General features: G+C 74.2%; 44 protein-coding genes (1 of these 44 running past the window's edge). 19 read left to right on the forward strand and 25 right to left on the reverse strand.

What is annotated here, in order from left to right; genetic code table 11:
* Together ACGF3H_RS06155 and ACGF3H_RS06160 are read left to right on the forward strand one after the other, a co-directional pair.
* A protein-coding gene (locus ACGF3H_RS06155; RefSeq protein ID WP_362499783.1) for a SpoIIE family protein phosphatase crosses the window boundary here: on the forward strand, nucleotides 1–2,262 show its 3' portion. The gene continues 489 nt to the left of window position 1, outside the view; the window shows 2,262 of its 2,751 coding nt (coding positions 490–2,751); its start codon lies beyond the left edge, outside the window; it ends in the stop codon at nucleotides 2,260–2,262.
* A 44-nt stretch (nucleotides 2,263–2,306) separates the two neighbouring features.
* Nucleotides 2,307–3,146, forward strand: coding sequence for a chitosanase (locus ACGF3H_RS06160; RefSeq protein WP_362499784.1), 840 nt, complete (start codon nucleotides 2,307–2,309; stop codon nucleotides 3,144–3,146).
* A gap of 87 nt (nucleotides 3,147–3,233) precedes the next feature.
* Here the strand turns inward: ACGF3H_RS06160 and ACGF3H_RS06165 are convergent, their stop codons facing one another.
* The gene (locus ACGF3H_RS06165; protein ID WP_362499785.1) at nucleotides 3,234–3,407 is read right to left on the reverse strand and encodes a CsbD family protein; all 174 of its coding nucleotides are present in this window, start codon (nucleotides 3,405–3,407) and stop codon (nucleotides 3,234–3,236) included.
* A gap of 143 nt (nucleotides 3,408–3,550) precedes the next feature.
* On the opposite strand from ACGF3H_RS06165, the gene ACGF3H_RS06170 reads away from it, so the two are divergent.
* Entirely contained in the window at nucleotides 3,551–3,697 is a 147-nt protein-coding gene (locus tag ACGF3H_RS06170) for a hypothetical protein (protein ID WP_362499786.1), read from the forward strand.
* A 33-nt stretch (nucleotides 3,698–3,730) separates the two neighbouring features.
* Here ACGF3H_RS06170 and ACGF3H_RS06175 read toward each other — a convergent pair whose 3' ends face one another.
* A complete protein-coding gene (locus ACGF3H_RS06175; RefSeq protein WP_362499787.1) occupies nucleotides 3,731–5,197 on the reverse strand; it encodes an MFS transporter in 1,467 nt (488 codons plus the stop codon).
* Nucleotides 5,198–5,415: 218 nt separating this feature from the next.
* Between ACGF3H_RS06175 and ACGF3H_RS06180 the strand changes: the two genes are divergently transcribed.
* Nucleotides 5,416–6,780 carry an FAD-dependent oxidoreductase gene (locus tag ACGF3H_RS06180; RefSeq protein WP_362499788.1) on the forward strand — a complete coding sequence of 455 codons (1,365 nt, stop codon included), beginning with the start codon at nucleotides 5,416–5,418 and terminating at the stop codon, nucleotides 6,778–6,780.
* A 246-nt stretch (nucleotides 6,781–7,026) separates the two neighbouring features.
* On the opposite strand, the gene ACGF3H_RS06185 is transcribed toward ACGF3H_RS06180, so the two are convergent.
* Genes ACGF3H_RS06185 through ACGF3H_RS06200 form a run of 4 tightly spaced genes read right to left on the reverse strand, consistent with a single transcriptional unit; the run spans nucleotide 7,027 to nucleotide 9,206 of the window.
* Entirely contained in the window at nucleotides 7,027–7,401 is a 375-nt protein-coding gene (locus ACGF3H_RS06185; protein WP_362500632.1) for a hypothetical protein, read from the reverse strand.
* Between the two features lie 46 nt (nucleotides 7,402–7,447).
* The gene (locus tag ACGF3H_RS06190) at nucleotides 7,448–7,984 is read right to left on the reverse strand and encodes a roadblock/LC7 domain-containing protein (protein ID WP_362500634.1); all 537 of its coding nucleotides are present in this window, start codon (nucleotides 7,982–7,984) and stop codon (nucleotides 7,448–7,450) included.
* A 41-nt stretch (nucleotides 7,985–8,025) separates the two neighbouring features.
* Nucleotides 8,026–8,811, reverse strand: coding sequence for a hypothetical protein (locus tag ACGF3H_RS06195; protein WP_362500636.1), 786 nt, complete (start codon nucleotides 8,809–8,811; stop codon nucleotides 8,026–8,028).
* Nucleotides 8,808–9,206 carry a hypothetical protein gene (locus ACGF3H_RS06200; protein WP_362500638.1) on the reverse strand — a complete coding sequence of 133 codons (399 nt, stop codon included), beginning with the start codon at nucleotides 9,204–9,206 and terminating at the stop codon, nucleotides 8,808–8,810. The genes ACGF3H_RS06195 and ACGF3H_RS06200 overlap by 4 nt, the downstream gene beginning before the upstream one ends.
* A gap of 351 nt (nucleotides 9,207–9,557) precedes the next feature.
* Between ACGF3H_RS06200 and ACGF3H_RS06205 the strand changes: the two genes are divergently transcribed.
* Entirely contained in the window at nucleotides 9,558–10,625 is a 1,068-nt protein-coding gene (locus ACGF3H_RS06205; protein WP_362500640.1) for a YihY/virulence factor BrkB family protein, read from the forward strand.
* Between the two features lie 264 nt (nucleotides 10,626–10,889).
* Here ACGF3H_RS06205 and ACGF3H_RS06210 read toward each other — a convergent pair whose 3' ends face one another.
* Nucleotides 10,890–11,684, reverse strand: a complete 795-nt coding sequence (locus ACGF3H_RS06210) for an SDR family oxidoreductase (protein ID WP_362500642.1) — start codon at nucleotides 11,682–11,684, stop codon at nucleotides 10,890–10,892.
* Nucleotides 11,685–11,879: 195 nt separating this feature from the next.
* Between ACGF3H_RS06210 and ACGF3H_RS06215 the strand changes: the two genes are divergently transcribed.
* On the forward strand, nucleotides 11,880–13,031 hold the full coding sequence (locus tag ACGF3H_RS06215) for a hypothetical protein (RefSeq protein ID WP_393588625.1): 1,152 nt from the start codon (nucleotides 11,880–11,882) through the stop codon (nucleotides 13,029–13,031).
* Nucleotides 13,032–13,154: 123 nt separating this feature from the next.
* Here ACGF3H_RS06215 and ACGF3H_RS06220 read toward each other — a convergent pair whose 3' ends face one another.
* Entirely contained in the window at nucleotides 13,155–13,847 is a 693-nt protein-coding gene (locus ACGF3H_RS06220; protein WP_362500393.1) for a maleylpyruvate isomerase N-terminal domain-containing protein, read from the reverse strand.
* 126 nt (nucleotides 13,848–13,973) lie between these two features.
* Here ACGF3H_RS06220 and ACGF3H_RS06225 point away from each other — a divergent pair, with 126 nt between their 5' ends.
* The 3 genes from ACGF3H_RS06225 to ACGF3H_RS06235 are packed head-to-tail and all read left to right on the forward strand — an operon-like array spanning nucleotide 13,974 to nucleotide 17,684.
* Entirely contained in the window at nucleotides 13,974–14,540 is a 567-nt protein-coding gene (locus ACGF3H_RS06225; protein ID WP_362500394.1) for a 2Fe-2S iron-sulfur cluster-binding protein, read from the forward strand.
* Nucleotides 14,537–15,529, forward strand: a complete 993-nt coding sequence (locus tag ACGF3H_RS06230; RefSeq protein WP_362500395.1) for a xanthine dehydrogenase family protein subunit M — start codon at nucleotides 14,537–14,539, stop codon at nucleotides 15,527–15,529. Before ACGF3H_RS06225 ends, ACGF3H_RS06230 begins: the two co-directional genes overlap by 4 nt.
* A gap of 25 nt (nucleotides 15,530–15,554) precedes the next feature.
* Nucleotides 15,555–17,684: a xanthine dehydrogenase family protein molybdopterin-binding subunit gene (locus ACGF3H_RS06235; RefSeq protein ID WP_362500396.1), complete on the forward strand. Its 2,130-nt coding sequence runs from the start codon at nucleotides 15,555–15,557 to the stop codon at nucleotides 17,682–17,684.
* A 60-nt stretch (nucleotides 17,685–17,744) separates the two neighbouring features.
* Here the strand turns inward: ACGF3H_RS06235 and ACGF3H_RS06240 are convergent, their stop codons facing one another.
* Nucleotides 17,745–19,256: a hypothetical protein gene (locus tag ACGF3H_RS06240; RefSeq protein WP_362500397.1), complete on the reverse strand. Its 1,512-nt coding sequence runs from the start codon at nucleotides 19,254–19,256 to the stop codon at nucleotides 17,745–17,747.
* A 203-nt stretch (nucleotides 19,257–19,459) separates the two neighbouring features.
* On the opposite strand from ACGF3H_RS06240, the gene ACGF3H_RS06245 reads away from it, so the two are divergent.
* The 3 genes from ACGF3H_RS06245 (at nucleotide 19,460) to tgmB (ending at nucleotide 21,076) form a co-directional block, all read left to right on the forward strand.
* Nucleotides 19,460–19,765, forward strand: coding sequence for a YkvA family protein (locus tag ACGF3H_RS06245; protein WP_362500398.1), 306 nt, complete (start codon nucleotides 19,460–19,462; stop codon nucleotides 19,763–19,765).
* 119 nt (nucleotides 19,766–19,884) lie between these two features.
* Nucleotides 19,885–20,076: a putative ATP-grasp-modified RiPP gene (gene tgmA, locus ACGF3H_RS06250; protein ID WP_003978169.1), complete on the forward strand. Its 192-nt coding sequence runs from the start codon at nucleotides 19,885–19,887 to the stop codon at nucleotides 20,074–20,076.
* A 16-nt stretch (nucleotides 20,077–20,092) separates the two neighbouring features.
* Complete coding sequence (tgmB, locus tag ACGF3H_RS06255; protein WP_362500399.1) at nucleotides 20,093–21,076, forward strand: ATP-grasp ribosomal peptide maturase; 984 nt, start codon at nucleotides 20,093–20,095, stop codon at nucleotides 21,074–21,076.
* A 7-nt stretch (nucleotides 21,077–21,083) separates the two neighbouring features.
* On the opposite strand, the gene ACGF3H_RS06260 is transcribed toward tgmB, so the two are convergent.
* The 5 genes from ACGF3H_RS06260 to ACGF3H_RS06280 form a co-directional block, all read right to left on the reverse strand.
* Nucleotides 21,084–21,299, reverse strand: coding sequence for a hypothetical protein (locus ACGF3H_RS06260; RefSeq protein ID WP_189232698.1), 216 nt, complete (start codon nucleotides 21,297–21,299; stop codon nucleotides 21,084–21,086).
* A gap of 201 nt (nucleotides 21,300–21,500) precedes the next feature.
* Nucleotides 21,501–21,764 (reverse strand): DUF5133 domain-containing protein, encoded by a 264-nt coding sequence (locus ACGF3H_RS06265; RefSeq protein WP_362500400.1) that lies wholly within the window; start codon nucleotides 21,762–21,764, stop codon nucleotides 21,501–21,503.
* A gap of 167 nt (nucleotides 21,765–21,931) precedes the next feature.
* Nucleotides 21,932–23,701, reverse strand: coding sequence for an ABC transporter ATP-binding protein (locus ACGF3H_RS06270; RefSeq protein WP_362500401.1), 1,770 nt, complete (start codon nucleotides 23,699–23,701; stop codon nucleotides 21,932–21,934).
* 240 nt (nucleotides 23,702–23,941) lie between these two features.
* Nucleotides 23,942–24,487, reverse strand: a complete 546-nt coding sequence (locus tag ACGF3H_RS06275) for a hypothetical protein (protein WP_362500402.1) — start codon at nucleotides 24,485–24,487, stop codon at nucleotides 23,942–23,944.
* A 28-nt stretch (nucleotides 24,488–24,515) separates the two neighbouring features.
* The gene (locus ACGF3H_RS06280) at nucleotides 24,516–24,914 is read right to left on the reverse strand and encodes an ATP-binding protein (protein ID WP_393588618.1); all 399 of its coding nucleotides are present in this window, start codon (nucleotides 24,912–24,914) and stop codon (nucleotides 24,516–24,518) included.
* 360 nt (nucleotides 24,915–25,274) lie between these two features.
* On the opposite strand from ACGF3H_RS06280, the gene ACGF3H_RS06285 reads away from it, so the two are divergent.
* Both ACGF3H_RS06285 and ACGF3H_RS06290 read left to right on the forward strand, forming a co-directional pair.
* On the forward strand, nucleotides 25,275–25,502 hold the full coding sequence (locus tag ACGF3H_RS06285; RefSeq protein ID WP_362500404.1) for a DUF397 domain-containing protein: 228 nt from the start codon (nucleotides 25,275–25,277) through the stop codon (nucleotides 25,500–25,502).
* Between the two features lie 140 nt (nucleotides 25,503–25,642).
* The gene (locus ACGF3H_RS06290; RefSeq protein ID WP_362500420.1) at nucleotides 25,643–26,563 is read left to right on the forward strand and encodes a helix-turn-helix transcriptional regulator; all 921 of its coding nucleotides are present in this window, start codon (nucleotides 25,643–25,645) and stop codon (nucleotides 26,561–26,563) included.
* A gap of 103 nt (nucleotides 26,564–26,666) precedes the next feature.
* On the opposite strand, the gene ACGF3H_RS06295 is transcribed toward ACGF3H_RS06290, so the two are convergent.
* The 9 genes from ACGF3H_RS06295 to ACGF3H_RS06335 all read right to left on the reverse strand — a co-directional run bounded on the left by ACGF3H_RS06295 (nucleotide 26,667) and on the right by ACGF3H_RS06335 (nucleotide 38,283).
* Nucleotides 26,667–27,485: an SAM-dependent methyltransferase gene (locus tag ACGF3H_RS06295; RefSeq protein WP_362500405.1), complete on the reverse strand. Its 819-nt coding sequence runs from the start codon at nucleotides 27,483–27,485 to the stop codon at nucleotides 26,667–26,669.
* A 146-nt stretch (nucleotides 27,486–27,631) separates the two neighbouring features.
* Nucleotides 27,632–28,912, reverse strand: coding sequence for an ABC transporter substrate-binding protein (locus ACGF3H_RS06300; RefSeq protein ID WP_362500406.1), 1,281 nt, complete (start codon nucleotides 28,910–28,912; stop codon nucleotides 27,632–27,634).
* Nucleotides 28,909–30,054, reverse strand: coding sequence for a branched-chain amino acid ABC transporter permease (locus ACGF3H_RS06305; RefSeq protein ID WP_362500407.1), 1,146 nt, complete (start codon nucleotides 30,052–30,054; stop codon nucleotides 28,909–28,911). Before ACGF3H_RS06305 ends, ACGF3H_RS06300 begins: the two co-directional genes overlap by 4 nt.
* Nucleotides 30,047–30,943, reverse strand: a complete 897-nt coding sequence (locus tag ACGF3H_RS06310) for a branched-chain amino acid ABC transporter permease (RefSeq protein WP_362500408.1) — start codon at nucleotides 30,941–30,943, stop codon at nucleotides 30,047–30,049. The genes ACGF3H_RS06305 and ACGF3H_RS06310 overlap by 8 nt, the downstream gene beginning before the upstream one ends.
* Nucleotides 30,940–31,740 (reverse strand): ABC transporter ATP-binding protein, encoded by an 801-nt coding sequence (locus ACGF3H_RS06315; protein WP_362500409.1) that lies wholly within the window; start codon nucleotides 31,738–31,740, stop codon nucleotides 30,940–30,942. Before ACGF3H_RS06315 ends, ACGF3H_RS06310 begins: the two co-directional genes overlap by 4 nt.
* Nucleotides 31,737–32,519, reverse strand: a complete 783-nt coding sequence (locus ACGF3H_RS06320; protein ID WP_362500410.1) for an ABC transporter ATP-binding protein — start codon at nucleotides 32,517–32,519, stop codon at nucleotides 31,737–31,739. The genes ACGF3H_RS06315 and ACGF3H_RS06320 overlap by 4 nt, the downstream gene beginning before the upstream one ends.
* A 462-nt stretch (nucleotides 32,520–32,981) precedes the next feature.
* On the reverse strand, nucleotides 32,982–34,250 hold the full coding sequence (locus tag ACGF3H_RS06325) for a helix-turn-helix domain-containing protein (protein ID WP_362500411.1): 1,269 nt from the start codon (nucleotides 34,248–34,250) through the stop codon (nucleotides 32,982–32,984).
* A gap of 116 nt (nucleotides 34,251–34,366) precedes the next feature.
* Complete coding sequence (locus ACGF3H_RS06330) at nucleotides 34,367–37,105, reverse strand: helix-turn-helix transcriptional regulator (RefSeq protein WP_362500412.1); 2,739 nt, start codon at nucleotides 37,103–37,105, stop codon at nucleotides 34,367–34,369.
* A gap of 266 nt (nucleotides 37,106–37,371) precedes the next feature.
* Nucleotides 37,372–38,283 carry a dienelactone hydrolase family protein gene (locus ACGF3H_RS06335; RefSeq protein WP_362500413.1) on the reverse strand — a complete coding sequence of 304 codons (912 nt, stop codon included), beginning with the start codon at nucleotides 38,281–38,283 and terminating at the stop codon, nucleotides 37,372–37,374.
* A 375-nt stretch (nucleotides 38,284–38,658) separates the two neighbouring features.
* On the opposite strand from ACGF3H_RS06335, the gene ACGF3H_RS06340 reads away from it, so the two are divergent.
* Nucleotides 38,659–39,543, forward strand: a complete 885-nt coding sequence (locus ACGF3H_RS06340) for a Gfo/Idh/MocA family oxidoreductase (RefSeq protein WP_362500414.1) — start codon at nucleotides 38,659–38,661, stop codon at nucleotides 39,541–39,543.
* A gap of 497 nt (nucleotides 39,544–40,040) precedes the next feature.
* The gene (locus ACGF3H_RS06345; protein ID WP_362500415.1) at nucleotides 40,041–40,475 is read left to right on the forward strand and encodes a hypothetical protein; all 435 of its coding nucleotides are present in this window, start codon (nucleotides 40,041–40,043) and stop codon (nucleotides 40,473–40,475) included.
* 106 nt (nucleotides 40,476–40,581) lie between these two features.
* Here ACGF3H_RS06345 and ACGF3H_RS06350 read toward each other — a convergent pair whose 3' ends face one another.
* Nucleotides 40,582–40,983, reverse strand: coding sequence for a cupin domain-containing protein (locus ACGF3H_RS06350; protein WP_362500416.1), 402 nt, complete (start codon nucleotides 40,981–40,983; stop codon nucleotides 40,582–40,584).
* Between the two features lie 77 nt (nucleotides 40,984–41,060).
* Here ACGF3H_RS06350 and ACGF3H_RS06355 point away from each other — a divergent pair, with 77 nt between their 5' ends.
* Both ACGF3H_RS06355 and ACGF3H_RS06360 read left to right on the forward strand, forming a co-directional pair.
* On the forward strand, nucleotides 41,061–42,815 hold the full coding sequence (locus ACGF3H_RS06355) for a thiamine pyrophosphate-binding protein (RefSeq protein WP_362500417.1): 1,755 nt from the start codon (nucleotides 41,061–41,063) through the stop codon (nucleotides 42,813–42,815).
* 100 nt (nucleotides 42,816–42,915) lie between these two features.
* Nucleotides 42,916–44,025: a PP2C family protein-serine/threonine phosphatase gene (locus tag ACGF3H_RS06360; RefSeq protein ID WP_362500418.1), complete on the forward strand. Its 1,110-nt coding sequence runs from the start codon at nucleotides 42,916–42,918 to the stop codon at nucleotides 44,023–44,025.
* Here the strand turns inward: ACGF3H_RS06360 and ACGF3H_RS06365 are convergent.
* A complete protein-coding gene (locus tag ACGF3H_RS06365; RefSeq protein ID WP_362500419.1) occupies nucleotides 43,997–46,270 on the reverse strand; it encodes an MMPL family transporter in 2,274 nt (757 codons plus the stop codon). The two genes, ACGF3H_RS06360 and ACGF3H_RS06365, sit on opposite strands and share 29 nt — an antisense overlap.
* Before the next feature lie 197 nt (nucleotides 46,271–46,467).
* Here ACGF3H_RS06365 and ACGF3H_RS06370 point away from each other — a divergent pair, with 197 nt between their 5' ends.
* Nucleotides 46,468–46,689, forward strand: a complete 222-nt coding sequence (locus ACGF3H_RS06370) for a hypothetical protein (RefSeq protein WP_393588595.1) — start codon at nucleotides 46,468–46,470, stop codon at nucleotides 46,687–46,689.
* Nucleotides 46,690–46,806: the final 117 nt, after the last annotated feature.

The following is a 46,806-nucleotide window of genomic DNA, read 5'->3' on the forward strand; positions in this document are numbered from 1 at the left end:
CTGGAGGGGCAGACCGTCACCGAGGAGATCGACGGCACCATAGGCCGGCTGGTCCAGGCCGTGGTGCCGGTCGAGGCGCCGGACGGGAAGGTCGTCGGCCTGGTCTCGGCCGGCATCACGACGGAGAACGTGGGCGGCGCCGCCGACCGGCAGCTGCCGCTGGTACTGATCACCGCGGGCGTCGGCCTGGCCCTCGCCACCGCGGGCACGGCGCTGGTCAGCCGGCGGCTGCTGCGGCAGACGCACGGCCTGGGCCCGCACGAGATGACCCGGATGTACGAACACCACGACGCGGTTCTGCACTCCGTCCGGGAGGGCGTGCTCATCGTCGGCGGGGAGGGCAGGCTGCTGCTCGCGAACGACGAGGCGCACCGCCTCCTCGACCTGCCCGCCGACGCCGAGGGCCGGCACGTCCTGGACCTCGGGCTGCCGGCCGACACGGCGCGGCTGCTGGACTCCGGGCGGGTGGCCACGGACGAGGTGCACCTGGTCAAGGACCGGCTGCTGGCCATCAACCTGCGGCCCACGGACGAGCGGGGCGGCCCGCCCGGCAGCGTCGCCACCCTGCGCGACTCCACGGAGCTGCGGGCCCTGTCCGGCCGTGCCGAGACCGCCCGTGAGCGGCTGGACATGCTGTACGACGCCGGGGTGGGCATCGGCACCAGCCTGGACGTCACCCGGACCGCCGAGGAACTGGCGGAGCTCGCCGCGCCCCGGTTCGCGGACTACGTCACCGTGGACCTGTTCGACGCGGTGCTCAGCGGCGGCCAGCCGGAGGCGGTGACCCCACTGCGCCGCGCCGCGCTCAACGGCGTCGACGAGGAGGCGCCGCTGTACCCGGTGGGCCGGCAGATCCGCTTCGTGCCCTCCTCCCCGCAGGCCGAGACCCTGGCCACCGGCCGCCCGGTCCTGGAGCCGGACCTCGGCCGGGCCCCGGGCTGGCAGGCACAGGACCTCGAGCGCTCGGCGCAGATCGTGGAGTACGGCATCCACTCGCTGATCACCGTGCCGCTGCGCGCGGGCGCCCTGGTGCTGGGGGTGGTCGGCTTCTGGCGTTCCCGGCGGCCCGAACCGTTCGACGAGGACGACCTGGCGCTCGCCGAGGAACTGGTCGCGCGCGCCGCGGTCTCCATCGACAACGCGCGCCGCTACACGCGCGAGCACGGCATGGCGGTGACGCTCCAGCGGAGCCTGCTGCCCCGCAGGATGCCCGAGCAGAACGCCCTGGAGGTCGCCCACCGGTATCTGCCCGCGCAGGCCGGGGTGGGCGGCGACTGGTTCGACGTGCTGCCGCTCTCCGGTGCCCGGGTGGCGCTCGTGGTGGGCGATGTCGTCGGCCACGGTCTGCACGCCGCGGCCACCATGGGACGGCTGCGGACGGCGGTGCACAACTTCTCCACACTGGACCTGCCGCCCGACGAACTGCTCACCCTGCTGGACGAGCTGGTCGCCCGGATCGACCAGGACGAGGCCGCCGAGGACGGCAGCGCCCCGGTGACCGGTGCCACCTGCCTCTACGCGATCTACGACCCGGTCGCCGGCACCTGTGTGGTCGCCCGGGCCGGCCATCCGCCGCCCGCGCTGGTCCGCCCCGACGGCGGCGTGGAGTTCCCCGAGGTGCCCGCCGGACCCCCGCTGGGCCTGGGCGGTCTGCCGTTCGAGACGACCGAGCTGCGCCTGGCGGAGGGCAGCCGGCTCGTGCTCTACACCGACGGGCTCGTGGAGGACCGGGAGCACGACATCGACGTCGGTCTCGAACAGCTGCGCGGGGCGCTGGAGAGCGCGGGCGAGTCGCCCGAGGACACCTGCCGGGCCGTCCTCGACGCCCGGCTCCCGGACCGGCCGGGCGACGACATCGCCCTGCTCGTCGCCCGGACCCGCGTCCTGGGCCCGGACCGGGTCGCCGAGTGGCCGGTGCCGAACGACCCGGCCGCCGTCGGCGAGGTGCGTGCGCAGGTCACCCGGCGGCTGGCGGAGTGGGGGCTGGACGAGCTGGCGTTCACGACGGAGCTGATCCTGAGCGAGCTCGTCACCAACGCGATCCGCTACGGCGGTGAGACCGTCCACGTGCGGGTGCTGCGCGACCGCAGCCTGATATGCGAGGTGTTCGACAGCAGCAGCACCTCGCCGCACCTGCGCTACGCGGCCATGACCGACGAGGGCGGGCGCGGACTGTTCCTCGTGGCCCAGCTCGCCGAACGGTGGGGCACCCGCTACACGCCGGACGGCAAGGTCATCTGGGCGGAGCAGCCGGTGCCCTGACCGGGCCGAGCACCCGTCCGCCGGTACGAACACCAGGAGAATCCGTGAACCAACCGTCCCCCGGTCCGGCGCGCCCCCGGGGTGTCCTGCGCCGCGCCCTGCTCGCCCTGACCTCCGCGTCACCGGCGGCGGCGCTCCCGCTCCTGCGGACGTCCCGTGCGGCGCCGGGGCGCCGGCCGGGGCTCGACGACCCGGTGAAGAAGGAGATCGCGATGCGCCTGGTGTCGAGCGCCGAGAACTCCTCGCTCGACTGGAAGGCGCAGTACGCCTACATCGAGGACATCGGGGACGGCCGCGGTTACACGGGAGGCATCATCGGGTTCTGCTCCGGCACCGGGGACATGCTCGACCTGGTGGAGCTCCACACCGGTCGCAGTCCGGGCAACGTGCTCGCGCGTCATCTGCCCGCGCTGCGCGAGGTGAACGGTTCCGACTCGCACCGCGGCCTCGACCCGGACTTCCCCGGGGACTGGCGCCGGGCCGCCCGCGAGGCGGAGTTCCGCCGGGCGCAGGACGACGAGCGCGACCGCGTGTACTTCGGCCCGGCCGTCCGGCAGGCCACCGAGGACGGGCTGCGGGCGCTCGGCCAGTTCGCGTACTACGACGCGATCGTGATGCACGGCGGCGGCGACGACCGCGCCGGCTTCCCCGCGATCCGCGAGCGGGCCCTTCGCCAGGCCCGGCCCCCGGCCCGCGGCGGTGACGAGGCGACCTACCTGCACGCCTTCCTCGACGCCCGGGTGTGGGCGATGCGGCAGGAGGCGGCGCACAGCGACACGAGCCGGGTCGACACGGCACAGCGCGTCTTCCTGCGTGCGGGCAACCTCGACCTCGACCCGCCGCTGCACTGGCGGGTGTACGGCGACAGCTACCGCATCGACTGATCGCGCCGGACACGGCGGCGGGCCGCGGAAGGGGCCGTGAGCCCGCTCCCGCGGCCCGCCGCGGTTACCGCTTCGCCGCCGCCGGCGTCAGTGCCGGAAGGCGTCCTTGCCCTTCTCCTTGGCCTGGCGTGCGTCGCCCTTCGACTGCTCGGCGCGGCCCTCGGCCGTCATCCTCTCGTTGCCGACGGCACGCCCCGCCGTCTCCTTCGCCTTCCCCTTGGCCTGTTCCATCTTGGCCTTGGACTTCTGGTTGCCGGCCACGTGCGCTCACCTCACGGCGTAGGTTGCGATGTCCTGCCCTGCGGGTCGCCCGTCCCGGCGGCGCCAAACCCGCGGGCTGATCCGGGGACCGCCGGGTACAAGGACGGCGTACGTGGAGGACAGACCCCGACCCGGAGGACGTCATGGCCGGAATGCTGAACCGGATCAAGGAGTTCGCGCGCAGCCCGCAGGGCCGCCGGGCGGCGGAGCAGGTGCGCCGCGCCGCCGCGGACCCCCGCCGCCGTGCGCAGGCGCAGGAGATGTTCCGCAAGTTCGGCAAGCGTCGCTGAGCGGACCGGGAGGGTGCCCGGCGGGCCGGCCCCTCAGCCCTGCCCGGCATGGGTGTGGCTGTGGGCCGCCTCCGGCGGGCAGCCGTCCTCGTCGTGGCGGTCGCGGCGCCAGTCGAGGACGGCGACGGTCAGGGCGCACAGCATGGCGGCGACACCGGAGCCGACCGACAGCGCCATGGCCTCGTGGTAGTCGTCGTGGGTGGCCTTCAGCGTCAGGTAGAACAGTCCCGGCAACGCGGCGGTGCCCACGGCGCCGCCGAGGCGCTGTCCCGTCTGGAGGGCCCCGCCGGCCGCGCCGGCCATCCGCACCGGAACGTCGCGCAGCGTCATGGTGATGTTCGGGGAGATCACGCAGCCGCTGCCGAGCCCGCCCACCAGCAGTGCCGGGGCGGCGAACCAGGCGGCGCGGTCGGACGGCGCGAGCCACAGCACCAGCGCGGTCGTCCCGAGCCCCGCCATGACGGCGACGAGTCCCCAGACGGTCAGCAGCCGGCCCAGCCGCTCCACGAGCCGGCCCGCCACGGCCGCAGCGGTGGCGGAGCCCACGGCGAACGGGGTCACCGCCAGTCCGGACATGAGCGGTGAGAATCCCAACCCGTTCTGGAAGAAGAGCGCGAAGACGAGCCAGACTCCGCTGAAGCCGACGAAGTACAGGGCGCCCAGACCCGCGCCGGTGGCATAGCCGCGGGTCTCGGTGAGCAGTCCGGGGTCCAGCAGCGGCTGCCCGCCACGGTGGGCGACGCGGCGCTCCCAAGCCGCGAATCCGAGCAGCACCAGCAACCCTGCCGGGAAGAGCCACCACGAGCGGCGCACCCCGCCCGCCTCGGCGAGCACCAGCGGCAGCATCACGGCGAGGATCCCGGCCCCCAGGAGCGCGACGCCCAGCGGGTCCAGGCGTCCCCGGCCGCCGGGCGCGACCCGCGGCAGCAGGCGGAGGCCGAGCAGGAGCGCGAGCACGCCGACGGGCACGTTGACGTAGAAGATCCACCGCCAGCCCTCGGGCCCGGCCAGTGCGAGGATCACTCCGCCGACGACCGGCCCCACGGCGCTGGAGACACCCACGGTGGCACCGAAGAGGCCGAAGGCGCGCCCGCGCTCGGCGCCGCGGAAGAGCTGCTGGATCAGGGCCGAGTTCTGCGGCGCGAGGCTGCCCGCGGCGACTCCCTGGGCGAGCCGGGCGGCCACCAGCAGCCCGATGCCGGGCGCGGCCCCCGCCGCGGCGCTGAACACCACGAAGGCGGCGAGGGCGACGAGGAACACGCGGCGCCTGCCGAACGCGTCGCCGATCCGGCCGGCCGTCACCAGGGTCAGGGCGAACGCGAGGGCGTAGCCCGACACGACCCACTGCACGGACGCCGCGGAGGCGTGCAGTTCCCGCTGCATGGACGGCAGGGCGACGGCGACGATCGTCACGTCAAGCAGGGTCATGAAACCGGCGACCAGCGTCACCCACAGGGCCCGCCACCGGTTCGGTTCCGGGCGGTCGTCCGGACGCTGCACGGGGGCTCCCCTCAGGAGGTGGACGGGGGCGCGGCGGCTGCGCCCCACGCCTGCGTCACCCGTGACCGGAGGTTCAAACCCGGGTCACAAAGCCGAGCCATGAGATCCCATAAGCCGTCCTTATGGCCTCATAGACGGGACCCGCGTACCGACTTAGGCTTGCCTCAGCTTAGGCTTCCCCGAGAGTCGATCTGTTACCGCTCGAAGGGAACCTGAACATGCCCCGCCCTCTGCGGGTAGCCATCGTCGGATCCGGCCCGGCCGGGATCTACGCCGCCGACGCCCTGCTCAAGTCCGAGGTGGCCGCCGACCCCGGCGTGTCCATCGACATCTTCGAGCGCATGCCCGCCCCGTTCGGGCTCATCCGCTACGGCGTCGCCCCCGACCATCCGCGGATCAAGGGCATCATCACCGCCCTGCACCAGGTGCTCGACAAGCCGCAGATCCGTCTCTTCGGCAACGTGGACTACCCCACCGACATCAGCCTGGACGACCTGCGCACGTTCTACGACGGTGTGATCTTCGCCACGGGCGCCACCGCCGACCGGGCGCTGTCCATACCCGGTATCGATCTCGACGGCTCCTACGGCGCCGCCGACTTCGTGTCCTGGTACGACGGCCACCCGGACGTGCCGCGCACCTGGCCGCTGGAGGCGGAGAAGGTCGCCGTCCTCGGCGTCGGCAACGTCGCCCTCGACGTGGCCCGCGTCCTCGCCAAGACGGCCGACGAGCTGCTGCCGACCGAGATCCCGCCGAACGTCTACGAGGGCCTCAAGGCCAACAAGGCCCTGGAGATCCACGTCTTCGGCCGCCGTGGCCCGGCGCAGGCGAAGTTCAGCCCCATGGAGCTGCGGGAGCTGGACCACTCCCCCAACATCGAGGTCATCGTCGACCCCGAGGACATCGACTACGACGACGGCTCCATCGCGACCCGGCGCGGCAACAAGCAGGCCGACATGGTCGCCAAGACGCTGGAGAACTGGGCGATCCGGGACGTCGGCGACCGGCCGCACAAGCTGTACCTGCACTTCTTCGAGTCGCCCGCCGAGATCCTCGGCGAGGACGGCAAGGTCGTCGGTCTGCGCACCGAGCGCACCGCGCTGGACGGCACCGGCAACGTCAAGGGCACCGGAGAGTTCAAGGACTGGGACGTCCAGGCGGTCTACCGGGCCGTCGGCTACCTGTCCGACCAGCTCCCCAAGCTGCCCTGGGACCTCGACTCCGGCACGGTGCCGGACGAGGGCGGGCGCGTCGTCCAGGAGTCCGGCGAGCACCTGCAGTCGACGTACGTCACCGGCTGGATCCGGCGCGGCCCGGTGGGCCTGATCGGCCACACCAAGGGCGACGCCAACGAGACGGTGTCGAACCTGTTGGAGGACTACGCGGGCGGCCGCCTGCACACGCCCGCCTCCCCCGGCCCGGAGGCCGTGGACGCCTTCCTCGCCGAGCGGAACGTCCGCTTCACCACCTGGGACGGCTGGTACCGCCTGGACGCCGCGGAGAAGGCGCTGGGCGAGCCGCAGGGGCGCGAGCGCGTGAAGCTCGTCGAGCGCGAGGACATGCTCAGGGAGAGCGGCGCCTGAGCCGTGGACGACCGGGCGCGGGGGGGGGGGGGGGGGCGCCCGCCCCGGCCCCCCGGGCGGGGCCGGGGGGGGGGCGGGGGGGGGGGGGCGGGGGGGGGCCCCGGCGGGGGGGGGGGGGGGTGGCGCGGGGGGGGGGGGGCGCCGGCCCGGGGGGGCGGGGGGGGCGGCGGGGGCCCGCGGGGGGGGGGCGGGGGGGGGGCCCCCCCGGCCCCGCGCCCGCGTTTCGCGCCGTCGGGCCGAGGGGTGTCAGACCTCCAGCTCGTTCTCGATACGGCGCAGCTGGTGCCGGGCCATCGCCAGGTTGGCGCGGCTGCCGTCGAGCACGAGGTAGAGGAACAGCCCGTTGCCGCCGCGGCCCTTGAGCAGGCGGATCAGGTGGTACTGGCTGTTCAGGGTGATCAGGATGTCCTCGATCTCCTCCTTCAGACCGAGCAGTTCCATCGTGCGCAGCTTGGCCCGCACGACGTCGGTGTTGCCCGCGGCGGCGACCTCCAGGTTGAAGTCCTTGGTCCCGCCCAGCGTTCCGAGGGCCATGCCGCTGGTGTAGTCGACCAGTGCCGCGGCGCTCGCTCCGTCGATCGAGCTCAGGCATTCCTTGAGCGAGGTCTCCAGGTTGGCCATGCGTGGGTTTCCTTCCGTACGTGATAGGTGGACACCTGACCGGAGGTCAGGTGGGCCGGCGGTGGCCGCCGGCCTGGGGGCGTGGTTCGTGTGCGGGGCGTTGCGGGGTGCGCACCGGCAGGGTGCCGATCGGCCGCGCCGGGTCGGCCGGCGTGGTCGTGGCGTGCTCGCCCGCCACCGTCCGGTCGCCGGTGCGGGCGCGGTCGTGACCGATGTGGGCGGCGACCAGTTCGCCGATGCGGGCGCCGCTGCGCCGGCCCTCCAGGTGCAGTCGTCCCACGTTGACGCGGCCGTCGGCGAGCAGGGTGAGCACGGCGGCCGGTCCCGCCGCGTAGGTGGCGACGTAGCCGTCGGCCCCGCGCAGCAGCAGTTCGCGGAAGCCGCCGCGTGCGGTGGCCTCGGCCATGCGGTGGGCGACGCCGAGCGCGGCGGCGGTGAGCGCGGCGAGGCCCTCGGGTTCGGTGCCCGGCGCGTCGTGGGCCAGCACCAGCCCGTCGACGGTGGCCGCGAGCGATCCGGTCAGCTGGGGCACGCGGTTGCGCAAGCGGTGCAGTTCGTCCAGGACGTCGCTCTCGACGGCCATGATGAGCAGTCTCCTTTCGGCACGCTGGCGACGCGCGCGGATCACAGGGCCTCCAGGGCGTCTCGAAGCCGTCGCAGCAGGGCCGTGTCCGGGTCGTCCCAGGCGGCCGGGTACGCCTCCTGGCCCGCCGCGGCCGGCGCGGGTGTGCTCGGTGCGGCGGTGACGAGTCCGTCGGCGGCCAGGCGGCGCAGTTCGACGAGGGTGTGGTAGGTGCGGCAGGCGAGGGAGGCGGCGATGTCCGCGGCGGTGCGCACGCCGTCGACCTGGGTCAGGGTCCGCCCGCGCCGGGCCGGCAGGTCACCGGTGTCTGCTCCGGGCACCCGGGTGAGCGGCACGACGTCGATGTCGGGGTCCGGCCAGATGCGCTCCAGCAGGGCGCGGCGGCGGCGCGACTCCCGCACGACGGTGTCCACGGGCACGGACCGCACCTTGCCGAGCCAGTGCAGGGCGCCGGGCCGGAAGCGGTGCGCGCGCGTGTCGTGGGCGAGGACGAAGTACGCGGCGTCGAAGAGGGCGCCCAGGTGGCACACCTCCAGGGCGCCGGCGGCGAGCCGGCCGCTGTGCACCAGGCGGTCGCCGACCCGGTGCTGGACGCCGCCCCGGTCGACCGCCTCCCACCAGCCGTCCGGCGGGACGGCGCCGCTGCGGGTGAGCAGCGCGCCCAGGTCCGGGGTGAGGGCCGACTCCACGTGCACGACGCGGCCCGCGGAGAGGTAGACGATGCCGCGTTCGCCCGACAGGGCGCCGGTCGCACCTTCGGCCGCCAGGGTGCCGAGCGCTTCGGTCGTCGTCCCGTGCTCGGTCCAGGCCGTCGTCGACGCCGTCATCCGAGCACCAGACGATCGGCCATCTCGGCCAGCCGGATGCGTGCCAGGGCGAGGTTTCCGTCGTTGCGGTCCAGCCAGAGGTGGAGGAAGACGGTGCTGTCGAAGGGGGTGCTGACGAATCTGAGCAGGTGGTAGGAGTCCGCCGTCGTGACGATCATGTCCTCGACCGGTGGTTCCTTCTCGGGCACGGCGGCCTCGCCGGCGGGTGCGAGGGAACCGCTCTCCGCGACGTGCCGGGCGAGTTCGGCGGTCTCCGCCGCCGTCGCCTCCGCGTCGCCGCCCGGCGCGTCACCGACCGCGCCGAGGGCGAGTCCGCTGATCCAGTCGACCAGCGAAGCGCCCCGGGCACCGGGCAGTCGCATGGCTTCCAGCAGACTCTCGTCGATTCCGGGCACGCCGGATCCCCTCCCCCTGCACGGCTGTACCGCGAACGTGACGCCGAGACTACGGAAAGTGCACGCGTCCGGTGAGGGCTTTGGCATTTTCCAGAGGAACGTGCCCGCGGTGCGGCATACTGCGACGTTTCGGCACGGTGGAGGAGGGGGCGCGGGCAGGCCCGCGCCCCGGTGCGGATGGTGGGCGGGACCTGTCCGCGCGGACCATTGTGCGGACGGACCGGAACGCTCCGCCACGAGTGCACGACGCCGCCTCGGGTGCGCGCCGCACACCCGGTGCGAACACCGGCGCACCGGCGCGAACGCGGGCGCGCAGGCGTGGACGCCCCGCTACGGGCAACCCGCCGGGACATGGCAGAACAGCGCCCTCCCCACGACGGGAAGCACACACCGGACCAGGACCGCGCGGCGGACGGCGAGGCACCCGAGGACTACGGTCCCGGCGCCTCCACCGAACGTGCCGCTCCCGACTCCCCCACACAGCTGCCGAAGCGCTCGTGGTCGGCGCTGCTGCGGCGCGTTCTGTCCGAGTTCAAGGACGACGAGCTCACCGATCGCGCCGCCGCCCTGACCTACTACGGCGTCCTGTCGCTGTTCCCGGCCCTGCTGGTGCTGGTCTCGCTGCTGGGGATCGCCGGGCAGTCCGCCACCCAGGAGGTGCTGGACAACATCCAGAAGCTCGCCCCTGGATCCGCGCGGGACGTCATCACCGACGCGGTGAAGCAGTTGCAGGCCAGGGCGGGGCTCGGCTCCGTTCTCGCGGTGGTCGGTCTGCTGGGTGCCGTCTGGTCGGCGTCCGGCTACGTGGCGGCGTTCATCCGCGCGGCCAACGCGGTCTACGACGTGCCGGAGGGCCGGCCGGTGTGGAAGGTGCTGCCGCTGCGGGTGGCGCTGACCGTCGTGCTGCTCCTGCTGGCCGTGGTCAGCGCGCTCATCGTGGTGTTCACCGGCACGCTGGCCCGGCAGGCGGGCACCGCGCTCGGCGTCGGCGACACCGCGCTGACCGTGTGGTCCATCGCCAAGTGGCCCGTCCTGGTGCTGCTGGTCACGTGCATGATCGCGCTGCTGTACTGGGCCACCCCGAACGCCCGGGCGCGGGGCTTCAAGTGGATCACGCCGGGCAGCGTCATCGCCCTGCTGGTCTGGCTGGTGGCCTCCGCGGGGTTCGCCTTCTACGTGGCGAACTTCGGCTCGTACAACAAGACGTACGGCACGCTGGCGGGCGTCATCGTCTTCCTGGTCTGGCTGTGGGTGACGAATCTGGCGATCCTCCTCGGCCTGGAGTTCGACGCCGAGCTGGCCCGGCAGCGCGTCATCGACGGCGGCCACCCGCCCGAGGACGAGCCGTACGTCGAGCCCCGCGACACGCGGGCCTGGGACGCGGCGGACCGGCGGCGCGCGGCGTCACCGGACGAGTGACGCCGCACGGCCCCGGGTACGCCCCCGTGCGCGCCACCCGGCACGTCAGCCGTGAGCAGGCCCGCGCCGACGGTGTGCCCGGCGCCGGGCGGCCGCGGCGCCACGGGAGGCGGTCGGCCCGGCGGCCGGAGCGCGCCCCGGCCCGGTGACGGCACGGCCGTCGAGTCGGGTGCCCCGTACCCCGCCGGCGGACGCACGCCCCGGGCGCACGCCTCGGAGGCACGAGAGGCGGCAGCCGGCCGACGGGCCGGGCCAGTGCCCGGTCTAAGGGAGGATCGAGTCGACGTAGCCCCCGTCGACCCGCACCGCCGCGCCGGTCGTGGCGGACGCCTGCTCCGAGCTGAGGTAGACCACCAGGTTGGCGATCTCCTCCGGCTCGATCAGCCGCTGGAGCAGCGACTGCGGGCGGTGTTCGCGCATGAAGACGCGCTGCGCCTCCTCCCAGGGCAGGTCGCGGTCGACCAGCTGGTACACGAAGTCCTCGACGCCCTCGGTGCGGGTCGGTCCGGCGATGACGGAGTTGACCGTGACACCGCTGCCGGCCGCCTCCTTGGCGAAACCGCGGCTCACCGCCAGCAGGGCCGTCTTGGAGACCCCGTAGTGGATCATCTCGGCCGGGACGACCACGGCCGAGTCGCTCGCGATGTACAGCACCCGGCCCCAGCCCCGTTCCCTCATCCGGGGGAGATGGGCGCGCGTCAGCCTGACGCCCGCGAGGACGTTGATCTCGAAGTAGCGGCGCCACTCGTCGTCGCTGATCTCCAGCGCGGGCACCGCGCCGAAGATGCCGAGGTTGTTGACCAGGATGTCCACCTCGGGCAGCGCCCGCAGGGCCCGCTCGGCGCCCTCCTCGGTGCCGAGGTCGGCGGCGACGGGGACGAACTCGCCCTCGGGCACCGCGGCCCGCAGCTCGCCGACGCTCTCCGCCAGCCGGGCGGCGTCGCGTCCGTTGACGCCCACCGTGGCACCGGCCCGGGCCAGCTGGGCGGCGATCGCCGCCCCGATGCCCTGCGAAGAGCCGGTGACCAGCGCGGTCCGTCCGCCGAGGTCGAGGTTCATCGGATCACTCCCTGTCGTGCCGTGCGGTCCTCCGCCGTCCTCGCGCCCAGCCTCGCCCACGAACGTCCTCCGGCACCGGCGGGCCGCGCCGGACGGGGTACGCGCACGCCCGGTCGGCGGACCCCGGGTGATCTCCGGCGGCCCGCGGCGACGATACTGGCCTTCCACCCCTGCTCCCGCCTCACAGATGGACTCATGCCGACCTCTCCCAGCGCCCGCCCCACGACTCCACCCACGGTGTGGCCGGCTCGCGGCCGCCACGTCGGATCCGCCGCGGAGGACACCGTCCGGCGCACCCTGCGACGGCTCAAGGACAGCGGCGTCCTCGACGACTTCCAGGAACTGCCCGAGGGCCCGGCCGAGGGCGACGCCCCCGGCGTACGGGTGTTCGAGGCACGCTGGAAGGCCGGCGGGACCGTCACCGTGCGCGCCCGGCTGACGCTGTCGCCCGGCTCGGCGGGCGGACAGGAGTGGACCCTGCTCGCGGAGGCCGAGGAGGTCTGGGACCCCGCCTGGCCGTCGCCCGCCACCATGTTCTGGCCCGAGGACCCCGACGTCACCTGGGACCGCGACGTCGCCACCGGCCTGCGGCTGCGGGGGATCAACACCCTGCCGGACGACGACAAGGCCGTACGGCGGCTGATCAAGGAGGCGGGCCGCGGGGCGTGGAACATCCACGTCGTCGTGCACGAGGCGATGACCCCCGACCACCGCGGCCGGGTGCCGCTGGCGGAGCGGCTGCCCGCGAGTCTGCGCCACCGCGTGGTCGAGCACCGCGCGGCACCGCAGCAGCTGCGGGTCGTCAACTGGGCGCTGGAGGACTTCGGCGTCCAGGTGCCGCGCGGCGGCGCGGTGATCCTGCCGGGCACCCCGGCCCCTGCCGACTACGACGCCCAGGACTTCTCCGTCCGCAGCGTCTTCCTGGACGGCACCGAGCCCGTCGACCTCATCGCGGCGGTGACGGCCTTCGCGGCGCTGCCCCGGCCGCTCGTGGACGGCGCCGAGGAGGCGCTCAGGGCCCTGCGCGAGGACTGGCGGCTGCTGACCCTGGAGGAGGAACTGGCCCGCGAGCGCAAGCTGGTGGCGATGTACGCCGAGGCGCTTGAGGCCATGACCCAGTCCCGCGACCTGTACCGGGAGGCGGCCGAGCGCGCGGCCGAGGCGCTGGCCGCGTTCCGGGAGTCCGCCGGTCCGGCCCCGGCCGGGCCGCGGCCGTCCGAGACACCGGCGCCGTCCCCGCTGCGGGGGCTGACCCGGACCCTGGAACGGTTCAGGAACGCCGGCCGGGTGGCGCGCCCCGAGGCCGGCGGCCGGGAGACCCCGCCGTCGGCCGGGAGCGGCGCCTGACGACCTCGGGCGGCCCGGGCGGGCCGGGCGGGCCGGGCGGGCCGGGCGGGCCGGGCGGGCCGGGCGGGCCGGGCGGGCCGGGCGGGCCGGGCGGGCCGGGCGGGCCGGGCGGGCCGGCGCATGTCAGCCGAACAGCGGGAAGCGGTTCGCGTCGGTTCCCAGGGCCCGCCGTTCGTCCCCGGTGAGACCGGCACGTCCGGTGGCGGCGCGGGCGTAGTGCTCGTCGCTCCAGTCCAGCGGGACCGGGCGGCCCAGCAGACCGTCGAGGGTGGCGCGGACGGCGCCCAGCCCCGCCGGTGACGGGCCGGGCGCGGCGGCCAGGGCGACGGTCAGGTCGAGGTGGTGGACGGTCGCCTCGACGCCGAGGGTCGTCAGCAGGTCCCCGGCGGTCAGCACGTGCCCCTGGGTGCGCACGGGGCGGCGGGGATCGGCCGTCGCCGCGGCCGTCACGGTGGCCGCGGCCGTCTCCAGGTACGACTCCTTCAGCTGTCCGAAGTCCGGGAACATGCTCGCCGCGACCCGGTTCCAGCGCCGTCCGCGGGCCGCGCCGACGGGGTCGGGTGCCCAGTCCCGCCAGTAGGTGACGGCGTCCCGGTCGGGCTGCTGACCGGCCGGGGTGTGCAGCGCCACCAGTGCCCGCTGCGCGTCCGCGAGCAGGTGGAACACCAGATCGCGCACCGCCCATCCGGTGCAGTCGGTCGGCAGCCAGGACTCCTCGTCCCCGAGGGGGCCGACGACCTCGGCCAACGCCCCGTACGCGTCGCGCACGACGCGGACCGGGCCCGGTTCCCTGCGGTCCTCGTGTTCCGTGGTCATGGCGCCACCCTAGGCCGTACCGGGCGGCGCACGGCCCCGGCGAGGACACCCTCAGGTGTCAGTCGGCGCGACGTGGATACGCGGTCTGCACAGCAGCACGGCCCGTCCCGGAAGGTCAGCGACGCCATGGACAGCCAGCATCGGAGCGCCTCCCCAGCTCCCCGCACGTCCGAGCCGTCCCGCTCGGACACCACCCTGCGGGTCAACGGCAAACCCCACACCCTCACCGTCGACCACCGTCGCGTCCTGCTGGACCTCCTGCGGGAGGACCTCGGGCTCGCGGGCGCCAAGAAGGGCTGCGACCACGGACAGTGCGGCGCCTGCACGGTCCTGGTGGACGGCCGGCGCGTCAACAGCTGCCTGCAGCTGGCCGTCGCCCTCGACGGCTGCGAGGTCACCACCGTCGAGGGCCTCGCCGGGGACGGCGAGGAGCTGCATCCGCTGCAGCGCGCGTTCCTGGAGCGCGACGCCTTCCAGTGCGGCTACTGCACCCCCGGCCAGATCTGCTCCGCGGTCGGCGCGCTCGCCGAGGCACGGGCCGGTCACCCTTCCCACGTCACGGACCCGGCCGCACCCTCCGGCCGGCCCGTGCCGCTGGACCGGGACGAGATCCGGGAGCGGCTCAGCGGCAACCTGTGCCGCTGCGGGGCCTATCCGCGCATCGTCGACGCGGTCGAGGACGTGATCCCGTGAAGCCCTTCGCCTACGTACGGGCGGGCAGCGTCGAGGAGGCCACCGACGCGTTCGCCGCCCACCCCGGTGCCCGCTACCTCGGCGGTGGCACCAACCTGGTCGACCTGATGAAGCTCGGCGTCGAGACGCCCGCCGCGCTCGTCGACGTCACCCGGCTGCCGCTGGACGCGGTGGAGGAGCTGCCCGACGGTTCGCTGCGCGTAGGCGCGATGGTGCGCAACAGCGACCTCGCCGCCCATCCGGTCGTGCGCGACCGCTACCCTGTCCTGTCCCAGGCCCTGCTGGCCGGCGCCTCGGGGCAGTTGCGCAACGCCGCGACGACCGGCGGCAACCTCCTGCAGCGCACCCGCTGCCCCTACTTCCAGGACCTGTCCAAGCCGTGCAACAAGCGTGCGCCCGGCACCGGCTGCGGCGCGCTGGAGGGCGTGCACCGCGACCACGCGGTGCTCGGGCAGTCGGAGCTGTGCATCGCCACCCATCCCTCGGACATGGCCGTGGCGCTGGCCGCCCTCGGCGCCCGCGTGGAGCTGTACGGCGCGGAGGGCGCCCGCAGCGTGCCCGCCGCCAAGTTCCACCGGCTGCCCGGCGAGCACCCCGAGCGGGACACCGAGATCCGCCCCGGCGAGCTGATCACCGGCGTCGTCCTGCCGGCCGCCACCGCCGGGCTGCCGTCGGCCTACCGAAAGGCCCGGGACCGGGCGTCGTACGCCTTCGCGCTGGCCTCCGTCGCCGTCGTGCTGCACCTGGCGGACGGCGTGGTGGACCGGGCCGGCATCGCGTTCGGCGCGCTCGCGCACCGGCCCTGGCGGGCCCGGCTGGCCGAGGACGCGCTGCTCGGGGCGGCGCCCACGACGGCCGCGTTCGAGCATGCCGTCGACCTGGAACTGCGGGCGGCCCAGCCGCTGCGGGACAACGCCTACAAGGTGCCGCTGGCCCGCCGGCTCGCCCTGGACGTACTGGGCCGGCTGGCGCCGCCCGCCACCACCTGACACCGGCGTCCACGAGGAGGACTCCATGACCGGCACCGAGACCGTCCTGGGCGCTCCCGCCGAGCGCCGGGAGGGGCGGGAGAAGGTCACCGGCACCGCCCGGTACGCCGCCGAGTACGACTTCCCCGGCCGCGCCCAGGCCTGGCCCGTGCCGGCTGCGGTCGCGCGCGGCCGGGTGACCGGCGTTGACGTCGCCGCCGCGCTGGCGCTGCCCGGCGTGCTCGCGGTGCTCACGCACGAGAACGCGCCCCGGCTGGGCGAGCCCGACGACCCCACGCTCGCCCTGCTGCAGAGCCCGCACGTACCGCACCGGGGCTGGTTCGTGGGCCTGGTGGTGGGCGAGACGCTGGAGGCGGCCCGGGCGGGCGCCGCCGCCGTCCGCGTCACCTACGCGGCGGAGAGCCACGACGTCACCCTCACCGCCGGCCATCCCGGTGCCTACGTCCCCGAGACGGCCAACGGAGGCTTCCCGGCCGCCACCGAGCAGGGCGACGCCGACGGCGCCTTCGCGTCGTCACCGGTCCGGGTCGACGTCGAGTACGAGGTGCCGCCGCTGCACAACCATCCCATGGAGCCGCACAGCAGCACCGCGGTGTGGGACGGCGAGCGGCTGACCGTGCACTCCTCCAGCCAGGGCAGCACCGCCGTGCGGAAGGAACTCGCCCGGCTGTCCGGGCTGACCGAGGACCGGATCACGGTCCTCGCCGAGCACGTGGGCGGCGGTTTCGGGTCCAAGGGCACCCCCCGGCCCGACGTGGTCCTGGCCATGATGGCGGCGCTGCACACCGGGAGGCCGGTCACCGTCGCGCTGCCGCGCCGTCTTCTGCCCGCCGTCGTCGGCCACCGCGCGCCGACGCTGCACCGGCTGCGCCTCGGCGCCGACGCCGACGGCCGGTTCACCTCGGTCGCGCACGAGGTCACGACGCACACCTCACGGGTGAAGGAGTTCGTGGAGCAGGCGGCGGTGCCCGCGCGCGTCATGTACGCCGCTCCCGCCCTGCGCACCCTGCACCGGGTGGTGCCCCTGGACGTGCCCACGCCGTCCTGGATGCGCGCCCCGGGCGAGTGCCCCGGCATGTACGCACTGGAATCCGCGGTGGACGAACTCGCCGTCGAACTGGGCGTCGACCCGGTGGAGCTGCGGATCCGCAACGAGCCGGAGACCGAGCCCGACAGCGGCAAGCCCTTCAGCAGCAGGCATCTCGTGGAGTGTCTGCGCGAGGGAGCGCGCCGGTTCGGGTGGGCGGAGCGCGATCCGCGCCCGCGCTCCCGCGCCGAGGGTCACCTGCTGGTGGGCAGCGGGGTGGCCGCCGCCACGTATCCGGTGCTGGCCGCGCCCTGCCGCGCGTCGGCGCGGGCCCTGCCGGACGGTGGCTTCCTGGTGCGGGTCAACGCCACGGACATCGGCACCGGTGCCCGGACGGTCTGCGCGCAGATAGCGGCCGACGCGCTCGGCGTGCCCCTGGACCGGGTCCGCATCGAGGTGGGGAACAGCGACTTCGGCTCCGCGCCGGTGGCGGGCGGCTCGTCCGGCACCGCCTCCTGGGGCTGGGCCGTGCACGAGGCGTGCGCGCGGCTGGCCGAACGCCTGGCCGGTCCCGTGGGCCCGCTGCCCGACGAGGGCGTCGTGGCCGAGGCCGACACCACCGGTTCCGCCGACGCCGAGACCGGGTACGCGCGGCACGCGTTCGGGGCGCACTACGCCGAGGTCACCGTCGACACGGTCACCGGGGAGGTCCGGGTGCGGCGGATGCTGGGCGTCTTCGCCGCCGGGCACATCCTCAACGCCCGTACGGCCCGCTCGCAGTTCGTCGGCGGGATGACGATGGGCCTGGGCATGGCGCTGACCGAGGACAGCACGGTCGACCCGGCGTTCGGTGACTTCGCCGAGTCCGACCTCGCGTCGTACCACGTGCCCGCGCACGCCGACGTCCCGTCCGTGGAGGCGTACTGGGTGGACGAGGAGGACGCCCACCTCAACCCGATGGGCAGCAAGGGCATCGGCGAAATCGGCATCGTCGGTTCGGCGGCGGCCGTCGGCAACGCGGTCCACCACGCCACCGGCATCCGGTTCCGCGCGCTCCCGCTCACCCCCGACCGGGTGCTCTCCGGGCTGCTCGAGCACGAGCACCCCGCGGGCATGCTGGGGGTATGACGGCGGCCCCCCGTGGTCCCGCCCCACGTCCGGCGGGACCACTGGGGCCCGGGTGGGCGGTCAGTCGGCGACGCGGCGTGCCCGGGCGACCGGGCGGGCCTGCCGGCTCCGGACGGGAGCCTGCGACGCGACCCGTGCGCACAGTGCCGTCAGTGCGACCAGTGACGCGAGTACGGCGACTCCCACGGCCACCCAGACCGGCGCGAGGGTGAGGTCGACGGTGCGGGACATCTCCACCGACGGGGCGGTGGTGCCGTAGAGCTTCGCCGCGGCCAGTGCCGCGGGCAGCACGACCGCGACGGCGAGCACCGGCACGGCGGCACGCACGGTCAGGAGCAGGGCGACCACGAGGCAGAGCGCCGACAGGCCGAGCGCGAACGCGTAGCCGCGGACGGACGCGTCGTTCTGGTGCAGCGGGAAGTAGGCCACGCCGCAGCCGGCGAGTGCGGCGACGGTGAGCCACGTCGGCCAGAGCGCCCGCCCGGCGGTCCGCCGCCCCGCGGGGCCGCGCTCACGGTCGCGGTCGCGCGGGGCGCGGTCCCGGGCCCGGTCCCGGTTTCTCCGGACCGGGCGCAGGCCGCGGCGTCGTTCGCGGCCACGGGAAGCGGCTCCGGAGCGCACCTGTTCTTCGACGGGCGCCGGCTCCCGGGTCGCGTACGGGTCCTCCGGGAGCGGCTGCGTGAGCCGGGGGCCCGGCCGGTCGGCGTGCACCCGCTTCTCCTCGGCGAGCCGGCCGATCAGTTCGACCAGGTCCTCCACGGGCCGGCCGGTGGCGGCGGCCCGTACGGCCTCCTGGCCGCAGTGCGGCTCCAGCGGAGTGCGGTGCAGCAGGGCCATCAGCCGGGTCACGTCCTCCACCGAGCGGTGTGCCGCCGCGGCGCGGATCGCCTCGTCCGCGCTGTCCGGGCGGCGGGGCGGCCGGGTCAGCAGGGCCGCGAGCCGGGTGACGTCCTCCACGGACCGGTTGACACCCACCGCGCGGAGCGCGTCGCCCGTGGCCTGCGCGTACTGGGGGGACTGCTCCAGCATGGCGATGAGGTCGACGACCTCTTCCAGCGGCCGGTCGGCCACGGCGGCGCGCACCAGGTCGCCGACGGGGTCGCCGTAGGACCGCGACGCGTCGCCGGGGGCGACGGACTCCCGGGCGACGGACCCGTCCGCGAACGGCTCGCGGTCGGCGGGGTCGTGGACGGGGCGTTCCCGGTCGACGGGTTCGTGGGCGGCGTGGTCGTGGACGGAGCGTTCCCCGCCGACGGGACCCCGGCCGAAGGCCTCACGGCCGAAGTTCTCGTCGTCGAAGAGGTCCCCGTCCGTGAACCAGTCCCCGTCGTCCGGCCCGGCGGGCGGCTCGTGGGGGGCGGGCCGGGCGTCGGCGGTCCGGAACGTCCGCTCCCGCGGCGTGGGCTCCCTCGGGACGGGTTCCCGTGGGACGGGCGAGCGGGCGGTGCCGGCCTCCGCGATTCCTGGCCCGACCGTGTGCGTGCCCGTGCCCGTGGTCGTCTCCGCGGCCGGCAGGTCCACGGCGGATATGGCGTATTCGGTCGTACGGGATGATGAGGAGCCGGTGGTCATGTTCTCTCCGTGGGATGGGGGTGCGGCCGCCCTGCGTCCCCGACGTGCGACACGCGATGTGGTGCCCATTACTAGGGCCGTCCACCGCACGGTGCCACTCGGGCGGGCCACGGGGATGAGAGACCCGGTACGGGGACTTATCGCCCCGCCGAACGGGAATCCGACAGTCAAGGCATGTGCCGCGCACCAGGAGGAGGGGCGGGGTGGATACGACCACAGTGGTGATCGCCGCGGCGGTGTCGCTGGCGGCGGTCGCCCTCTGCGTGGCCGTCGGCGTCCTCGTACGGCTGGTCCGTACCCGGCGGGACCTCAGAAGGGCGGGGCTGACCGGCGGGCCCCGGTGGGTGTTCTGGGGCGCCGTCCTCTACTTCTTGCTGCCGGCGGACCTCGTGCCCGACCCGGTGTACCTGGACGACATCGGTGTACTGCTCCTCGCCCTGCGCTCGGTGCGCGGCTCCCTCGGCGAGCGGGAACGGGGCACGCGTCCGCCCCGTGACTACGCTGCGTAAGGAAACCAATCACCCGTTCGATTCGTATAAGTCTCTGGAAGCCGAGGGAAGTCGGCGGACCAGGCGACGGCGCACAGGAACCATCGCTTGATCGGCGCAGCACCGACTAGGGAGAGACGATGCAACCGTTCGCGCTCAACTACGCACGGCCCGCGGTGGAGTTGGAAGCCACGACTCCGTACGTCTACGACTCCGGGCTGCAGTTGAACGTGCTCCTCGACGGGCGTGTGGCCGCCTGCGACCACGCACTGCTGAGAGAACTGGGGACCACGACCTCCACGGCGGGGTCGAAGACTCACTTCGACGACTGAACGCGGGCCGCCGAGAATGACCGTGCTGATCCTTACCTGTGAAGAGGACGTCACCGCGGACATGGTGGTCGTGCACCTGAACGCGGCGGGCGTTCCGGTGGTCCGACTGGACCCCGCCGATCTGACCCATACCGTCGCACTCTCCGGCGAGTTCGCGCACGGGTCCTTCCGCGGCCATCTGTCCTCGGGAGGCCGCCTGGTGAGCATCGGGGGCCTGCGGTCCGTCTGGGTGCGCAGGCCGGGAGGCGCGGCGACGCGGGCCACCGAGCCCTCGCCGTGGCTGACCGAGGAGTCCGCGCAGGCGCTCTACGGCATGCTCCGCGGCTGCGGGGCGCGGTGGATGAACCAGCCCGACGCGGCCCACCGTGCCCGGTACAAGCCCTGGCAGCTGCGTCTCGCCCAGGAGTGCGGGCTGTTCGTGCCGGCCACGCTGATCACGACGTTCCCGCGGGCGGCACGGGAGTTCGCCGAGCGCTACCCGGACCTCGTGGTCAAGCCCGTCTCCGGCGCGCACCCGCAGGACCCGCCCCTGGCGGTGCCGACCAGCCGGGTCCCGCCGGAGGCGGACTTCTCCGCCGTCGCCCACGGCCCGACACTGCTGCAACGCCGGGTCGCCAAGCGCGCCGACGTCCGTCTCACCGTCGTCGGCGACCGGCTGCTCGCCGCCCGCAGGACGACCCTCGCCGGCCGGGACCCGGAAGTGGACGTCCGCTTCTCCTCGTCAGGCGAGCCGTGGCGGCCCGCCGAGGTGCCGCCGCGGGTCGCCGGGGCCGTCCTGGCGTACATGCGGGGGGCGCACCTGGCGTACGGGGCTTTCGACTTCGCCGAGGACGCGGACGGCACCTGGTGGTTCCTGGAGTGCAACCAGTCCGGGCAGTTCGGCTTCGTCGAGGTGGACACGGGCCAGCCGATCGCCCGCACCATCGCCGAGTGGCTGGCCCGCCCCGGCGGCGCGGAGCCGGCGGCGGCGGACGGCGCGGACCCGGCGGTCGTCGGGTGAGGCCGTGTCAGTGCGGGCGCGGGCCGGGCAGCAGCGCGGTGCGCTGCCAGCCGGCGCCGGGGGACGGGGTGCGCTCGGCGCCGGGCAGGTGGCCGGGCGAGTGCAGGGGGCGCATGACGACCTCCAGTTCCCTGCTCACTCGCTCCGCCTCCCGGCGCACCTGCGTGGGGACGTCACCGCATTCGGCGACGAGTCGGTCGTAGATGGGGGAATCCTGGAACACCCGTCAACGTGCCTTTCGTGTCGTCCGCCCCCGTACGGAGGCGCGACTGAGCAGTCTAGGCGTCCGGCCGTCCGGTGGTGCGCTTTCCCCCGAGCAGGTGACGGGGTGCTCAGGGCCGGCCGGTCGTGCGCGGGGCCCGTCCCGCGGTCCGGCCGGACGGTCCCGGCCGGATCCGCGGGACGGGCCCCGGGGACGGCGGTGTCACACGGCCAGCGACAGGCCGCTCTCCCCGTCCGGGTCCGCGGTCCGGACGGCGTCCGGCGTCCGCCCCTTGGCCAGCAGCAGCGCGTCCGCCTTGGCCACCGCCTCGTGGATGCCGGTCGTCGCCATCATCACGCACAGCGTGTAGCTGACGTCCGCCAGCTCCCGCGCCGCCGCCGGCCGCTCCCTCTCCGCCTGAGCGATCCGCAGCGACGCGTACCGCGTCAGCAACTCCCTGACGACCTTCGGGTCCGGTTCGAGCACGAAGCGCCCCTCTCTCGATTTTCGCTGCGTATGCCCGAACCCTGACGGAACATTCACCTCATGAGCGCACCTGCTCGCAATTGACGCAATTCCTTCGTTTCGTGTCCGAGCAGCGACTCGACAGGTCGACAACCAGTAAGAAAAGGGACGGAACGCCGCGGGGGTGCTCAGGCGACCTGACCGCTGTGCAGGGCCGTGTACGCCCCCTGCCTGCGCAGGAGTTCCTCGTGCGTACCGGTCTCCAGGACCCGGCCCTCCCCCATCACCACGATGCGGTCGGCGCCGCGCACGGTGGACAGCCGGTGCGCCACGACGAAGGTGGTGCGTCCGCTCAGCAGCCGGGCGAGGGCCTGCTGGACGAGCGCCTCGGACCGGGTGTCCAGGGCGGAGGTGGCCTCGTCCAGGATCAGCACCTTGGGGTCGCGGATCAGGGCCCGGGCGATGGCCAGGCGCTGGCGCTGCCCGCCGGACAGCCGGGCACCGTGCTCGCCGACCAGGGTGTCCAGGCCCTGCGGCAGCCGTTCGACGAACTCCAGCGCGTTGGCGTCGCGCAGCGCCGCGCGCACCGCCTCCTCGTCGGCATCGTCCATGCCGTAGGCGACGTTCTCCCGGATCGTGCCGTCGAAGAGGATCGACTCCTGCGGCACCACCGAGACGAAGCGCCGGTACGTGCGCAGGTCGAGGGTGGTCATGTCGATGCCGTCGAGCAGCAGCCGGCCGCTGGTGGGACGCAGGAAGCCGATCACCAGGTTGAGCACGGTGGACTTGCCCGCGCCGGAGGCGCCGACCAGGGCGACGGTCTCGCCGGGGTCGACCGCGAGGGTGAAGTCGCGTACGGCGGGCCGCCCGTCACCCTCGTAGACGTGGCCGACGTTCTCGAAGGTGACGGCCCCGCGCAGGGAGCCGAGTTCCGCCTTGCCCTCGTTGTCCTCCAGTTCGGGCGCCTGCAGGACCTCGCCGACCGAACGGACGGACTCCAGACCCTTGGTGATGACCGGGGCCAGGCCCGCCAGCGTCGTGGTGGAGCCGGTCAGCGTGGTCAGGAAGGCGCTGAGCATGACGACGTCGCCGGCGCTCACGCCCCACACGTCGTAGTAGGAGATCAGCGCCGCGCCCGCGAGGACCAGGACGCCGACGACGTTGAGCACGACCCAGGACAGTGAGCCGAAGCGGCCGTTGACCAGGTCGAGGCGCATCCCTGACGTGAGCAGCCGGTCCAGGGTGCCGTCCATGCGGCGCAGCGCCTTGCGCTCCAGTCCGTGGGCGCGCGTGACCGGGATGAGCCGGGTCATCTCGGTGACGCGGGAGGAGAGGGTCTCCACCTCGTGCCGGAAGCGCTCGTTGTGGGCGCGCAGCCGGGCGCGCAGCCGGGCGACGAGGAGGGAGGCGGCGGGCACGACGACGAGGAAGACGGGCAGGAACTCCGGTGTGCGGACGGCGATGATGACGAGGCCGCCGGTGAGGACGGTGAGCGCGCCGAGGCCGGTCTCGGCGGTCTGCTGCACCATCTGCTCCACCGTCTCCACGTCCCGCACGACCTTGGCCTGGAGGACGCCGGCACTGACGCGCGAGTGATAGCCGATGGAAAGCTGCTGCATGCGCGTGCAGAGGGCGGATCGCAGGGCGGTGCCCATGCGGCGGACGCTGCCGTACAGGAGGCGGACGTACAGCAGGTGCAGCGGGTAGTTGACCACCAGGATGAACATGATGATCCCGGTGCTGGTCCAGAGCGTGCCGATCGGCCGGTGCTGGACGACGGTGTCGATGATGGACGCGGTGATCAGGGGCAGCAGCCAGACGGGGCTGTGCTTGACGGTGAACACCGCGACCGCTCCGGCCAGTCGGCGGCGGTCGGCGCGGAGCAGGTAGACGAGCGTGCGTATCGGGTGCTCGCCCCGGTAGCGGTGGTCGAGCGGCTTTTCCAACGACGACGCCATCGGCGTGGTCCTCCTGGTGACCGAGGGGTGGGGCAAGCGCTTTCTCGCCTCGCGCGCCTTCTTACCTCTTCGGTCGGGACCGCGCCACACCGTCCCGCGGGCCGGGAATGCGCAGGCCGGCCCTGCACGTGGGCCGGGAGCCGCGTGGGCCGGGAGCCGCGGGCCCGGGGAACCGCGGGCCTGGGGAACCTCGGGCGCCGGGAGAGACCCGCGCCTTCTCCCCCGTGGAGGGCGCGGGTCTCAGTCTCCGAGCGTGCGGGCCAGTTCGGTGGTGGCCCGCGTGATCTCACTGTCGTCCTCGGCCAGCAGCCGCTCCAGCTCGCCCCGCCGGGCGCGGACGGCCTGACGGGCGGCGCGCTCCCACACCACCGGGTTCTCCCGGTGGTTGAGGAGCTTGGGGTAGGCGGTGGCGGTGGTCTCCCACTGCCGGGCGTCGGCGATGTTCTTGAGCAACTGGATGATCTGAGCCCGGCAGTTGACCTGGGGCCGCTGGGCCAGCTCCCAGAGGAAGGGCACGGTCGCGGCGGTGGCCTGCTCCACGACGAAGCCGTACTGGCAGATGCGTTTCCGCAGATCGCCGAGGGCGGCCCGGGCGGTCTCGGCATCGCCCCGGGCGACCTTGTCGAGCAGCCGGGGGATCGCCGCGGCGGAGCCGCTGGAGTCCTGGATCTCGTCCCAGGGCACCCGGTCGAGCCCGTCGAGGGGCGTGGTGCGGAGCGAACCGGCCGGCGACGTGTGACGGTCGGTGCGCCGGGTGCTCGGCGGTGGGGTCGGAGCGCTGCGCATGGTGTGGGGCCCTTCCGCGGCAGTCGGGTCAGATGAGGGGGCCGGTCGACAACGTGGCCCAGACGGTCTTGCCCGCCGGAGGTCTCGGGGTCCAGCCCCACTCCTCCGCCAGGGCGTCGACGATGGACAGACCGCGCCCGTGCTCGCGCAGGTCGCAGCCGTCGGACGGGGTGGGCACGGGGACGCCGTCCCCGGGGTCGGAGACGCTCAGCATCAGGCGGCCGGGGTGCAGGCTGAGGGCCAGCCGGATCTCGGGCCGGCCCGTCGCGGCCGACGGCACCCCGTGCGCCACGGCGTTGGCGGCGAGTTCGGTGATCACCAGGACGGCGTCGTCACCGTGGTGGTCGAGGGACCACCGGCGCAGCGTGTCCCGGGTGAACGCCCGGGCCCGGGCGAAGCCTTCCCCGCTGCAGGCGAGGCGCAGCACCGCGGGCGCGGCAGGGGCGGGTGGTGCGCACGATGTCGCGTGGGTGCCGGGGAGCGGCCACTCGGCGGGGCGGGTGGCCGGTCGAGCCGCACGCGGAAGCCCTTCGAACCGGCTCGCCGCCTCCGCCTCCGGCACAGGCTCGGCGGGCGAGCGGAGCGTTGGATGCGCAGGTGACGGCACGGCATCTCCCTGATGCGACGTCAGTAAGGGGCGTCGACCGAGGGGTTGACGCCACGGCTATTATCCACGCAGACAGCGCTCGCGTGCAATTGCACGAGAAATTGCGCAGAAAAAATCGGGCGGGAGCGCAGGAGGGCCGACGTGACGCGGTCCGCTCCCCCGGACGGCAAGGAGACTGCGGTGCCACCAGTGCGGAACGGAGTGCAGGCCAGTTCGCTGGACGCCTGCTGGAAGAAGAGCCGGCACAGCAACGCCGAGGGCAACTGCGTCGAGGTCGCCCTCGTCGACGGCGGCATCGCGATGCGCAACTCCCGTGATCCGGACGGCCCCGCGCTCGTCTACACCTCCGCCGAGGTCGCCGCCTTCCTGGCCGGCGCGAAGGACGGTGAGTTCGACCACTTGCTGTGACGGGGGCGGGGAGCGGCCGCCGCAGCGCACGCCGACGGCGAAGCGGAGGCCAACTACCCGATTTCCACGGGCATGTGCGGGAAAGACCGGCAGGGTGAGATAGTGTGTTCATCAAGTCTGCCGGTCTGCTGGGAGCCAGGATGTCCGCCGCGTCGCCCCGCATCTCCCGTCTCGAACCCTATCTGGACCGGACCGAGCCGGCTCCGACCCTGCTGAAGATGCTCGTCGGCGTACAGCTGGCGGGTTTCCGGGAGGACGCCGGCCTGTCCCAGGACCAGGCGGCGCGGGAGCTGGGGTTCAGCCCGGCGAAGCTGTCCCGCATCGAATCCGGCAAGAGCCGCAGGCCCCCCACGGAGACCGACGTACGCGCCCTGCTGGAGCGCTACGGCACCGACGCCTACGAGGCCTCCGTCCTGCTGAAGCTGCTGCAGCGTGCGAGTGAGCCGGGCTGGTGGCAGCGGTACGACAAGCGCCTGATGCCCGAGTGGTTCGACCGCCTGGTCGGCCTCCAGGAGGCGGCGGCGACCATCCGCACCTTCGAGATCCAGTACGTTCCCGGACTGCTCCAGACGGCGGCCTACACCCGCGCCGTGGTCGAGCGCGGCCTGCCGAACGCGCCGGCCTCGGAGGTCGAGCGGCGGGTCGAACTGCGCATGCGCCGCGCGGAGTTGCTGCACCGCCCGGACGCGCCGCAGCTGTGGGCGATCATCGACGAGTCGGTGCTGCTCCGCGTGCTCGGCAGCCGCGACGTCATGCGGGAACAGCTCGAGCACCTCGTCGAGATGACCGAGCGGCCCCACGTGACCCTGCAGATCGTGCCGCTGGACGTGACCAACGCGTCGGCGCCCGCCATCCCGGTGACCTACCTGCGCTTCGGCGGCAGCGACCTGCCCGACGTGGTCTACCTGGAGCACATCAAGAGCGCCAACTTCCTCGAGGACCGCGACGAGACCGAGGAGTACCGGGTCGCCCTCGACCGGCTGGCCGACGAGGCGCTGACGCCGCGCGCGTCACTGGCGATGCTGCGCGAGAGGGCATCGGGGCGCTACGCCGCGAGCTGAGCCGGCGAGAGCGAGCGGGACCGTTCCGACACGGCGGGCCCGGCAGCGAGCGGGCCGCGCACCGCGTCCTCGACGCGGCGCACGGCCCGTGGTTCTGTGCCGGCTAGCGGATGCGGCCCAGACCGCCGAACTCGATCCACTCGTCGGTGAGCTGCCGGGGAGCCACCTCGCTGTCCGGCCGCCAGGTGGAGACCTCCACCAGACCCGGCTCCAGGATGTCCATGCCCTCGAAGAACGACTCGACGTCCTTGGGCTCGCGGACCCGGCCCCAGTGTCCCTGCGTCGCCTCGTTCATGAAGTCCGTGACGAACTTGCGCACTTCGGCGTCCTCGCTGACCAGCTGGCAGATCACGGCGTAGCTGCCGGGCGCGAGGCGCTCGGTCACGCGACGGACGACGGCCTTCGGCCCGTCGGTCTCGCTGTCCGGGATGCAGTGGAAGACCGAGTTGAACAGAACCGCCACCGGCTGCGAGAAGTCGATCAGGCGCCGCGTCTCCGGGTGCGAGAAGATCTCCTCGGTCGAGCGCATGTCGGCGTGTATGACGGCGGTCCGGTCGTTCTGGTCGAGCAGCGCCCGGCCGTGGACCAGCACCATCGGGTCGTTGTCGACATAGACCACGCGGGACTCGGGGTCGACGCGCTGGGCGACGGTGTGCACGTTGTCCTGCGTGGGCAGGCCGGAGCCGTGGTCCAGGAACTGACGTATGCCGTAGTCCTCGGCGAGGGTCCTGACGACGCGCTGCAGGAAGCGCCGGTTGTTCAGGGCCAGCCGGCGGGTGCTGGGCACGACCTTGTCGAGCTGGTCGACCGCAGCCCGGTCGGCCGCGTAGTTGTCCTTGCCGCCGAGGTAGTAATCGTACATACGTGCGGCCGTTGGCACGTTGGAGTCGATCTCCGTGGACAGCTGCTTGTCGGCTTGCATCTTTCCCCCAGCTCCGTACCGCGCCAACCGCACCGGCATGACAGAGAGTACATCCTAGAGACCCGGTGGTCCGGCGAACCAGGGGTCGGACCGAAGGGCCGTCAACGCTATGTCTTGGTAGGGCAGTTGACGGCCCCTAATGTCCGTCAGCGGCGTGCGGCCAGGTACGCGTCCACCCCGGGTGCCTGGTGGGCATCCTCGACGCCGACCAGACCGCCGGCGGCCTCGGCGTCGGGCTTCAGCACATAGGTGGAGCGGCTCGCGGGCGCGGAGACGTCGGTGAAGTTCTGCGGCGTGCCCAGCCCGGTGTCGGCGTCGTGCTGGGAACGGTGCGCCTTGACCACGTCCTCACGGGTGAGGCTGCCGCCCTCGCAGGCCTTCTTCAGGTCGGCGCCGATCAGCTGGGCGGCGTTGTACCCGGAGAGCACGCCCGAGTCGACCGGGGAGCCGGGGTACTTCTTGCCGTAGGAGGCGACCATCTTCCGGACGCCCGGCAGATCGGAGCTGACGGCCGGTGCCGCGCTGACGACGTGGACCATGGCCTCCAGCGCCTTCGCGGCCGGCGTCTTCATCAGCTGCGGGGCGTACCCCGGCGCGCTGCTGACGATCGGCACCGTCAGCCCCTTGGAGGCGGCCACGCCGGCCAGGGACGCGGTCTGGGCGGGACCGGCACTGATCAGGACGGCCTTCACCCCGGCCTTGCTCAGCGCCGACACCTGCGCGGAGAGATCGGTGTCGGTGGCCTTGATCTTCTGGCCGGCCACCTTCATCCCGGCCTTCTCCGCGGCCCACGTCGAGCCCTCCAGCGCGTTCGCGCCGTAGTCGCCCTCGAAATAGACGTGGCCGATGGTGTCGCCCTTGGCGACTTTCCCGGTACGGGTCAGGAAGTCGACCGCGGCGATCATGTCGAGGTCGTAGGTGGTGCCGAGGACCTGGACGGCGTCCTTGCCGAGCAGGGAGGCCGCCCAGGCCTGCGGGAAGGTCAGCATGTGGTCGCGTTCGATGTCGTCGAGCAGGGCGGCGACCACCGGCGAGCCGATGACCTGGGGCAGGGCGACGACGTCCGGGGAGATGTCGGCGTAGGCGGTGACCGCCTTCTGCACGTCGTAGCCGTGGTCCTTGACGACGATCTCGACCTTGCGTCCGCAGATGCCGCCCGCGGCGTTGGTCTCGTCGGCCCACATCTGCTGGGCCTGCACGATGCTCTTGCCGAGGGTGGCGTAGGGGCCGGTGAGGTCGGTCAGCGCTCCGAGCCTGATGGCCTTGTCGCTGACTCCGGGGCCGGCCTTGACACCGTCGGCACCGTCGTCGGTGCTCCCGCCGTCCGCCTTGGAGCTGCAGGCGGTGCCCGCGAGCAGCACGGCGGCCAGCGCCGCGGCCAGGGCGGCGGTCCGGGTGGTGCGGGGCCTGGGGTGCGTGACGTTCACGGGGTGTGCTCCTTGGCTCGTGCGGTGGTGGCAGGGGTGGTCCGGGGCGTGGGCCCGGTGTCGGGAGGTCCGGTGACCGGGGGCCGGCGGCGCAGGCGGGCACGGATGCGGCGGGCCAGGCCGTGGAGGCCGTCGGGGGCGTAGAGGAGGATCACGACGATCGCCGCGCCGTAGAGGTAGCGGGCGGCCTCGGTGGGGCCGATCGAACCGTCGCCGGAGCCGGGCGTCGCGACCAGGGGCAACTGGTCGGCGTAGCGCGTCATCAGCAGGGGCAGTGCGGTCACGAAGACGGCCCCGGCGGTGGCCCCGGCCACGGATCCCAGACCGCCGATGACGATCATGGCGAGGTAGTCGACGGAGAGGGCCAGGGAGAAGTAGTCGGGCACGACGCGGCGGAAGGAGAGCGCCAGCAGCACGCCGGCGAGACCCGCGTACATCGAGGAGACGACGAACGCCGCCGAGCGGTACTTCGCCACGTGGACGCCCATCACGGACGCCGCCGTCTCGCTGTCGCGCAGCGCCACCAGGGCGCGCCCGGGACGTCCGCGCAGCAGTCCGCGCGCGGTGAACCAGGTGACGGCGAACAGGGCGAGGCCCAGGTACCAGAGCCGTTCCTCGGCGCCGAACGGCACGCCCAGCACCGTCAGTCCGGGGTCGGACTCGGCGAAGGTGAATCCGCCGAGCTCCAGCGGCGGGACCGAGCGGCCGTTGAAGCCGCCGGTGACGGAGTCCGCGGTGAGCAGGACGTGGTGGCCGAGGAAGACGAGGGCGAGGGTGGCCACGCCCAGGTAGATGCCCTTGACCCGGGCGGCGACGGGGCTGAACAGTCCGCCCGCGGCGCCGGCGAGCAGGACCGCGAGGACCGCGGCGAGCGCCGGGTGCAGCCCCGGCCCGGGCTCGCCCGCCAGCCAGACGTAGCCGTAGGCGCCGACGGCGAGGAAGAAGGCGTGACCGAGGGAGAGCTGTCCCGCGGTGCCGCTGAGGAGGCCGAGTCCCACGGCGCCGATGGCCGCGGCCATCGAGAACAGGCCGATGCGCAGCCAGAAGGCGTCCAGGTAGAAGGGCAGGGCGCACAGGAGGAGGGCGGACAGGAGCAGCGGACCACGCTGGAGGAGGCCGTTCGCCTTGCGGAGGTCAGACACGGACCGCTCCCTTCGCCGCGAACAGTCCGGCGGGGCGGACCAGGAGGACCAGCACCATCACGGCGTACGGGGCGACGTCGCCGAAGCCCTCGCCGAGGACGTGCAGATCGGACTGGTAGCCGGCGACGTACGCCTCGGTGAGGCCGATCAGCATGCTGCCGACCAGGGCGCCGACCGGGGAGGCCATGCCGCCGAGGATCGCCGCGGGGAACGCCTTGAGGGCGATCTGCCCGGTGGTGCGCTCCAGGCCCGGCGCGGGGAAGGCGACGAGGAAGACCGCGGCGAGCGCGGCGAGACCGCCGGCCAGGCACCAGGCGACGGTGCGGATCCGGGTCAGCCGTACGCCCATCAGCGCGGCGGCCTCGGCGTCCTCGGCCGCCGCGCGCAGGGACAGGCCCCACGGGGTGAACCGGAAGAGGGCGAAGGCGCCGCCGATGGCCACGGCGGACACCAGGATCGCGGCGACGCGGCTGTCGGCGACGGTCACCGGCCCCAGGTCGGTCACCGCGTCGCCCCAGGGATCGCCGAGGGGCAGCAGGTCCCCGCCGATGCGCCGGGCCAGGTCGGTGACCAGGACGATGTCGATGCCGATGGTCACGATGGTCTGCACATGGGCGCCGTGGGCGTCCTGCTCCCCGCGCTGGAGGAGCAGCCGGTCGAGCGCGCCGGCCACGGCGGCCGTGACGACGACGGCGAGGGCCAGCGCGCCGGCGAAGCCGAGGTCGTCGTGGAGGACCGCGACGAGGTAGCCGCCGAGCAGCAGCAGGGAGCCGTGGGCGAAGTTGAGGACGCCGGAGGCCTTGAAGATGGTGACGAAGCCGAGGGCGATCAGGGCGTAGACCGAGCCGAGGGCGAGGCCGTTCAGGAGGTTGTCGAGGAAGCCGCTCACGCCGCGCCCTCCCCGGTGGTGCCGGTGCCGAGGTAGGCGCGCAGCACCTCGGGGTCGCGCCGCACCTCGTCCGGGGTGCCGTGGGCGATGGCCTTGCCGAAGTCGAGGACGGTGACGTCGTCCGCGAGGCGCATGACCAGGCCCATGTCGTGCTCCACCAGAACGACGGACAGGCCGAGTTCGGCGCGGACCTCCCGGACGACCTCGGTCATGCGGACACGTTCGGCGGCGTTCATGCCGGCCACGGGTTCGTCGAGCAGCAGCACACGGGGCTCCAGGCAGAGGGCGCGGGCGAGTTCGACCCGCTTGCGGTCGCCGTAGGAGAGCAGGGCGACGGGTGAGTCGAAGTGGGCTCCGAGCCCGGTGAGTTCGGCGATCTCCCGGGCCTTGGCGAGGTGTTCGCGCTGTTCGCGCACGGCGCGCGGCAGACGCAGGGCGCCGGCGGCGAAGCCGGCGCGGGTCAGGGCGTGGCGGCCCAGCATCAGGTTGTCGGCGACGGTGCCCTGGGTGGTGACGATGTTCTGGAAGGTGCGGGCCACGCCGAGGGCGGCGATCCGGTGCGGGGCCAGCCGCGTCAGCTCGGCCTCGCCCAGCCGCACGGTGCCCGCGGCGGGCCGGTACAGGCCGGACAGGACGTTGAAGCAGGTGGACTTGCCGGCGCCGTTGGGTCCGATGACGGCGTGCACGGTGTCCGGGGCGACCGTGAAGGAGACGTCGTCGAGGGCGGTGAGGCCGGCGAAGCGCACGGTGACGCCGCGGACCTCGAGCGCGGGCGGCGCGGCGGTACGGGTGGTCACGCGGCCCCCTGGTCGTCGGCGGTCTCACCCAGGTAGAGGCGGCGTACGGCGTCGGTCCGCGCGAGTTCGTCCGCGGGGCCGGACAGGCGGATCTCGCCGACCTCCAGGACGTGGGCGTCGTCGGCCAGGGCGAGCGCCATGCCGGCGTTCTGCTCGACCAGGAGCACCGCGGTGCCCTGGGTGTTGATCTCGCGGATCACCCCGGCGATCCGGTCCACCATGAGCGGGGCGAGCCCGAGGGAGGGTTCGTCGAGGAGGAGCAGCCGGGGCGCCGCCATCAGGGCGCGTCCGATGGCCAGCATCTGCTGCTCGCCGCCGGACAGCAGGCCCGCGGCCTGGCGGGTGCGTTCGGCGAGCCGGGGGAAGAGGGCGAAGACGCGGTCCCGGGCCTCGCGGACCTGGGCCGGGGCGCGCCGGGAGAGGCCGAGGCCGCCGGCCCGCAGGTTCTCGTCGACGGTGAGCCCGGCGAACACCCGCCTGCCCTCGGGCACCTGCACGACTCCGGCGCGTACGGCGGCGACCGGGTCGCGGCCGTCGAGGGCCGTGTCGCCGTAGCGGACCCGGCCGGCCGTGATCGCGCCGCGGTGCAGGCGCAGGGTGCCCGACACCGCGCGCAGCAGGGTCGTCTTGCCGGCGCCGTTGGCACCGAGCAGCGCGACGACGCCGGCGTGCGGGACGGTCAGGGACACGGAACGGAGAGCGGACAGTACGCGCCCGTACGTCACGTCGAGGCTCTCGACGTGCAGGGCGGGCTCACCGTCCGGTGGTGCTGCGGGCATCGCGGCTCCTGAGGACCGTGCCGTGGGCACGGTGACGGGGGAAGGGGCGCTCACCACAGCACGGGGGGCGGGACGCGTACAGGGGCCGCGGGGTGGGTCGCTGCGGCGTCCCAGTCGGGGGGCGGGGAGTCTGTGCGGATGCCCACCCAGTGGGGGGCGGGCGGGGCGGGGGTGCGTTTTGCGGGGTGGGGGGTGACGGGCGTGAGTGGCGGGCGGGGGTGGGTCGCGTGGTCCGGTCCGGGCGGGGTGACCGGCGTGGGTGGGGCGGGCGGGGGTGGGTGGCGTGGCCCGGCGCTGCCGGGGTGCCTCCCCCCACTCTCGGCTTCGCTCGAGCGGGGGACCCCCACCGCCCACCCGTGCCGCCCCGGGGATACCTCCCAGGCCGTTCAGGCACTGGGGGAGGCACGACTGCCCGCAGCCAGGCCACTGAGGTCCTGTCAGCTGGGGTGGCTCGGTGCCGGGTCAGGTGGGGAGGACTCGGTGGGCTGTCAGGGACAGGGTGATCTCCACGAGGTCGGCCGGGCGGGCCAGGGAGCGGCCGGTGAGCTGTTCGCAGCGGCGCAGCCGGTTGAGGACGGTGTTGCGGTGGCAGTAGAGGCGTTCGCCGGCCCGCTGCGCCGAACCGTCGCAGTCGAGCCACGTCGTCAGGGTGTCCAGCAGCACGTCCCGGTCGGCCGGTTCCAGCCGCAGCAGCGGGCCGAGCACCCTGTCGGCGAGGGCCCGGCCGAGCTCGGGACCGGCCACGACCAGCGCGGCGGGGAGGTGGTCGGCCAGCCGGACGGTACCGCCGTCCTCGGGGCAGACGCCGAGCGCTGTGTCGGCGAGCCCGCGCGCCTCGCCGACGGCGGCCAGTCCCTCGACGGGGCTGCCGACGCCGATCCGCAGGCCGGGGACGGTGCCGCCCGGCACCGGCAGTTCGTCGTCCCCGGCACCGAGCAGCACGATGCCGTAGTCCACCTCTCCCCCGGTGTGCCAGTGGACGCGCGTCCCGTCCGGCACCACGGCCGCACGGGCGGCGGCGGAGCGCGCGGGGTGGCCGCCGGCGACGGCGACGACGACGTACCGGCCCTGCTCCGGCAGGTCCAGCGCCTGCGCGGCCTCGGGCAGGTCCGCGATGCGGCTGGTGCCGTCGAGGAGCCCGGCCGCCAGCAGCCGGGCCCGGTTCTCCCGGCGCCGGCTCAGCTGCCACTCGGTCTGCCGGTAGGCGTCCGCGACGAGGGTGCAGTGCTCGTCGACGAAGTTCCACACGTCGGCGGCCACGTGCACCAGCAGCCGGACGTCCTCGGGCGCGGTGCGGGAGGTCTCCTCGACCAGCCGCTGCCACACCAGGGAGCCGCCGAGGCGGAAGGCGTGCAGCAGGGCGTCCAGCGGCAGTCCCTGTTCGGCGCGGGTGGTGCCGATCCGCCAGGAGCAGCGGCGGGCGGCGTCCCGGGCGCCCCGCGGGTCCAGCAGAGAGGTGACGCTGTGCCGCAGCGAGCGGTGCGCCTCCTGCCAGGTCGCGGTGGGGTCCTTCGCCAGGGCGGCGCGGTACGCCGGCTCCAGCTCCCGCAGCAGTGCCACCAGCCGGTCGGTCAGTCCCGGCAGGTCGTCGAGCAGCCCACGCGCCGCCCGGTGCAGGACCCGCAGGGCGTCGGCGTCCATGAGCGAGGTGACGCCCGGTGTCCGCGGGCGCGGAACGGGCGTCAGTCCGGCGGTGCGGATCGCTGCTCGTGACCGTACGGCGTGTTGCATCGCGGTCCTCCCCAGGCAGGGCTCACGGAGGAGACCCGTCACGGGCCGTCCGCCCGCGCCCGGCCTGCCCCCTGACTCGTCCTGCCCCGAAGGATGGCATACCGTCTGGTCGGTCCCTAGAGCTGTGCACCGGTCTTTTCGGCCCGTTCCCCCTGTTCCGCCTGTTCGACCACGCGCGCCAGCTCCAGCCGGGACCGTACGCCGAGGACCGCGAAGACCTTGCGGAGGTGGTAGTCGACGGTGCGGATGCTCACCGCGAGGGTCAGCGCCACCTCCCGGTTGGTGGCGCCCTCGGCGACGTGCCGGGCGATGCGCAGTTGCTGCGGGGTCAGTCCGGTGAGCGTGCCGGCCGGGGCGGGGCCGCGCGAGGCGGCTCCGAGGGCCCGCAGTTCGCCGCGCGCCTGCTCGGCCCAGACACCGGCGCCGCACCGTTCGAACCCGGCCAGCGCGCTGCCGAGGCGGTCGCGGGCCTCGCGCGGCCGGCGCCGCCGGCGCAGCCACTTGCCGTACAGCAGGGCGGTGCGGGCCCGTTCGAAGTCGCCGCCCGCCTCGTCGTGCCGGGCGAGCGCACGAAGGTACAGCGCGTCGGCGTCGTCCGGCGGTGCCAGCAGGGCGTGGCAGCGGGACAGTTGGGCGGCGGCCTGCGGGTCGGCGCCGAAGGCCGCCCAGCCGGCGAAGTCCGTCAACAGCGTCCGGGCGTCCTCGTGCCGGCCGGCGAGGACGGCGGCCTCCACGAAGCAGGGCACCGCGAGCCGCCACACCGCGAAGTGCCCGCGCCGGGGCCCGGGCAGGACCAGGAGACCGAGCCGGTCGGCGGCGTTGAAGGGCCGGCCGCGCCCGAGGTCGGCGCGGGCCGCCGCCCACTCCGCCAGGGTGGCCGCCTGGGCCAGTCCGTGCCGGCGGGCGGTGGCCAGCGCGGCCGCCACGTGCCGGGCGACGACGTCCGGCTCGTCCTCGATCGACGCGGCCAGGGCCAGTACCGCGCGGTGGTGGGCGGCGGTGTTGCGCTGCCCGGCCCGCAGCGCGGTGCGCAGGCCCTCCTCCGCGTGGGCGCGGGCCTGCGGGTGCCGGCCGGCGCGCAGTTCGGCGTAGGCGAGGTACTCCAGTGCCTGCGGGACCAGCGTGTCCGACCCGAGGTGCCGGGCGGCGGCGAGGGCCCGCGCCCCGGCCCGGCGGGCGGCGTCCACCTCGCCCAGCAGCAGCGCCGCCGCCGCCGCGCGCAGCAGGCCCTCGGGACGCTCCTCGGTACCGGCGCGTTCCACGACGTGCCCGAGCGGTCCGGCCGCGCGGTCCAGCCGTCCTTCGAGCAGTGCCCGCATGCCGACGCGGTGGTCGCGCACCGGGTCGGGGGGCGGGACCGGCCGGCCGGCGCGCGAGGCGCCGGGGCGCCGGCCGGGCAGGGGTGGTTCCGGACCGAGGGCCGCCAGGCAGGTCGTCAGGTCGCCGGCCGTCCACGCCGCGTCGGCGGCGGCCAGGGCGGCGGCCGCGGCCTGGCCGGGGGCCTCGGCGGCGAGCAGGGACGCGGCCAGCAGCAGGGACTGGTGCGCGTCGTCGACGGGACCGTCGCGCAGTTCCGTCAGGCCCCGCACCAGCTCGGCGCGCCCCCGCACCACGGCGGGGGCGGCACAGCCCCGGGCCGTGGCGAGCAGCGGGCGCGCGCGGTCCGGCCGGCCGGCGAGCAGCTCCTGCTCGGCCGCGGCCGTGTACCGCTCCGCCCGGTCCGGGCCGTCGGCCGACAGCTCGGCGGCGCGGGCGTACGCCGTCGCGCGCAGCCGGTACGGCGCGGTCGTCGCGTCGGCCGCCCGGGCCGCGAGCCGGTCCGCGAGTGCCGGTGCGGGACCGGCACCGGCCAGGGACCAGGCGTGGTGGAGCAGCGCCGGAAGCCGCTGCCCGGCGGCCTCCAGGACGGCGGCCAGCGCGCGGTGGGCCGCTCGACGCCGGTCCGGTGCGGCGGTGGCGAGGACGGTGCGGCCGACCAGTGGGCTGCGGAAACGGAACCGGCCCTCGGCGAGCGCGAGGAGTGCGGGCGGCCGCTCCCTGACCCGCGCGGGCGCGGTGGCCGGCCGCAGCCGCCGTGCGGCGTCCAGGACGAGGGCCGCGTCGACGTCCGGGCCGTCCGACGCCCGGGCGGCCGCCGCCACCGTCAGCAGCAGGTCCCGTACCTCCGGCGACAGCCCGGACAGGGCCCCGCCCGCCACGGACCCGAGGGTGCCGGCGTCGGCCAGCGGGCTGGGCAGCGGCCGGTGTCCGCGCAGTTCGGCGGGTGACAGCCGGCGGGCCAGGGCGAGCAGCAGGGCCGGGTTGCCCTCCGCCTCGGCCAGCAGGTGCGCGCGCACGGCCGGGTCGGCGGTGCCGTCGGTCGCGTCGTCCAGCAGGGCGTCGGCCTGCGGCGGCGTCAGCGGGTCCAGGCGTACGGCGGGCAGGTGGGCGTACTCCGGGTCGACGGCCCGGTGTCCGGCCACGGACAGCAGCAGGCCGGTCCGGGCCGCCGGGTGCAGGCACTCCGCCGCTCGGCCCAGGGCGGCCCGGGCGGGCGGGTCCCACAGATGCGCGTCGTCCACGCACACGAGCAGCGGGCCGTCGCCGGCCGCCGCCCGCCAAGCCGCGAGCAGTTCCTCTGCCGGCACCGCCGGGTGCCGGTCCGGCCGGGCGTCGTCGAGCCACAGCACGGGACCGGCCGTGAAGGACCCGGCGGCCCACTGGAGGAGGGTGGAGCGGCCGAGCCCTGGTTCACCGGTCACCACCAGGGGGCCGCCGCGGGTCCGCAGGCCGTCCAACAGCGCTCCCACCGCGCGCCGTTGCGCGCCGCGGCCGTGGATCCGCACGGCCGTGGGTACGGTCGTCTCTCCGGTCATTCCCGGGAGGTTACGCGCGCGTAACCAGAGGCGGAAGCCACCGGTCCACGCCCGTCGCGCACCGGATCGGCCAGGTACCGACGGCCCCACCAGCGCTTTCCTCCCGGTCCGCGCGGGACAGGGCTGTGCGGCTGCCCAGGGCGCGCGGCCCCGGGGCGTGCGGCGGCACAGCGCGCGGGTGGCGGCACAGCGCGCGGGTGGCGGCACAGCGCGCGGGTGGCGGCCGCGCCGTACGCGCGACCGCCACCGGACCGTGCCGTGGAGGGTCAGGAGCCGTGCGGGCAGTTGCCCCGGTACTCCTCGATGGTCAGGCTGGGCCTCGGCAGCGGGCACAGGAACTGCTCGTAACGTGTGTCGTTGTCGATGAACCGCTTGAGCCAGGAAATGCTGTACTTCGCGATCGTCGTGTTGGACGTGTTCGGCGAGAAGTGGGTCGCGCCGTTCAGCTCCAGGTACGCGCGGTCCGTGGTGGAGGGCAGGCTGGAGTAGAAGGGCTCGGAGTGGGAGGCGACCGGGGCGACGGTGTCGCCGTCGGCTCCGACGATCAGGGTCGGGGTGGTGACCTCGGGCCAGCTCTTGTCGAGGTTCCAGGGGGTGAGGGGGATGGCGGCCTGCAGGGAGGGCCGGGACTTGGCGGCCTCGAGCGTGCCGCCGCCGCCCATCGAGTGGCCCATGACGCCGAGCCGGCTGCTGTCGATCCGGCTCCGCACGGAGCTGCGCTCGGTGAGGTAGTCCAGGGCGGCGAGCAACTGCCGTCCCCGGGAGTCGGGCTGGTCCAGCGTGGTGAGGGTGTCGATGGTGAAGACGACGAAGCCCTGCGATGCCAGGCGCGGCCCGAGCCAGGCGATGGAGGACTCGTACGCGGTGAAGCCGGGCGCGATCACGACGGCGCCGAACGTGCCGTCGCTGGTGCTGGTCGGGTAATGGATCGTGCCGCCGCCGAAGCCGGTGACGGCGAGTGAGGAAACGCTCGTGTCCGACACGGCGTAGGGGCCGCGCAGGGCCTCGATGCTGGAGGTGGTGGGCGCCGGGCCGCGCTCGTACGGGTTGTCGGCGGCGTGGGCGCCCGGGCCGGTGAGGGTGCTGAGCGCGACGACGGCGGACAGGGCCGCCGTGAGACCGGCCAGCCGCCGGCGCGTGGCGCGCGGAGCGGCGTGGGTGTGGGGGTTCGACTGCACGACGAGTCGTCCTCTCTGTCGTGGCGAGCCGCCCGGCCGGTGGTCGCGCGGACCGGGGCACGTGGGGTCGCGTCCCGGGCCGTCCGCCGGACGGGCCTCGCCGTTGAGCTGGCGGTGCCACTGTCGACGGGCGTGGCGGTGGCGGGGATCGGCAGAATCACCGGTCTCGTGGAACGCGGGCGGGTGCCTGGGGCCGGTTTCCGGAGCGGTGTGCTCACCGGTGCGGGTTCCTGGGGGTGCCGCCGGGGCGGGCGCGTCGGTGATCCTCGGCCCAGGGCTTGCGCGGGCACCCTCTTCGTGTGTCACGCTCGGGGCCGGCCGGGCGATGTGGTGCGCCGGCCGGCGTCGGGTCGGGCACCTCGGAGAGGCGGCGGCATGCGTATCGGACTGCTGGGCACCGGGCCCTGGGCGGACATGGCGCACGCGCCGGCCCTGGCCGGGCACGGCGAGGTGGACTTCGTGGGCGTGTGGGGGCGCCGCCCCCAGGCCGCCAAGGAACTGGCGGCACGCCACGGCACGCGCGCCTACGACGACGTCGACGCCCTGTTGGACGACGTGGAGGCCGTCGCCGTGGCGCTGCCGCCCGCCGTGCAGGCCGACCTCGCGGTGCGGGCGGCGCGGGCCGGGCGCCATCTGCTGCTGGACAAGCCGCTCGCGACGACGGTGGCGCAGGGGCGGGCGGTGGTCGAGGCGGTGCGGGAGACCCGGGTCGCCTCCGTGGTCTTCTTCACGACCAGGTTCCAGCCCGAGACCGAGGCGTGGATCGCCGAACAGGCCGGGGCGGGCGAGTGGTTCACGGCGCGCGCGCAGTGGCTCGGTGCGGTGTTCGGCGGCGACAGCCCGTTCGCGCGCTCGCCGTGGCGCCGGGAGAAGGGCGCCCTGTGGGACGTGGGTCCGCACGCCCTGTCCGTCCTGCTGCCGGTGCTGGGGGACGTACGGCAGGTGGCGGCGGCCGTGCCCGGTCCCGGCGACACCGTCCATCTGGTCCTCGACCACGCCGGCGGGACGACCAGCACGCTCACGCTCAGCCTGACGGCACCGCCCGCCGCGGCGGGCGCCGCGGTGGAGTTGCGGGGCGGTACCGGGGTGGCACTGATGCCGGAGAGCCCGGAGGGTCCGGTGCCCGCCCTGCGGAGGGCCGTGGACGCCCTCCTGACCGCCGTCGGCACCGGACGCCCGCATCCGTGCGACGCCGTGTTCGCCCTCCGGGTCACCGAGATCCTCGCCGGGGCCGAGGCGCTCCTGGGCGGTGGACGCTGAGTCCGGCCGGGGAGGCCTCCTCAGCGCGCGGGGCGTGAGCGCGGACGCTACCTCGTGTCGCTCCGCGCCGGAACAGCGGTCACACACAAACTCGCCATCTTAGGGGCACCGGTCTCCGGGCACGGCGGTATCCGGTCGTTGCGGGCCCGCCTCTCCGGCCTCGTGCCCATCCCGGGGCTCAGCCGTTGCCCGAGCGGGTCACTCGTGCCCCCCGCGTGCGCCGCGGCCACCCTGGTTCCGCCTCAATCACACCGTGCGGAAAGTGGGGTCCGAAGGCGCGGAGCACACTGTGGAGCGCGCGGTCCGGTGTACGTGTTCCCCTCCTCGACCGTACTCGACGCCGCCCGACGGTCGCTGCGCCGACCGCACCCCCCCGAGGAAGGAAGGGCACCATGGAACGCCGTACTCGCAGAAGCACATGCGTCGCCCTGTCGGCGGCTCTGCTTTCCTGTCCGCTGTGGGCCACCGCGGCTTCGGCTGCGCCGCCCATCACGTGTGTGGGCAGCCAGGTCACCACGTACAGCCCGGGGCTGAAGGAGCTCGTACCGCAGACGGTCACCTACACCTCAACGGGTTCCTACGGCTCGTGCGCGGTCAACGACGGTGTCACCTCCGTCACTTACCAGGAGGGCAGTACGGTCCCGAATGCGACGTGCGTGACCTTCCCCAGCAACGCGACGGCCACACTGGTCTGGCGACTCGCCAACGGCACAAGTCAGCAGTCCACCGTGCAGGTCACCGGCATCGACATCAGCGCGGCCGGCGCCACGCAGGTCTACACGTCGGCCGGGACGGTTCAGACCGGCCGCTACGCGGGCCACCTGGTGAACGTCACCGTCGCCATCGTCCCGGACCTCTCCCGTCCCGCACCGTGCCTGACCACCACCGGCCTGACCCACCTGGACGGCCTGAGCACGTTGACCATCGTGTGACCGTGGAACGCGGACAGGCCCCGTGGGACGGCGTCGCCCTCGGACGAGCCGCGCAGGACAGTGCGCTGCTGGCCGACGTCCTCGACGAACTCCTGCCCGGCGGATCTCAGTGAGGCGCCGGGACCGGTACGGCCAGCGGGGACGTCGCGTCGGGCAGGAAATAGACCGCGTGCAGAACGAGCGGAACCTGCGCCGCGTTCACACCCACGTGGGCCTGCTCCGGGCCCCGCGGCTCGACGAAACAGGAGCCCGCACCGACCGTGTCGGTGCTCCCGTCGGCGAACGTGTGGGTGAGGGTGCCTTCGGCGACGACCACGAGAACGGGACCCACGTGGTAGTGCCAACCGGTGCTCCCACCCGGTGGCACGACGGTTCGGCTGACGGTGACGTGCGTGGCGTCGAGGGGGATGCCACGAAGAGAACCGGCCACGGCGGCATGTATGAGGTCGAGCGTGACCGGCTCGGGCTCATCGCGGTCAGGAGGCAGAAGGGGAGAGTCGTTCTCCATTCTCGGCTCCTTCCGGCGCCACATGGTGCGGCCGCAGGACGTACTCCGACTCCCTACGGTAAAGGAGGTTCCCTCACATGACACGTCATCACCGCAGGACGCCGAGCAGACCCCACGACGAGGCACCACAGCCGTTCACGGTGGCCGAGTTGCTCGTGCGCGGACTTCGCACACTCGGTGTGCGCCATGTCTTCGGCGTCCCCGGAGGCCCCCTCCTGCCCCTGTACGAGGCTGTGGACCGCCTTCCGGGCATACGCATGGTGCTGGCCAGGCACGAGGAAGGTGCCGGTTTCATGGCCGAGGGGACCGCGCAGGCGACCGGCTGCCCGGGCGTGGTGTGCACCACCGCGGGACCCGGCGCCCTCCACGCCCTGACTGCCGCGGCGAGTGCGACCAGCGACGGAGTGCCCATGCTGGTCATCTCGGCGCAGACCGAATCGTCGCTGGCCGGACGGGGTAGCCTGCAGGACAGCAGCGGCGGGAACTGGTCCGTCGACACCGTCTCCGCCTTCCGCTCGGCCACCAAACTCTCGGCCCTCCTGCACCACCCCGACCAGACCCCCAGGCTGCTCGCCCACGCGATGCGCACCGCGCGGGCGGGGCGGCCCGGCGCCGTGCACCTCTCTGTACCGACCGACTTCCTGTCGAAGGCGGTGTCGACCGGAGCGGAAAGCTGCGTCCGCGCCCTGGAACGCCTGCGCTCGCCTTCGGCGACGGAGCCGGCCCGGAGTTCCGTCCGGCAGATGGCGGACCTGCTGCGGGCAGCGGGAAACGGGGTGGTCCTGGCCGGCCAAGGGGCCAAGCTGGCGCGCGCCACGACGCCGCTGGTCCGGTTGGCCGAATCGCTGGGCTGGCCCGTGGCGACCACGATCAAAGGCAAGAGCGTCTTCCCGGAGACTCACCCGCTGTCCGCGGGTGTCTTCGGCTTCGCCGGCTCTCCCCGCGCGCACGAAGTCGTCCTGAACCCTGAGGTGGACACGCTTCTCGTGCTGGGCAGCGCGCTGGGGGAACTGTCCACCGGCAACTGGCAGACCGGGCTGACCGACGGCCGGCGCGTGTGCCGGGTCGACATCGACCCGCTGCGCATGGACGCGGGCTTCCCGGCCGACGTGGAGGTGGTCGGCGACGCCGCGGCCGCCCTGGACGCCGTGCTGGAGGAGCTGGGCGCCGACGCCCCGCGGGCCGGTCATCGGCCGGAGGAGCCGTCGGGGCGGCCGGAGCCGGGCGAACCGGCCGCAGGAGAAGGCGGTCTGCCTGCCTCGGCGGTCGTCGCGTCGATGAGCAGGACACTGCCCGCCGAGACCCTGCTCTTCGTCGACAACGGCAACTGTCTGAGCTGGATGGGCCGGTGGTACGTCAGTCGGCCTCCCGGGGCCGTCCATGTCTCGCTGAACGTCGGTTCCATGGGGTACAGCGCGGGCGCCGCCGTCGGCGGGGCGCTCGCCCGCGACGGCAGCCCCGTCGTGGCGCTCACCGGCGACGCGGCGTACGCGATGAGCGGGATGGAGACCCACACGGCTGCCGAGGAGCGGCTGGCGGTGATCTGGGTCGTCCTGAACAACGGCGGCAACGCCATGGTCCGCAACGTTCAGGACGGCGTGTTCGGCCACTCCCACGGGGCGATGTTCCGCACCCCGATGGACGCGGCCACGATCGGCCGCGGTCTCGGCGCCCACGGCGTCGTGGCCCGTACCCTCCCCGAGTTCGAGGAAGCGTTGACGGCTGCCCTGGCCGCCGCGGACCGCCCGACGGTGATCGACGTGCGCGTCGACCCGTCGGAGGTTCCCTGGGCTCTGAAGGGCAGGATCGCCGCGCTGCGGGACGGTGCCTGAAGGACGCCGGGGACACCGTGCGGTTCCGCGGGAGTGCCTGCGTGGGCCGTCGGGGTCTGCCCGGCGTGCGGCGTGCGGCGGGCCGTAGGAGCGTGGTGGTGTGCGAAAGGTGTCCGCCGTGCTGCCGCGCCGGGGTGAGGACCGGCGCGGCTGGCTGCGGGGGGCGCCGCCGCCCCGCTGGGTACGGGCGCTGCCGGTCGCCCTGGTCGTGGCGATCTGTGCGGCGACGCTGGTCAGTCACGACCCGCTCGACGTCGGCTTCCTGCTCGGTGCCATCCCGCCGCTGGCGGTGCTGTCGTACAGCCCGCTGGCGACCGCCGTGCTGGGCGGCGCGGTGGTCGCGCTGCTGAACATCCCGGCCTTCCAGCTCGACCGGCCGGGCAACACCGACCTGCTGACCGTCGTCTTCGTCTCCGTTCTCAGCGTCTTCGTGTCCTTCGTGCGCAGCCGCCGCGACGCGCAGCTCGATCTGGAGCGCACGGTCGCCGAGGCCGCGCAGCGTGCCGTCGCGCCCCCGCTGCCCGAGCGGGTCGGCGCGGTGGTCTGTACCGGGCTGTACCGGGCGGCGCAGCGCGGGACGCTGGTGGGGGGCGACTTCTTCGACGTGCGGGACGGCCCGTTCGGCATCCGGGCGGTGATGGGCGACGTGCAGGGGCATGGACTGGCGGCGGTCGCGACGGTCGCCTCGCTGCTGGGGGCGTTCCGGGAGGCGGTGCTCGACCAGCCCGACCTGGTGTCGGTCGCCGCCCGGCTCGACCGCAGGCTGCTGGTGGACTCGGCGGACGCCCGGCACGCCGAGCTGTTCGCGACGGCCGCGCTGCTGGAGTTCTCCGCCGACGCCCGGGAGGTCCGCGTCGTCGTCTGCGGCAACCCGCCGCCCCTGCTGCTGCGCGGCACGAAAGCCACGGAGGTGGAGGTCACACCGTGGACACCGCTCGGGCTGGGGCTGGCGGACGCCGGCACGATCGAGGCGTGCACGGTCCCGCTGCGCCCCGGTGACCGGCTCTTCCTCGCGTCCGACGGGGTGGTCGAGGCCAGGGACGGCAGCGGTGCGTTCTATCCGCTGGCCGACCGGCTGCCCGGTCTGGCGGGCGGGGAGGCCGCCGCGCTCGCCGAACGTGTCTGGGCGGATCTCGTGGGCTTCTGCCCGGACGTGGACGACGACGTCACGATGCTCGTCCTCACCCCTTCGCCCCTGCCCGCGCGCTGAGGTCCTGTTCGTGCTCGCCCTCGGCGTCGATGTGGGGCAGGATCCGGTCGAGCCACCGGGGTGTCCACCAGGCGTGGCTCCCCAGCAGGGTCATCACGGCGGGTACGAGGAGCAGGCGTACGACGGTGGCGTCGATGAGCACGCTGACGGCCAGGCCGAGGCCGAGCATCTTGACCACGATGTTGTCGCTGATGAGGAACGCGGCGAAGACGCTCACCATGATGAGGGCCGCGCAGGTGATCACCCGCGCGGTGATCTCCAGCGCGTGGGCCACCGACCCTTTCGCGTCCCCGGTGCGCAGCCAGGCCTCGTGCACGCGGGAGAGCAGGAAGATCTCGTAGTCCATGCTCAGCCCGAAGATGATGGCGAACATCATCATCGGGACGTAGCTCTCGATGGGCACGGTGCCGTTGACCCCGAGCGCGGGTCCGCCCCAGCCCCACTGGAAGACGACGACGACGACGCCGTAGGAGGCGGCGATCGACAGCACGTTGAGGACGGCGGCCTTCAGGGCGACCAGCAGGCCGCGGAAGACGGCCAGGATGATCAGGAAGGCCAGGGCGACCACGACGCCGATGATGAGCGGCAGCCGCTCCGCGACGATGTCGCGGAAGTCCACCTGGGCGGCGGTGGTGCCGGTGACGTAGCCCTTGGCGTCGGTGCCGGCGACCGCGTCCGGCAGGGTGCTGTCGACCAGGCGGTTGGCGAGGCCGGTGGTGGCGGCGTCCTGCGGGGACTGCTTCGAGTAGACCGTGGCGAGCAGGACGTCGCCGTCCTGCGTCGGCGTCACGGGCGTGACCACGGCCGTGCCGGGCACGTCGCCGAGATCCCCGGTGACCTTGGAAGCGAGGTCCGAGCGCTGTGCCTGGGGTACGCCGCTCTGGTCGACGACGACGGTCAGCGGTCCGTTGGAGCCGGGGCCGAACGCGTCGGTCATCAGGTCGTACGCCCGCCGGTCGGTGAACGAGGTGGGGTCGGCGCCGTCCCCGATGTGGCCCAGCTGGATGGAGAACAGGGGGACGGCGAGCACCACGAGCACCGCCACGCCCGCGGCGAGGAAGTGCCAGGGCCGTCGTTCCACCCGCTGGGCGTAGCGGTGCCAGGTGCCGTGCGGCTCGGTGCCCGGCTCCGCGTCGGTCTCGGCGACGGGGCGGCGCACCCGGAGCCGGTCGATGTGCCGGCCGACGAGGCCGAGCAGGGCGGGCACCAGGGTCAGGGCACCGAGCACGGCCGAGACGACCGTCACCGCGGCGGCGATGCCCAGTTTGCCGATGAAGGACACGCCGGAGGCGTACAGACCCAGCAGGGCCACGATCACGGTGCAGCCGGAGACGAGTACGGCGCGGCCGCTGGTGGCGGTGGCGTGTCCGGCCGCCCGCACCGGGTCGGCGCCGTTCATGAGGTTCTGCCGGTGCCGGGTGATCAGGAACAGGGCGTAGTCGATGCCGACGCCCAGTCCGATCATGGTGGCGAGGGTCGGTGACACGGTGGCGAAGGTGAACGCCGCGGCGAGGAGGCCGAGGCAGGACAGACCGCCGACCACCGCGATCAGCGCGGTCACCAGCGGGGCGACGGCGGCGATGACACTGCCGAAACCGATCAGCAGGACGACGATGGCGACACCGAAGCCGATCAGCTCGCTCACCCGGTCGTCGGCGTCGGGCCGGGCCAGCTCCCCGAGCGGTCCTCCGTACTCGACCTCGGCGCCGGCGGCGCGCAGCGGCTGGACGGAGTCGTCCACCCCGTGCAGGTAGGCGTCACCGAGCTGGGAGGGCTGGATGTCGAAGCGGACCGTGAGGTAGGCCGTACGGCCGTCCGAGGACAGGGGGCCGACGTTCGGTCCGGACGACGAGCCGGAGGCGGGAGGGGCGGTGAGCGGGTTCTGTACGGACAGGACGTGCGGCAGCTTCTGCAGGTCGGCCACGGTGGTGGACATCTGCGAGCCGAGCGAGGTCAGCGGCTCGTCGGCGTCGTGCACGACGATCTGGGCGCTGTAGCCGCCGGCCGCGGGGTCGTGCCGCTCGAGGACGTCCAGGCCCTGCTGCGACTGGGACGAGGACAGGGTGAAGTTGTCCGAGTAGTCCCCGCCGAAGGAGCGGTCCGCGAAGTGGAGGGCCACGAGGGCGACGAGCCAGGCGACGACGACGATGACGCCGTGCCGGGCGCACCACTGTCCGCACCGGCGCAGGACGCCCGCTCTGCCCGTGGCCCCTCGTCTCCCGCCACCGGTACGGCTGCCTGCCATGCGCATGCCCTTTTCTGCCGGGCGGATGGTCCGATGCGCCCCATTAGACGTCGCGCCGCCCGGTGCGGCACCTCAAGGCGCACCGGACGCTTCCGGATGCGGGCGCAGCTCCGGCATTGAATGGTGATATCGGGATAGTCGGCACCGGTAGCAGAGCACCGGCACCGAAGCAGCGATCCGGACCGAGGAGCAGTCATATGTCCACGTCAGAGTCCGATGCCTCCCGGTCGTCCGAAGTCGGCGCGAACGAGGACCGCGCCACTCCCGACGACCGGCTCCACATCCGTACCGGCACGGAGGTGTCCCCCGAGGACGTCGTCCTCGCGGCCGGCCGGGACCTCACCCCGAAGAACCTCGAATGGGCCAGGAACAAACTGGCCGAGGAGGGCCCTGCCGCCCTCGACAAGCTGCTGCCCTGACCGAACCGCCGTGGGGGGGGCGCCCCGCCCCGGGGGGGCCCCCCCGCGGGGGGGGCGGGGGGCGCGCCGCGCCCCCCCCCCCCGGCCGCGCGGGCAACCCCCCCTGCCCGGCCCCCA

Source organism: Streptomyces sp. NPDC048185 (assembly GCF_043202495.1).
In the GTDB taxonomy this organism is placed as follows: domain Bacteria; phylum Actinomycetota; class Actinomycetes; order Streptomycetales; family Streptomycetaceae; genus Streptomyces.

Coding starts and splice junctions, on each gene's coding strand:
- ACGF3H_RS06170 (WP_362499786.1), top strand. CDS start 3,551: ATGGCCGGAATGCTGAACCGGATCAAGGAGTTCGCGCGCAGCCCGCAG.
- ACGF3H_RS06180 (WP_362499788.1), top strand. CDS start 5,416: ATGCCCCGCCCTCTGCGGGTAGCCATCGTCGGATCCGGCCCGGCCGGG.
- ACGF3H_RS06185 (WP_362500632.1), bottom strand. CDS start 7,401: ATGGCCAACCTGGAGACCTCGCTCAAGGAATGCCTGAGCTCGATCGAC.
- ACGF3H_RS06190 (WP_362500634.1), bottom strand. CDS start 7,984: ATGGCCGTCGAGAGCGACGTCCTGGACGAACTGCACCGCTTGCGCAAC.
- ACGF3H_RS06195 (WP_362500636.1), bottom strand. CDS start 8,811: ATGACGGCGTCGACGACGGCCTGGACCGAGCACGGGACGACGACCGAA.
- ACGF3H_RS06205 (WP_362500640.1), top strand. CDS start 9,558: ATGGCAGAACAGCGCCCTCCCCACGACGGGAAGCACACACCGGACCAG.
- ACGF3H_RS06210 (WP_362500642.1), bottom strand. CDS start 11,684: ATGAACCTCGACCTCGGCGGACGGACCGCGCTGGTCACCGGCTCTTCG.
- ACGF3H_RS06215 (WP_393588625.1), top strand. CDS start 11,880: ATGCCGACCTCTCCCAGCGCCCGCCCCACGACTCCACCCACGGTGTGG.
- ACGF3H_RS06220 (WP_362500393.1), bottom strand. CDS start 13,847: ATGACCACGGAACACGAGGACCGCAGGGAACCGGGCCCGGTCCGCGTC.
- ACGF3H_RS06225 (WP_362500394.1), top strand. CDS start 13,974: ATGGACAGCCAGCATCGGAGCGCCTCCCCAGCTCCCCGCACGTCCGAG.
- ACGF3H_RS06235 (WP_362500396.1), top strand. CDS start 15,555: ATGACCGGCACCGAGACCGTCCTGGGCGCTCCCGCCGAGCGCCGGGAG.
- ACGF3H_RS06240 (WP_362500397.1), bottom strand. CDS start 19,256: ATGACCACCGGCTCCTCATCATCCCGTACGACCGAATACGCCATATCC.
- tgmA (WP_003978169.1), top strand. CDS start 19,885: ATGCAACCGTTCGCGCTCAACTACGCACGGCCCGCGGTGGAGTTGGAA.
- tgmB (WP_362500399.1), top strand. CDS start 20,093: ATGACCGTGCTGATCCTTACCTGTGAAGAGGACGTCACCGCGGACATG.
- ACGF3H_RS06270 (WP_362500401.1), bottom strand. CDS start 23,701: ATGGCGTCGTCGTTGGAAAAGCCGCTCGACCACCGCTACCGGGGCGAG.
- ACGF3H_RS06275 (WP_362500402.1), bottom strand. CDS start 24,487: ATGCGCAGCGCTCCGACCCCACCGCCGAGCACCCGGCGCACCGACCGT.
- ACGF3H_RS06290 (WP_362500420.1), top strand. CDS start 25,643: ATGTCCGCCGCGTCGCCCCGCATCTCCCGTCTCGAACCCTATCTGGAC.
- ACGF3H_RS06295 (WP_362500405.1), bottom strand. CDS start 27,485: ATGCAAGCCGACAAGCAGCTGTCCACGGAGATCGACTCCAACGTGCCA.
- ACGF3H_RS06320 (WP_362500410.1), bottom strand. CDS start 32,519: ATGCCCGCAGCACCACCGGACGGTGAGCCCGCCCTGCACGTCGAGAGC.
- ACGF3H_RS06325 (WP_362500411.1), bottom strand. CDS start 34,250: ATGCAACACGCCGTACGGTCACGAGCAGCGATCCGCACCGCCGGACTG.
- ACGF3H_RS06330 (WP_362500412.1), bottom strand. CDS start 37,105: ATGACCGGAGAGACGACCGTACCCACGGCCGTGCGGATCCACGGCCGC.
- ACGF3H_RS06340 (WP_362500414.1), top strand. CDS start 38,659: ATGCGTATCGGACTGCTGGGCACCGGGCCCTGGGCGGACATGGCGCAC.
- ACGF3H_RS06350 (WP_362500416.1), bottom strand. CDS start 40,983: ATGGAGAACGACTCTCCCCTTCTGCCTCCTGACCGCGATGAGCCCGAG.
- ACGF3H_RS06355 (WP_362500417.1), top strand. CDS start 41,061: ATGACACGTCATCACCGCAGGACGCCGAGCAGACCCCACGACGAGGCA.
- ACGF3H_RS06365 (WP_362500419.1), bottom strand. CDS start 46,270: ATGGCAGGCAGCCGTACCGGTGGCGGGAGACGAGGGGCCACGGGCAGA.
- ACGF3H_RS06370 (WP_393588595.1), top strand. CDS start 46,468: ATGTCCACGTCAGAGTCCGATGCCTCCCGGTCGTCCGAAGTCGGCGCG.